At 61.5% G+C, this 57,671-nt stretch carries 52 protein-coding genes (2 of these 52 cut by a window edge); 29 read left to right on the forward strand and 23 right to left on the reverse strand.

Annotated elements, in window-relative coordinates; all coding sequences use genetic code 11:
• Nucleotides 1–507 carry the 3' portion of a hypothetical protein gene (locus HS101_13280; protein MBE7507236.1) on the forward strand. It extends 282 nt beyond the left edge of the window, so the window shows 507 of its 789 coding nt (coding positions 283–789); its start codon lies off the left edge, out of view; it ends in the stop codon at nucleotides 505–507.
• Between the two features lie 341 nt (nucleotides 508–848).
• Complete coding sequence (locus tag HS101_13285; GenBank protein ID MBE7507237.1) at nucleotides 849–3,002, forward strand: UvrD-helicase domain-containing protein; 2,154 nt, start codon at nucleotides 849–851, stop codon at nucleotides 3,000–3,002.
• A gap of 5 nt (nucleotides 3,003–3,007) precedes the next feature.
• Here the strand turns inward: HS101_13285 and HS101_13290 are convergent, their stop codons facing one another.
• Nucleotides 3,008–4,663, reverse strand: a complete 1,656-nt coding sequence (locus HS101_13290; protein MBE7507238.1) for a sigma-70 family RNA polymerase sigma factor — start codon at nucleotides 4,661–4,663, stop codon at nucleotides 3,008–3,010.
• 420 nt (nucleotides 4,664–5,083) lie between these two features.
• On the opposite strand from HS101_13290, the gene HS101_13295 reads away from it, so the two are divergent.
• The 10 genes from HS101_13295 to HS101_13340 all read left to right on the forward strand — a co-directional run bounded on the left by HS101_13295 (nucleotide 5,084) and on the right by HS101_13340 (nucleotide 14,983).
• Nucleotides 5,084–6,067 carry a DUF1028 domain-containing protein gene (locus tag HS101_13295; protein ID MBE7507239.1) on the forward strand — a complete coding sequence of 328 codons (984 nt, stop codon included), beginning with the start codon at nucleotides 5,084–5,086 and terminating at the stop codon, nucleotides 6,065–6,067.
• A 61-nt stretch (nucleotides 6,068–6,128) separates the two neighbouring features.
• Complete coding sequence (locus HS101_13300; GenBank protein MBE7507240.1) at nucleotides 6,129–6,740, forward strand: hypothetical protein; 612 nt, start codon at nucleotides 6,129–6,131, stop codon at nucleotides 6,738–6,740.
• A gap of 215 nt (nucleotides 6,741–6,955) precedes the next feature.
• Nucleotides 6,956–8,377: an aldehyde dehydrogenase gene (locus tag HS101_13305; protein MBE7507241.1), complete on the forward strand. Its 1,422-nt coding sequence runs from the start codon at nucleotides 6,956–6,958 to the stop codon at nucleotides 8,375–8,377.
• A gap of 12 nt (nucleotides 8,378–8,389) precedes the next feature.
• Nucleotides 8,390–9,508, forward strand: a complete 1,119-nt coding sequence (locus HS101_13310) for an iron-containing alcohol dehydrogenase (protein MBE7507242.1) — start codon at nucleotides 8,390–8,392, stop codon at nucleotides 9,506–9,508.
• 53 nt (nucleotides 9,509–9,561) lie between these two features.
• Nucleotides 9,562–9,933: a hypothetical protein gene (locus HS101_13315; protein ID MBE7507243.1), complete on the forward strand. Its 372-nt coding sequence runs from the start codon at nucleotides 9,562–9,564 to the stop codon at nucleotides 9,931–9,933.
• Nucleotides 9,934–10,020: 87 nt separating this feature from the next.
• Nucleotides 10,021–10,218, forward strand: a complete 198-nt coding sequence (gene thiS / locus HS101_13320) for a sulfur carrier protein ThiS (protein MBE7507244.1) — start codon at nucleotides 10,021–10,023, stop codon at nucleotides 10,216–10,218.
• Between the two features lie 15 nt (nucleotides 10,219–10,233).
• Nucleotides 10,234–11,046 carry a thiazole synthase gene (locus HS101_13325; protein ID MBE7507245.1) on the forward strand — a complete coding sequence of 271 codons (813 nt, stop codon included), beginning with the start codon at nucleotides 10,234–10,236 and terminating at the stop codon, nucleotides 11,044–11,046.
• Between the two features lie 94 nt (nucleotides 11,047–11,140).
• Entirely contained in the window at nucleotides 11,141–12,187 is a 1,047-nt protein-coding gene (locus HS101_13330) for a hypothetical protein (protein MBE7507246.1), read from the forward strand.
• Between the two features lie 111 nt (nucleotides 12,188–12,298).
• The gene (locus HS101_13335; protein ID MBE7507247.1) at nucleotides 12,299–13,396 is read left to right on the forward strand and encodes an HD domain-containing protein; all 1,098 of its coding nucleotides are present in this window, start codon (nucleotides 12,299–12,301) and stop codon (nucleotides 13,394–13,396) included.
• A gap of 45 nt (nucleotides 13,397–13,441) precedes the next feature.
• Complete coding sequence (locus HS101_13340) at nucleotides 13,442–14,983, forward strand: PQQ-like beta-propeller repeat protein (protein MBE7507248.1); 1,542 nt, start codon at nucleotides 13,442–13,444, stop codon at nucleotides 14,981–14,983.
• A gap of 118 nt (nucleotides 14,984–15,101) precedes the next feature.
• Here the strand turns inward: HS101_13340 and HS101_13345 are convergent, their stop codons facing one another.
• From HS101_13345 to HS101_13355, 3 genes are all read right to left on the reverse strand, one after another.
• Nucleotides 15,102–16,421 carry an IS1380 family transposase gene (locus tag HS101_13345; protein ID MBE7507249.1) on the reverse strand — a complete coding sequence of 440 codons (1,320 nt, stop codon included), beginning with the start codon at nucleotides 16,419–16,421 and terminating at the stop codon, nucleotides 15,102–15,104.
• A 192-nt stretch (nucleotides 16,422–16,613) separates the two neighbouring features.
• Complete coding sequence (locus HS101_13350; protein MBE7507250.1) at nucleotides 16,614–17,819, reverse strand: ABC transporter permease; 1,206 nt, start codon at nucleotides 17,817–17,819, stop codon at nucleotides 16,614–16,616.
• Nucleotides 17,820–17,871: 52 nt separating this feature from the next.
• Nucleotides 17,872–18,717, reverse strand: coding sequence for a hypothetical protein (locus tag HS101_13355; protein ID MBE7507251.1), 846 nt, complete (start codon nucleotides 18,715–18,717; stop codon nucleotides 17,872–17,874).
• Between the two features lie 282 nt (nucleotides 18,718–18,999).
• On the opposite strand from HS101_13355, the gene HS101_13360 reads away from it, so the two are divergent.
• On the forward strand, nucleotides 19,000–20,187 hold the full coding sequence (locus tag HS101_13360) for an AAA family ATPase (protein ID MBE7507252.1): 1,188 nt from the start codon (nucleotides 19,000–19,002) through the stop codon (nucleotides 20,185–20,187).
• 37 nt (nucleotides 20,188–20,224) lie between these two features.
• Here the strand turns inward: HS101_13360 and HS101_13365 are convergent, their stop codons facing one another.
• Nucleotides 20,225–20,407 carry a hypothetical protein gene (locus HS101_13365; protein MBE7507253.1) on the reverse strand — a complete coding sequence of 61 codons (183 nt, stop codon included), beginning with the start codon at nucleotides 20,405–20,407 and terminating at the stop codon, nucleotides 20,225–20,227.
• Nucleotides 20,408–20,641: 234 nt separating this feature from the next.
• Here HS101_13365 and HS101_13370 point away from each other — a divergent pair, with 234 nt between their 5' ends.
• Nucleotides 20,642–21,949 (forward strand): UDP-glucose/GDP-mannose dehydrogenase family protein, encoded by a 1,308-nt coding sequence (locus HS101_13370; protein ID MBE7507254.1) that lies wholly within the window; start codon nucleotides 20,642–20,644, stop codon nucleotides 21,947–21,949.
• 195 nt (nucleotides 21,950–22,144) lie between these two features.
• Here the strand turns inward: HS101_13370 and HS101_13375 are convergent, their stop codons facing one another.
• Both HS101_13375 and nrdR read right to left on the reverse strand, forming a co-directional pair.
• The gene (locus HS101_13375; protein MBE7507255.1) at nucleotides 22,145–22,762 is read right to left on the reverse strand and encodes a hypothetical protein; all 618 of its coding nucleotides are present in this window, start codon (nucleotides 22,760–22,762) and stop codon (nucleotides 22,145–22,147) included.
• Nucleotides 22,737–23,255 (reverse strand): transcriptional repressor NrdR, encoded by a 519-nt coding sequence (nrdR, locus tag HS101_13380; protein ID MBE7507256.1) that lies wholly within the window; start codon nucleotides 23,253–23,255, stop codon nucleotides 22,737–22,739. Before nrdR ends, HS101_13375 begins: the two co-directional genes overlap by 26 nt.
• Before the next feature lie 217 nt (nucleotides 23,256–23,472).
• Between nrdR and HS101_13385 the strand changes: the two genes are divergently transcribed.
• The 3 genes from HS101_13385 (at nucleotide 23,473) to HS101_13395 (ending at nucleotide 26,083) form a co-directional block, all read left to right on the forward strand.
• Entirely contained in the window at nucleotides 23,473–24,390 is a 918-nt protein-coding gene (locus HS101_13385) for an MBL fold metallo-hydrolase (protein MBE7507257.1), read from the forward strand.
• A gap of 167 nt (nucleotides 24,391–24,557) precedes the next feature.
• Nucleotides 24,558–25,127: a sigma-70 family RNA polymerase sigma factor gene (locus HS101_13390; GenBank protein ID MBE7507258.1), complete on the forward strand. Its 570-nt coding sequence runs from the start codon at nucleotides 24,558–24,560 to the stop codon at nucleotides 25,125–25,127.
• Nucleotides 25,124–26,083 carry a zf-HC2 domain-containing protein gene (locus HS101_13395; GenBank protein ID MBE7507259.1) on the forward strand — a complete coding sequence of 320 codons (960 nt, stop codon included), beginning with the start codon at nucleotides 25,124–25,126 and terminating at the stop codon, nucleotides 26,081–26,083. The genes HS101_13390 and HS101_13395 overlap by 4 nt, the downstream gene beginning before the upstream one ends.
• On the opposite strand, the gene HS101_13400 is transcribed toward HS101_13395, so the two are convergent.
• The 3 genes from HS101_13400 to HS101_13410 form a co-directional block, all read right to left on the reverse strand.
• Complete coding sequence (locus HS101_13400; GenBank protein ID MBE7507260.1) at nucleotides 25,986–27,935, reverse strand: family 20 glycosylhydrolase; 1,950 nt, start codon at nucleotides 27,933–27,935, stop codon at nucleotides 25,986–25,988. The genes HS101_13395 and HS101_13400 overlap by 98 nt on opposite strands.
• Before the next feature lie 21 nt (nucleotides 27,936–27,956).
• A complete protein-coding gene (locus HS101_13405; protein ID MBE7507261.1) occupies nucleotides 27,957–28,649 on the reverse strand; it encodes a hypothetical protein in 693 nt (230 codons plus the stop codon).
• A 132-nt stretch (nucleotides 28,650–28,781) separates the two neighbouring features.
• Entirely contained in the window at nucleotides 28,782–30,593 is a 1,812-nt protein-coding gene (locus HS101_13410) for a PEGA domain-containing protein (protein MBE7507262.1), read from the reverse strand.
• Nucleotides 30,594–30,988: 395 nt separating this feature from the next.
• Between HS101_13410 and HS101_13415 the strand changes: the two genes are divergently transcribed.
• Nucleotides 30,989–32,605 carry a SpoIIE family protein phosphatase gene (locus HS101_13415; GenBank protein ID MBE7507263.1) on the forward strand — a complete coding sequence of 539 codons (1,617 nt, stop codon included), beginning with the start codon at nucleotides 30,989–30,991 and terminating at the stop codon, nucleotides 32,603–32,605.
• A gap of 8 nt (nucleotides 32,606–32,613) precedes the next feature.
• Here HS101_13415 and HS101_13420 read toward each other — a convergent pair whose 3' ends face one another.
• On the reverse strand, nucleotides 32,614–33,306 hold the full coding sequence (locus HS101_13420; protein MBE7507264.1) for a hypothetical protein: 693 nt from the start codon (nucleotides 33,304–33,306) through the stop codon (nucleotides 32,614–32,616).
• Nucleotides 33,307–33,504: 198 nt separating this feature from the next.
• Here HS101_13420 and HS101_13425 point away from each other — a divergent pair, with 198 nt between their 5' ends.
• Both HS101_13425 and HS101_13430 read left to right on the forward strand, forming a co-directional pair.
• Nucleotides 33,505–33,960, forward strand: coding sequence for a hypothetical protein (locus tag HS101_13425; GenBank protein ID MBE7507265.1), 456 nt, complete (start codon nucleotides 33,505–33,507; stop codon nucleotides 33,958–33,960).
• Nucleotides 33,961–34,024: 64 nt separating this feature from the next.
• Nucleotides 34,025–34,543, forward strand: a complete 519-nt coding sequence (locus HS101_13430) for a hypothetical protein (protein ID MBE7507266.1) — start codon at nucleotides 34,025–34,027, stop codon at nucleotides 34,541–34,543.
• Between the two features lie 33 nt (nucleotides 34,544–34,576).
• On the opposite strand, the gene HS101_13435 is transcribed toward HS101_13430, so the two are convergent.
• Complete coding sequence (locus tag HS101_13435; protein MBE7507267.1) at nucleotides 34,577–35,803, reverse strand: tyrosine--tRNA ligase; 1,227 nt, start codon at nucleotides 35,801–35,803, stop codon at nucleotides 34,577–34,579.
• A 184-nt stretch (nucleotides 35,804–35,987) separates the two neighbouring features.
• Between HS101_13435 and HS101_13440 the strand changes: the two genes are divergently transcribed.
• Both HS101_13440 and HS101_13445 read left to right on the forward strand, forming a co-directional pair.
• Nucleotides 35,988–36,254, forward strand: coding sequence for a UPF0175 family protein (locus HS101_13440; protein MBE7507268.1), 267 nt, complete (start codon nucleotides 35,988–35,990; stop codon nucleotides 36,252–36,254).
• Nucleotides 36,248–36,724 (forward strand): DUF3368 domain-containing protein, encoded by a 477-nt coding sequence (locus tag HS101_13445; GenBank protein ID MBE7507269.1) that lies wholly within the window; start codon nucleotides 36,248–36,250, stop codon nucleotides 36,722–36,724. The genes HS101_13440 and HS101_13445 overlap by 7 nt, the downstream gene beginning before the upstream one ends.
• Nucleotides 36,725–36,734: 10 nt before the next feature.
• Here the strand turns inward: HS101_13445 and HS101_13450 are convergent, their stop codons facing one another.
• The 5 genes from HS101_13450 to HS101_13470 form a co-directional block, all read right to left on the reverse strand.
• Complete coding sequence (locus HS101_13450) at nucleotides 36,735–37,484, reverse strand: isoprenyl transferase (GenBank protein MBE7507270.1); 750 nt, start codon at nucleotides 37,482–37,484, stop codon at nucleotides 36,735–36,737.
• Nucleotides 37,484–38,839, reverse strand: coding sequence for an adenylosuccinate synthase (locus HS101_13455; GenBank protein ID MBE7507271.1), 1,356 nt, complete (start codon nucleotides 38,837–38,839; stop codon nucleotides 37,484–37,486). The genes HS101_13450 and HS101_13455 overlap by 1 nt, the downstream gene beginning before the upstream one ends.
• Nucleotides 38,840–39,096: 257 nt before the next feature.
• On the reverse strand, nucleotides 39,097–39,702 hold the full coding sequence (locus HS101_13460) for a hypothetical protein (protein ID MBE7507272.1): 606 nt from the start codon (nucleotides 39,700–39,702) through the stop codon (nucleotides 39,097–39,099).
• Between the two features lie 765 nt (nucleotides 39,703–40,467).
• On the reverse strand, nucleotides 40,468–41,433 hold the full coding sequence (locus HS101_13465) for a nucleotidyl transferase AbiEii/AbiGii toxin family protein (GenBank protein ID MBE7507273.1): 966 nt from the start codon (nucleotides 41,431–41,433) through the stop codon (nucleotides 40,468–40,470).
• Between the two features lies 1 nt (nucleotide 41,434).
• The gene (locus tag HS101_13470; GenBank protein ID MBE7507274.1) at nucleotides 41,435–42,175 is read right to left on the reverse strand and encodes a type IV toxin-antitoxin system AbiEi family antitoxin domain-containing protein; all 741 of its coding nucleotides are present in this window, start codon (nucleotides 42,173–42,175) and stop codon (nucleotides 41,435–41,437) included.
• 1,003 nt (nucleotides 42,176–43,178) lie between these two features.
• Here HS101_13470 and HS101_13475 point away from each other — a divergent pair.
• The 6 genes from HS101_13475 (at nucleotide 43,179) to HS101_13500 (ending at nucleotide 51,171) form a co-directional block, all read left to right on the forward strand.
• Nucleotides 43,179–44,159, forward strand: coding sequence for a serine acetyltransferase (locus HS101_13475; protein ID MBE7507275.1), 981 nt, complete (start codon nucleotides 43,179–43,181; stop codon nucleotides 44,157–44,159).
• Nucleotides 44,160–44,305: 146 nt separating this feature from the next.
• The gene (locus tag HS101_13480; protein MBE7507276.1) at nucleotides 44,306–46,078 is read left to right on the forward strand and encodes a flagellar basal body P-ring protein FlgI; all 1,773 of its coding nucleotides are present in this window, start codon (nucleotides 44,306–44,308) and stop codon (nucleotides 46,076–46,078) included.
• 242 nt (nucleotides 46,079–46,320) lie between these two features.
• Entirely contained in the window at nucleotides 46,321–47,571 is a 1,251-nt protein-coding gene (locus HS101_13485) for a hypothetical protein (protein ID MBE7507277.1), read from the forward strand.
• A gap of 115 nt (nucleotides 47,572–47,686) precedes the next feature.
• Nucleotides 47,687–49,540: a proline--tRNA ligase gene (locus HS101_13490; GenBank protein MBE7507278.1), complete on the forward strand. Its 1,854-nt coding sequence runs from the start codon at nucleotides 47,687–47,689 to the stop codon at nucleotides 49,538–49,540.
• Nucleotides 49,541–49,693: 153 nt separating this feature from the next.
• Entirely contained in the window at nucleotides 49,694–50,185 is a 492-nt protein-coding gene (locus tag HS101_13495) for a hypothetical protein (protein ID MBE7507279.1), read from the forward strand.
• A 407-nt stretch (nucleotides 50,186–50,592) separates the two neighbouring features.
• Nucleotides 50,593–51,171: a hypothetical protein gene (locus tag HS101_13500; protein MBE7507280.1), complete on the forward strand. Its 579-nt coding sequence runs from the start codon at nucleotides 50,593–50,595 to the stop codon at nucleotides 51,169–51,171.
• A 110-nt stretch (nucleotides 51,172–51,281) separates the two neighbouring features.
• Here the strand turns inward: HS101_13500 and HS101_13505 are convergent, their stop codons facing one another.
• The 5 genes from HS101_13505 to HS101_13525 all read right to left on the reverse strand — a co-directional run bounded on the left by HS101_13505 (nucleotide 51,282) and on the right by HS101_13525 (nucleotide 55,837).
• A complete protein-coding gene (locus tag HS101_13505; GenBank protein MBE7507281.1) occupies nucleotides 51,282–52,334 on the reverse strand; it encodes a protein arginine kinase in 1,053 nt (350 codons plus the stop codon).
• Nucleotides 52,331–52,828: a UvrB/UvrC motif-containing protein gene (locus tag HS101_13510; protein MBE7507282.1), complete on the reverse strand. Its 498-nt coding sequence runs from the start codon at nucleotides 52,826–52,828 to the stop codon at nucleotides 52,331–52,333. The genes HS101_13505 and HS101_13510 overlap by 4 nt, the downstream gene beginning before the upstream one ends.
• Nucleotides 52,829–52,950: 122 nt before the next feature.
• The gene (locus HS101_13515) at nucleotides 52,951–53,334 is read right to left on the reverse strand and encodes a 6-carboxytetrahydropterin synthase (GenBank protein ID MBE7507283.1); all 384 of its coding nucleotides are present in this window, start codon (nucleotides 53,332–53,334) and stop codon (nucleotides 52,951–52,953) included.
• Nucleotides 53,331–54,662 (reverse strand): hypothetical protein, encoded by a 1,332-nt coding sequence (locus tag HS101_13520; GenBank protein MBE7507284.1) that lies wholly within the window; start codon nucleotides 54,660–54,662, stop codon nucleotides 53,331–53,333. The genes HS101_13515 and HS101_13520 overlap by 4 nt, the downstream gene beginning before the upstream one ends.
• Nucleotides 54,659–55,837 (reverse strand): hypothetical protein, encoded by a 1,179-nt coding sequence (locus HS101_13525; GenBank protein ID MBE7507285.1) that lies wholly within the window; start codon nucleotides 55,835–55,837, stop codon nucleotides 54,659–54,661. The genes HS101_13520 and HS101_13525 overlap by 4 nt, the downstream gene beginning before the upstream one ends.
• Nucleotides 55,838–55,956: 119 nt before the next feature.
• Here HS101_13525 and trpE point away from each other — a divergent pair, with 119 nt between their 5' ends.
• Nucleotides 55,957–57,459 (forward strand): anthranilate synthase component I, encoded by a 1,503-nt coding sequence (gene trpE, locus HS101_13530; protein MBE7507286.1) that lies wholly within the window; start codon nucleotides 55,957–55,959, stop codon nucleotides 57,457–57,459.
• A gap of 44 nt (nucleotides 57,460–57,503) precedes the next feature.
• Here the strand turns inward: trpE and HS101_13535 are convergent, their stop codons facing one another.
• Nucleotides 57,504–57,671, reverse strand: partial view of an adenine phosphoribosyltransferase gene (locus tag HS101_13535; GenBank protein ID MBE7507287.1) — the 3' portion only. 411 nt of this gene lie beyond the right edge of the window; the window shows 168 of its 579 coding nt (coding positions 412–579); its start codon lies beyond the right edge, outside the window — the gene reads right to left on this strand; it ends in the stop codon at nucleotides 57,504–57,506.

Here is a 57,671-nt window from a genome sequence, read left to right on the forward strand (position 1 = left end):
CGCGAGCGGCTCAAGACGATTTCCGGGGAAGAGCCAACCCGTCAGGAGCGGTGGACCCGGGTGGGTCGATGGATCGCCGTGTTTGCCATACTTTTTGGTCTGGCCGCAATGACGCTTGCCTATCTGCGCGGTCTGCCGAGACAGGCCATTACCATCATCATGCTGTCAATCGGGGGTACGGGAGTCATCGTCTGGCTCGCGGTTACGCTCAGTCGTTACGGCGACCGGTGCTTTCTGGTGCCGGGCGGCGTGGCGATGATTCGTCGACCGGTGCGCCGCGGGCAGCCGCCGCGCGTCACGGTGCTTTCGCGCACAGATTCGTGCCTGGTATTTCGCTACGTGACTCAGGGTAAGACGGTGGTGCTCAAAATGGAGCTATGGACGCACGCTGGGCGGACGGTTTCGCGCGGCGTGTCCGAGCGCGAGGCGATGAGCCTGCTGGCGACGTGGCAGGGGGAAATGTCGCCGCCGGACGATTCCAAGTTGATGGAATTGGTGAGCTGGTAGGAAGAGAAACGTTAAAAAGTCAAAACGTCAAGACGTCAAAACTATTGATCGTTTCACTGTGAGAGAATCGCTGGGTAGAACTCAGACCAGTCTTCGTTGCGCGTGGATTCGGTCCAACTTGCAAGGCCGCGAGCCCCTAAAGATGGTACGACACCGCCTTCCACGGACGGGTCACCTTGAAGTAATTCCAGAAGGCGTTCGCGATCAGGAGGGGTTAGCGACTTTACTTCTTCCAGAATTCGCTCGAGTTTGGTCATGTGAGCAGTCTAGGGTACCGGGCCTCGACAGAAAAGTGCAAGAACCAAAGACGGAGACGGAAGAGGAGAGAAACTCGGAGTATCATGTTGGCGATGATCGAGAGCACTTTGTTCGACAATTTGACGGGGCCGCAGTTGGAGGCGGTGCGGCATGTGGAGGGGCCGCTCCTTGTGCTGGCCGGGGCGGGTTCGGGCAAGACGCGGGTGATTACGCGGCGGGCGGTGCACATCGCGCGGACGACGGGGCGGCCGGACCAGGTGCTGGCGATTACCTTTACGAACAAGGCGGCGGGGGAGATGCGCGAGCGGATCGGCGCGCTGGGGATTTCGCAGCGGATGTGGGTGCACACGTTTCATTCGCTGTGCGCGCGGCTGCTGCGCGAATATGCGGGGGCGGCGGGGGTGAGCCCGACGTACTCGATCTTTGATCAGGCGGATCGGCGGTCGGTGATTCGCGACGCGATCGCCGAGTGCGGGCTGGCGACGGAGAACTGGCAGCCGCGCATGGTGGAGGAAAAGATCAGCGAGGCGAAGAACCGGCTGCTGGGTGCGGAGGAATTCGCGGCGGAGGCGTCGGACTTTTCGGGGCGGACCATCGGGCAGGTGTACGCGAAGTATGAGGAGTTGATGGCGGCGCAGCAGGCGTGCGACTTTGACGACCTCTTGATGCGGTTCGCGGTGCTGCTGCGGGACGATGCGGCGGTGCGGGAGGAATTGGCGGATCGGTTTCGGTACCTGCTGATCGACGAGTATCAGGATACGAATCATGCTCAATATGTGATTGCGTCGCAGCTTGCGACGGGGCATCGGAACATCTGCGCGACGGGGGATCCGGACCAGTCGATTTATGCGTGGCGGGGGGCGGACATTCGAAACATTCTGGACTTCGAGGCGGACTATCCGGAGGCGAAGATCGTCCGGCTGGAGCAGAACTTCCGCAGCACGGGGGCGATCCTGTCGGCGGCGTCGTGTCTGATCGATCACAACATGCATCGCAAGCCGAAGGCGCTTTTTACGGAGGGGGAGTCGGGGGCGGCTGTGCGGGTGTGGTCTTGCGAGGACGAGCGGCAGGAGGCGACGCGGGTTGCCGGCGACATTCGCGAGGCACTGGCGGAGGGGCGGCAGGCGGGGGACGTGGCGATTTTCTATCGGGTCAACGCGCTGAGCCGGGCGATTGAGGATGGGCTGCGCTCGGCGGGGATACCGTATCAGATCGCGCGGGGGGTGGAGTTCTACGGACGCAAGGAGATCAAGGACGTGCTGGCGTATCTGCGGATCATCGAGAATCCGGCGGATGAGACGGCGCTGTTTCGGGCGATGGGGGCGCCGACGCGGGGCATCGGCAAGACGACGATGCGGAAGATCACGGAGCTGGCGCGCGAGGGGCGGAGCCTGGACGAGGCGATGGCGGCGATGCAGTCGGGGCGTGCGGCGGCGGCGAAGCGGATCGGGGCGTTTGCCGAAATGCTTGCGGTGTTTCGGGCGATGCCGCGCCGGCCGGTGCGGGAGATTGTGGAGCGGGTGCTGAAGGAGTCGGGGCTGGAGGCGTCGCTTTCGGGTCAGGAGGAGATCGACAATGAGCCGCTGGCCAACGTGTATGAACTGGTGAACGCGGCGGGGCAGTTTGACGGCGACCAGCCGGAGGGGACGCTGGGCGACTGGTTGCAGCAGATCAGCCTGGTGAGCGATGCGGATGCGATCGAGGAGGCAGGCGGGACAGTAACGCTCATGACCCTGCACACGGCGAAGGGGCTGGAGTACCCGATGGTGTACATCGTCGGGCTGGAGGAGGGGCTCCTGCCGCACAAGCGGTCGCTGGCGGGAGAGGAGTCCGGGGTGGAGGAGGAGCGGCGGCTTTGCTTCGTGGGGATGACGCGGGCGAAGGAGCGACTGACGCTCTCGGGGGCGCGGTACCGGATGACTCGCGGGATTACCGAACGCTCGATCGCTTCGCGGTTTCTACGGGAGCTGCCGGATGAAGAGGTCGAGCGCGATTCGTTTGAATCGCAGCGCGATCGGAGCATGGCGCACCTGGGGGAGTACAACGACGGCGACGGGCACATGGCGGCGGGGGGCTACTATCCGGGACAGCGTGTGCGGCACGAGGAGTATGGAGACGGGGAAGTGGTGGCGCTGGAGCCGCGGGGGCGGTCGATGTATGTGCGGATTTTCTTCAACGACTATGGCGAGCGGTCGTTTGCCATGGAGCATGTTTCGCTGATTGTGATGGATGCGTAGACGCGTCAGCCGGCGAGAAGGGCTGCGCCGTGGTCGCCGAGGTCGGTGCGGAGCTTGGTGAGGGCGCGGATTTCGAGCTGGCGGACGCGCTCCTTGCTGATGCCGAGGTGGCGGCCGATTTCTTCCAGAGTTTCACCGGCGGAATTCTCACCGATGCCGAAGTGGCGCTCGACGATGACGCGCTCGCGCTGGTCGAGTAGGCGGAGACTGCGGGCGACGACGGCCTTCGCGGCGGCGACGCTGCTCTCCAGTGCCTCGACCGATTCGCGCGTGTCGCCGACGGTGGCGAGCGATTCGTCGCAGCCGGTCTGGTAGCGATCGGAGTGGGCGAGTGTCTCGGGGACGCTTCGGGCGAAGCCGCGGGTGATGGCCCAGGTGGCGTAGGTGCTGAAGCGGAAGCCGCGGGCGTAATCAAACTTGTCGACGGCGCGCATCATGGTGACGTTTCCGTCGCTGATGAGCTCGAAGAGATTGAGGGCCGGGTGTCCGAAGACGTGGCGCTTGGCGATGCTGACGACCAGCCGGAGATTCGCCTGGATGATTCGGTTCTTGATTTCCTTCGCGGCTTCGAGCGGGCCTTCGACGGCGGCGAGATCGCGCTGCGTCGCGCGGGCGTCGGATGCCACGAGCTTTTTGCGATGCGTCTCGGCGACGTGGAGCAGGTAGTTCATGCGAGCGAAGAGGGTTGACTCTTCGTCGCGACCGAGAAGCGGCGTGCGATAGAGCGCCTGGAGATACGGCGGGAGATCGGCGGGCGGCCGATGGAGCGTCTCATCGGGCTCGCCGGATTGATTGCTTGCGGACTTCGACGGTCGGGCGTCGTCGGAGAGGAAGGTCTCCTCGGCGTCGGGGGCGTCGAAGGCGGGGTTGTACATGTATTCGATCGGCGACTCCGCAAAGCGGCGGACGCGGGCGTGGGCCAGCAGTCGCTGAATCTCCACTTCGCGCTTGCCGAATTCGGCGGCGAGTTGACGCGGGGTCTTGCCGTTTTCGAAGGCCTCCAGCAGGACGGTGCACTCGTCGATGGCGCGGGCTTCGTCCTTGCGATCGAAGAGGGCGTCGGCGGGATTGTCGCGGTCGAAGCGCCGCAGGGTGTAGCGGATGGTCTCGACGGCGCGGCCGGTCTCGTTGGAGATTTCCAGGGTCGCGGCGTGGAGCGAGCACTTCCTTGCGGCGACGAGGACGCGGGCGCGGGCGATGATGTCGTGCTTCTCCGCGTCGGTCATGACCTGGAAGGCGGCGCCGCGACGGACGAGGTCTTCGTTGCGGGCGACGAACAGTTCCACGGACCGCTCGGTGAAGCAGAGCCGGGGTTTGTCGTCGCCGTTGGTGTACCAGGCGCCGGCCAATCCTCGGACTCGCCATCGGGAGATGGTCTTGGTGGAGACGCTAAAGCGCTGAGCCAGCGCGTCGGAATCGTGAAGCCGACCTTCGGCCGACTCGGCGTCGATGGGGCACTTGGCCGTGAGGACGTCGAGCAGCTCGACCAGGTCGGCTTGAAGATCCTTGCCGGAGAGCATCGATCCATCGCCTCGGCGGGATCGGTATCCGGTGATGTGATAACAGATGAGCGAGTAAGGGTATTCGCGGGAGGCCTCGACGACGTCGATGGCGCGCATGATGCCGTCGATCTGGCGCGCCCTTTGACGGGCGGGGGCCATGGTCAGCTCATGAGCGAGCTGTCTGATCTCGGTACAGCGGAAAGCCTTCACAATCGCCTCCGTGGGCTTCGGTTCGGCGGGCAACTTTGTGTGGGCCGCAATCGCCGGGGGTTGCATCCTGCAGGTGGCGATTGACTAGCCTGTTTGGCGGGCCGTTCCAGGGGAGCGCCGGGACTCGTCTTCCCGACGGAACAGGAGCGGTCAGCACCCTCGTCTCTAGTCATATTATCGCCCAGAAACGTCTTAAAGTCAATTCCGGGGCCGTTTTGGGGGTTCTTATCTTCGATTGCGACGACTCCGGCGACCTATTGACGCCATTCTTGCGACAGTCATTCTACGGGCGGGCGAACGATTGCTGGTCTTTGCCTGCTGGAGAATGCCATGTCGCTGAGCTTTGGATGTTCGATTCTTGCGGTGGTTATGTCGGTTCTTGGTGATCCGTCGCCGCCTCCGAATCGGGCGGACGGGTCGGGGCTTCATCGACCGGTCTGTACCTATTCAATTGTAGCGCGGGACCCTGCGAAGGGAGAGATGGGGGTGGCGGTGCAGTCGCACTGGTTCTCGGTGGGGTCGGTCGTGCCGTGGGCGGAGGCGGGGGTGGGGGCGGTGGCGACCCAGTCGCTGGTCGATCCGGCGTATGGTCCGATGGGATTGGCGCTGATGCGGATCGGCCGGACGGGGCCGGAAGCGCTGGCGTCAATCCTGGCGGGAGACAACGGGCGGGAGGTTCGGCAGGTGGCGATGGTGGATGCGAAGGGACGGGTCGGTGTGCACACCGGGGCGAAGTGCATTCAGCCGGCGGGCCATGTTGTTGACACTGACGCGCAGTTTTCGGTGCAGGCGAATCTGATGTCGAACGATCGCATCTGGGGCGAGATGGCGGAGGCGTATCGGGCGGCGAAGGGCGATCTGGCGGATCGGATGATGGCGGCGCTCGAAGCGGCGGAGGCGGCGGGCGGGGATATTCGGGGTCGTCAGTCGGCGGCGCTGATTGTTGTGTCGGGGACTTCGACGGGGAAGCCGTGGGTGGATCGGCGGTTTGATCTGCGCGTGGAGGATCACGAGCAGCCGCTGACGGAGCTTCGGCGGCTGGTGAAGTTGCAGCGGGCGTATCTGCACATGAACGCGGGTGATTTGGCAATCGAGAAGAAGGACTTCGAGGCGGCGGTCCGCGAGTATCGGGCGGCGGAGGCGTGTGCGCCGCAGATCGTGGAGATTCCATTCTGGCATGCGGTGAGCCTGGTGAATGCGGGGAAGGCCGAGGAGGCGTTGCCGCTGTTTGCGGGCGTGTTTGAGAGGGAGCCGGTGTGGGCCGAGTTGATCCCGCGGCTGGTGGATTGCGAGTTGTTGGAGGCCGATGAGGCGTTGGTGACGAGGATTCGCGGGCTCGGTTCGGGGCGATGATGCGAAGAGAAGCTCGCGGTTGGGTGCTTTGTCAGCCTTGAACGCATGTTAGAATGATGTCATGGCGACGTTCGAAGATATCATGAGCCGTGGCGGGGATGCGGCGATTCGTGAGGCGGCGAAGTTCTTTATGAAATCCGACCCCGTCCATCAAAGTCTGCGCGAGATTACGCGTCGTCTTTCAGAGCTTCAGATCGACTACGCCGTTGCGGGGGGAATGGCGCTGGTGGCGCATGGATACGATCGAACGACCGTTGATGTCGACATTCTGGTTACCGAGATGGGACTCGACGCGATCCATCAGTCGTTGGGCGGATTGGGCTACGTGCCGCCGTTTGCCGGAAGTCGAAATCTTCGCGATACGAACACGGGCGTGCGGATCGAATTTCTTGTGGCGGGCCAGTTTCCGGGTGATGGGAAGCCGAAGGCGGTGGCGTTTCCCGATCCGGCGACGGTGGCCGAGGAGATCGACGGCATTCGATATGTCAACCTTGCGGCACTAATTGAGTTGAAGCTGGCGTCGGGAATGTCCAACCCGGGCAGGCTTCGCGATCTGGCGGATGTGCAGGAGTTGATCCGGACGCTTCGACTGGGCAAGGATTTTGGTGATCGGCTTGATTCATCCGTTTGCTCGAAGTTCCATGAACTGCGGGCAGCAGTCGAAGACGATTAAGCCTCGACAACGGCAGGGCATGCGGGTTGCCATCGCCTGTATTCATTCGGGCAAACGCAGCTCGCACTCTGTGAGATTCTCCGATGAGGCAGGGGAATTGGACATCAAGACTCCCGAATGACGACGCCTTATAATCCGTTCATATGTTGGTCGGTGTCGCAGCCGACGCGTTTGAGACCCTGCGGTTTTCAGCTACACAAGGCGGATCTCGAGTCATGCTCCACATACCGATTCTTCGAAACGGCAAGCCTTACGAGAGCGTCGACAAGGTCGAAATCGTTCACCATGCGTCGGGAGAGCCAGTGGCGATGGTCAGCCAGGCCAACAGCGGCATGGTGACGCGCGACATCGGGCGAATGAACCATCGCGTGCTGGAAAAGCTGACGGTGGCCGAGCTGATCGCCATCAGCCGGAAGGCGGCGGCGCTCTTTATGACCGCGGATTTGCCGCTGGGGGATACGAAGCAGTCGTTTGACGATTACATCACGCAGCTTTCGGCGACGACCGGCATGCCGCAGGTGCTTTGCCGGGCGAACGCGGAAAAGATTCACCGGGTGATGAACGAGATCGACGTGGTCGTCGCGGGGCTGACACGCGGGTTTGATCTGCAGATTCTCGATCGCGGCTACGGGCTTGATGACGGACGGATGCTGAGCTGGTCACGGCAGGCGCGGGTGTTCGGCGCGGTGCTGCCGAGCAACTCGCCGGGGGTGCATTCGCTGTGGATTCCGGCGATCGCGCTGAAGACGCCGATCGCGCTGAAACCGGGGCGGGAAGAGCCGTGGTCTCCGTTTCGCATTGTTCAATCCTTCATTGCGGCGGGTGCGCCGGCGGAGGCGTTTGGGTTTTACCCGACGGATCACGGTGGGGCGGCGGCGCTGTTGCGGGCGGTGGATCGATCCATGCTGTTCGGCGACGCGTCGACGACGCGGCCATGGGCGAACGACCCGCGCGTGGAGCTGCACGGGCCGGGACACAGCAAGGTAGTGCTGGGCGACGACTGCGCGGACGACTGGGAGAACTACGTCGATCTGATGGTGACGTCGATCTCGGCCAACGGCGGGCGGTCGTGCATCAATGCGTCGGGCATCTGGACCCCGCGACACGGTAAAAAGATCGCCGAGGCGGTCGCGGCCAGGCTCGCGGAGGTCAAGGCGCTTCCGGTGGACCATCCGGACGCCAAGGTGGCGGCATTCGCCAATGCGAAATTCGCGGAGATGATTTCCAACACGGTCGATGAGGGACTTCGCGAGTCGGGGGCCGAAGATGTGACCATGCGGCTTCGCGGGTCGCCGAGGCTGGTCAAGCAGGGGCGGATCGCCTACCTGTTGCCGACGGTGATTCGGTGCGATGCGCGCGAGCACGGGCTGGCCAATCGCGAGTTTCTGTTCCCGTTCGCGGCGGTGGTGGAGTGCCCGATGGCGGAGATGGCGGAGGCGATCGGGCCGAGCCTGATCGTGACGGCGATCACAAAGGACCAGCGATTCATCGCGGAGTTGATGTCGTCGGAGAACGTCGATCGGCTCAACATCGGCGCGATCCCGACGTATCGGCTGAGCTGGGACCAGCCGCACGAGGGGAACCTGTTCGAGCATCTGTATCGGCAGCGGGCGTTTCAGATCGAGCCGGCGGCGTGAAGGTGAGGGCGATTGCACACTAATCTCCAAAGTCGCTTGCCGGTCCGCGTCATCTTCGGACATGGGACGATTATTCGGCTTGGCGCCGTCGCCGTTGACGAAGGCGCTACGCGCGTGTTGCTGGTGACGGACCCCGGGATTGTTCGGGCCGGTCATGCCGAGCATGCGGCGGCAACGCTGCGCGAGGCGGGGTGTGAGGTCACGATTTTTCACGGCGTGCAGGAGAACCCGACAACGGAGCACGTTGCGGCGGGCGTTTCCGTGGCGCGGGACCTGGGGATTAACTTCATCGTCGGCGTCGGCGGCGGCAGCGCGATGGACTGCGCCAAGGGGATCAATTTCATCCTGACCAACGGCGGGCGGATGCAGGATTACTGGGGTGTCGGCAAGGCGGCCAAGCCCATGCTGCCGTTTGTGGCGGTGCCGACGACGGCGGGGACGGGGAGCGAGGCTCAGTCGTTCGCCTTGATTACCGATCCGGCGACGCATCAGAAGATGGCGTGCGGCGACAGGAAGACGCTGGCGCGGGCGGCGATTCTCGATCCCGATTTGATTCGCACGGTGCCGCGGCAGGTGGCGGCGGCGACGGGCATCGACGCGATCTCGCACGCGGTGGAAACGGCGGGGACGAACAAGCGGACGGACGAGTCGCGCGAGCTTTCGCGTGCGGCGTGGCTGAGGCTGGAGGGATCGCTGGAGAAGTATCTGGCGGACCCGGAGGACTCGGCGACGCGGGAGTCGATGCTGATGGGGGCGCACCTGGCGGGCGCGGCGATTGAGGCGTCGATGCTGGGTGCGGCGCATTCGTGTGCGAATCCGCTGACGGCGAAGTATGGCATTGTTCACGGCGTCGCGGTCGGCGTCGTGCTCCCGCATGTCGTGCGGTTCAACGCGGCGTGCGGGGATAATCCTTATGCAGAGCTGGATGAGGACGCCGATCGCCTGGCGATGCGGATCGAGCGACTCTTGATGGCGGCGGGGATTCCGCGGCGGCTCGGTGAGCTGGGCGTGCGACGGGAGGACCTGCCGGAACTGGCGGCATCGGCGTCAGGGCAGTGGACGGCGCAGTTCAATCCGCGGAAGGCAGGGCCGGAGGAGTTTGAACAGGTATTCAATGATGCCTTCGGTTGAGTCGATTTCGCGGCACCTCGACAGGCCTGCCCCAACAGCCACACAATAGGCTCATGTTTGCACTGCTATCAGTCTGGATCGCGTTGGGTGCGTTCGTCACGTCGATCGCGCTGGTGTTCTGGAAGTCGGCCGATCGCGAGGCGGTGGCGACGCTGCTGCCGTACACGATTGCGTTCTCCGCCACATTCGCGGCGGGGGTGCTTTGGGGTTTGCGGAAGGCGGCGAAGGACGAGGCTGGCGTGGGCGGGCAGCGGGCGCAGGCGCTGGCGGCGCTGGTCATCAACAGCCTGACGTTTGCCGTGATGCTGGTCTGGCTGCATGGCTTTTTCGACGCGACGCTGGGATTGCTGCTGGAGGGTGGGTTCCTGTGCCTAATCTACTGGCTCTACACGCGCATCCTGGTGCCGGACTCCACGAAGGGCTGAGGCGACCCTATAATTCGCGATGAAGTCGCGGCGGCGCGCCTCAGCATGACGAGTCTTAGCGAAGTACATCTTGATATGCCGGATCAATTGCAAATATTCGTCAATGGCGAGAGCGACACGCTGGAGGCGCCGGCGACGGTGGCGGCGCTGGTCGCGCGGCGGGCGCCGAGGCCGCCCTTCGCGGTGGAAGTGAACAAGCGGCTGGTTCGCCGCAGTACCTATGAATCGACGCCGCTGGCGGAGGGCGATCGGGTGGAGATCGTCACGCTGGTCGGTGGGGGATAAGGGAAAGCATCAAGCATGGATCCGCAGGCATTGAAGATCGGCAGTTTCTCGTTTCGCTCGCGGCTTTTCGTGGGCACGGGAAAGTACGCGACCTATGAACTGATGCGCGAGTGCCTTGAGGCGTCGCGCTGCGAGGTCGTGACGGTGGCGGTGCGGCGCGAGCGGCTCTACGACGCGCAGAACCGGAGCCTGCTCGACTTTCTCGATACCAAGAGATACACGATCCTGCCGAATACGGCGGGGTGCTTTACCGCGGAGGATGCCGTTCGCGTGGCACGACTGGGGCGGGAACTGCTGGAGCAGCTTGAGAATCCCGGCGCGGCGTGGGTCAAGCTGGAGGTCCTGCACGATAAGAAGACGCTTCTGCCGGACCCGGTGGGGACACTGGAGGCGACGAAGGAGCTGGTGAAGGACGGCTTCACGGTGCTGGTGTATTCGAGCGACGATCCTGCCGCCGCATGTCGATTGAAGGAGGCGGGGGCGACAAGCGTCATGCCGGCGGGAAGTCCGATCGGCAGCGGCCAGGGCATCCTGAACGCCAGCAACATTCGCATCATTCTGGAGATGCTCAAGGAAGGCGATGCGGAGTACCCGGTGATCGTGGATGCGGGCGTCGGCACGGCGAGCGACGTGACGATGGCGATGGAACTGGGCGCGGACGGCGTTCTGCTCAACACGGGCATCGCGCATGCGAAGGACGCGGTGGCGATGGCCCGGGCGATGGCCCACGGCATCGATGCCGGGTACCTGGCTTATCGAGCAGGCCGGATTCCGCGAAAGCTCTACGCGACGGCAAGTTCGCCGATTGAGGGGACGATTGTTTATTAGCCGGTTTCCCCAGGGGGCATTGAGGGGAATAATATGAACATGGCTGGGTGAGTCCTTCGGCTGCCTGGGCCTTCACGAGGAGGGGAGATTGGCCATGCCGCGACTCATCGCGCTGATCCTCGCCGTTCTGGCGGCGGCTTGCCTGGCGGCAAGGGCACAAGCGCAAGTTCTATACGTCAGCAGCGACTTCAGCCACGAGGTTTTGCGATATAACCCGCAGACCGGCGCGCTGATCGACGTGTTCGTTTCCGCGGGAAGCGGCGGGCTGAATCAGCCACACAGCATCATCGATCGTGGGCCGGACATCATCGTCGCCAGCTTTGGAACCGATCAGGTCCTGCGATATGACGCGGCGACGGGTGCGTTTCTCGGTGTCTTCATCAGCGGCGCGACAGGGCTGAACGATCCGGTCTATATGATTCACGGGCCGGACGGGAATCTTTACATTTCCAGCCAGGCTTCGGATGAGATCCTGCGGTATTCGCCCGATGGGGTGTTCATCGATGCATTCGTTTCGGCGGGCAGCGGGGGGCTGGACGGGCCGAGCGGGTTTGCCTTTGCGCCGGACGGCCGGCTGTATGTCGCCGGGCGGTACAGTGCCGATGTGTTGGCATACGACGGGGCGACCGGGGCATTCATGGAGACGGTGCTCGACGCCAGCGACGGACTGACCAGCGGCGACACGTTTGGTTTGCAGATCGGCGACAACGGCGATCTCTATATCGCGTCGAACGGGAATGGGTATCGATACGATCTCGACTCGCACGCGATGGTGGGAATTCCCGTCGGCTTTCCGATCGGGCTGGAGAACGGTCCCGACGGCGGCGTCTTCGTCGCGACGAGCAACAACCTCCGGCTGATCGATACCGGCGACAACAGCATCGGCGGGCCTTTCCTTGTCGGCGGGGCGATCAATCTACTCAACTTCTTTCATTTTTCGCGCGGCGGCTGCTCGGTCTGTCCGGGCGACATGAATGGGAACGGCGTGGTTGAAATCGGCGACGTTGTACCGTTTGTCGATCGGCTCCTGGATGGTATGGACGAGACTTGCCCCGATGCTGATTTGAGCGGCACGGTCGACGGGCTGGATATTTCCGCGTTCACCCTTCGACTTGTCACAGGTCAGTGCGGCGGCACTTGAGCCGCGGCGGGGTCTGTCAGGTCCGGCGCTGAATGCAGACAAGGCCTGAGGTGTTATAATCGGCGACAGGGCTGCGACGGTTGATCGACGCGGCGATCGCGAGGACTCGGCGTGCCGGAAACGCTCGATTCACATCTACTACCGACGGTGAGATTGCTCGACGCGCTGAACTGCGGGGCGCTCCTGCTCCATCGCGACGGACAAATCAAATACGTTAACGCTCGGCTCAGTGAGATGGCGGGGCAGCCTTCGGCCGAGCTCCTCGGGCGCGACATCACATCGCTCTACACATCCGAACTAGACCAAAACGCCGTCGCACGGCGGCTGTCCCGGTTTGACGAGCCGCACGAAGGCGAGTTCACGATGCCGCGCGCGAATGGCGAAGTGGTGCCGATCATCGTGTCCGGCAAACCGCTGGGTGCGTCGCCGCCGGAGTCGGACTATCGGCTCGTGACCGTCGCGGACATTTCCGGACAGAAGCGGGCCGAGACCGACGCCCAGGAGGAGTTTCAGGTGATCTCTCGTCTGAGCGATACGGTCATCGCCCAGGCGCTGGAGTTGAAGCGCGGCAACGCCCGGCTGGAGGAGAAGGTCCGCGAGCGCACCTGCGAGCTTCATGAAGCAAACATGGAAGCGATCTACATGCTCGCCGTGGCCAGCGAGGCGAAGGACCTGGACACCGGTGCGCACGTCCTGCGCATTCAGCACTACGTGAATCTGCTGGCCCTCGAACTCGGGTTGCCGCAGCACGTCGCGGAGGAGTACGGCTATTCGGCGATCCTTCACGACGTGGGCAAGATGCAGGTGCCCGACAGCATCTTGAAGAAGCCGGGCCCGCTCAACGGCGCGGAGCGCGAACGGATGCAGCTTCATTGCATCGCCGGTGAGCGCATTCTTTCCCGTAAGCCGTTTTTTGAAATTGCTCGGCAGATCGCCCGAAGTCACCACGAGAATTGGAACGGGACGGGCTACCCTGACAGGCTGGCCGGCGAGGCAATTCCGTTGGCGGCGAGGATCGCCCATCTGGCGGATATCTTCGACGCGTTGACAAGCGAGCGCGTCTATAAGGCGCCGTGGCCGCCGCAGCAGGCCGCGGAGGAAATCATCGCGGAACGCGGCGCATTCTTCGATCCGAACGTGGTGAGCGCGTTTGAGTCGCTTCGCGCCACCGGGCGGTTCACATTGCCGTCAGTCCCGCGTGACGAATAGACCGTTCGCGCTACAATCCATGGCGATTACTTGGAGCCGATGCACGTGCGCGAAGATTCCCACGCCGAAAACGACCGGAGCGAAGTAGCAACTCTTCCGACGCCTCTATACTTGCGGGGCCGTGTCGTCTATCCGCTATTGGCGCTGCTGTATCCCGTGGGGTTGTTTCTGCTGATTCGCGCTCCGAGGCCGAGGCGAGCCTGGAAAATTGTGTCGGCGGCAGCGCTGTTGCCGGTGTTTGTGCTTGTGGTTCTGATCGTGCTTAAGCCGTATTGGCGGTTCGGCGGATACATGCGTGGCATGGCCGACTTTTCGCTGGACATCGACAGTCTGCTCAACAATCCGGACGGCAGGCTTGAGGCACACCGACAGGCACAGGCGGCCGGTGAGTCCCCAGTGCTGGTCAATGACGTTGCAGAATTAAGCTGGACGGATTTTCGAGGACCGGGCAGGGACGGCGTCTGTCGCAACGAGACGATCTCACTCGATTGGCAGTCCGATCCGCCGCGCGAATTGTGGCGTCAGCCGGTCGGCGGGGGGTATGCAAGCTTCGTCGTCGCCGGCGGCCGGGCGTATACGATTGAACAGCGCCGCAGGCAGGAGGTGGTGACGTGTTACGAAGTCGCCTCGGGCCGCGAGGCCTGGGCGTTTGCCTATGACGCGTCGTTCGAGGAGACGCTCGGGGGCAACGGGCCGCGGGCGACACCGACTTATCACGACGGTTTCATTTTTGCGCTCGGCGCACAGGGGCATTTTCACTGCCTTACGGCCGACACCGGCGAGGTCGTGTGGGAGACCGACTTGCTCGACGGCGGAGCGATTCCGAACCTGGATTGGGGACTCTCGGGATCGCCGCTGGTCGTCGATGACCTGGTGATCGTGACCCACTCGGGCAAGGCGGACCCGTCGATCTTTGCGTTTGATTTCAGGACCGGCGCGAAGCGCTGGGCGACGGCGGGCTCGCAGGGATATTCATCGCCTGTGCTGGAGACGATCTGTGGGGTTCGTCAGGTGCTTAACCTCGGCGGGACCGAGCTTCGATCGCTCGATCCATCCACCGGCAAGGTGCTCTGGCGGCATCCGTGGGATACGTTCATGTGGATCAACGCGTCGCAGCCTTTGCCGATCGGCGGCGATCGCGTGTTTCTCTCCGCAGGTTACGGTCATGGGGCCTCGGTTGTGCAAGTCACGCGAGATGGCGATGCGTGGAAGACGGAGGAAGTCTGGGCGCTGGTTCGTTCGATGCAGAACAAGTTCAGCTCGTCGGTGATCTATCAGGGCCATGCCTATGGGCTCGACGAGGCGATTCTGTGCTGTGTTGATCTGGCGACCGGCGAGCGTAAGTGGCGGTCGGGGCGCTACAACTTCGGCTCGGTTCTCTTGGTGAACGATCACCTGCTGGTTCTCAGTGAGGACGGGCGATTAGCGCTGATCAAGGCCCAGCCGACGGAGCGCGAGGAGATCGGGTCGGTTGAGATACTGGAGGGGCGAACGTGGAACAACTTCGTCGTCGTGGGCGGGCTGCTGCTGGCACGAAATGATCGATGGATGGTCTGCTACGATCTAACCCGCATATTTCATCAGTGATCTTCGAATGGTGATGGACGGAGTTTTTCGGCTTTGTGCGTGAGCGGAGGGATGAAGGTGGAGGTTGGGGCGCGCAGAGCCCCCTTACCCCCAAGCGGTGATCAGGTTGTTTTTCGGGTCATGATGGGGCGGGCGGGATCAGGCGGAGTCGTGGAACCAGGGATCGCCACAGGTCCTGCAGGGGGCAGCTGCTCGACAGTCGCAGTACGACGCGGCGCACGGAGACGACCACCCGCGCGGCGACCTTGAGGAGTTTCAGGCGAATGGTGTTCACCTGGGCCTCGGCCAGTTCGGTGCCGGCCAGGGCCGTGCGGCGCAGCGTTTCCACCAGGACGTAGGCCGCCGAGGACAACAGCAGCCGGAACTGATTGGCCAGGAAGGCGTGGCAACTGGTGCGATCGGCGAAGAGCCCGAGCTGCTGCTCCTTGATGCGGTTCTCCATGTCGCCGCGGGCCGTGTACAGACCGTCGTAGATATCGTTCGGCGTGCGGTCGGTCAGGTTGGTCACCACGAATCGAACGTTGGGCCCCTGAACCAGCCGCTCGGCCTTGACGATCACGCGGCGCGGGCGATCCCAGGTCTGCGCCGCGTACTCGATCTCGTGGAAGTTCCGCACCTTCTGCTGCGTGGTGGCGAACTGGGCCTCGGCCGCCTGCATGAAGGACTCGGCCGCTTTCTCCAGGACGGTGTTGCGGGCCAGGCCCAGCACGTACTTGACGCCGTGCCGGTCGCACCATTTCATCATTCGCCGGCGGCAGAAGCCGGAATCCCCGCGGACGATGATCCGCACCCCGGGCCACGCCTGTCGCAAGCGCTGCACCAGCAGCTTCAGGATGGGCCAGGCGTGATGGGCCCCGTCGATGTTGCTGGGCCGCAGGTAGGAGACCAGCAGCCGCGAGCCGCAGAACACATACAGCGGTAGGAAGCAGTGGTGGTCGTAATAGCCGTGGAAGAAGCGGCCTTCCTGGTTGCCGTGGATCGGATCGTCGGTCGCGTCGAAGTCGAGGATCAATTCCTCCGGCGGCGATTCATAGGACGCGATGAACTGCTCCACCAGCACACGCGACATTCGTGCCAGGTCGCCGCGCGTGACGCGGTTCTCCAGCCGGCACAAGGTCGGACTGCTGGCCAGCGGCTCATCCGCGCTCGGCGGCCGCCCGGTCAGGACCGCCAGCACGGGATCGCTCCGCAGGGCTTGATGGTCGTTGAGATCTTCGTAGCCCATCGCAATGGCAAAGATGCGCTGGGCCAGCATGACCCGCTGGTCATGTTGAATTCGGGCCGGATCACGCGGGTCGTTGATGACCCCGGCCAGTTGATCGACCAGGCCCAGACGCCGCTCGACCTCCCGAAGCAGCAGACCCCCGGCGTCTGAGGTGAGCGTTCCGCCTGTGAAATCGGCCACGATTTTCTTGCGGCCGAGACTGGAAAAGAACATCGGTTTGCTGTTACAGTCTGTCACGAAAAAGCCTCCCTGCCTATGGACCGGAATGTTCTTACGAAACCCCAGTCTACAGGGCTTCGAGGCTTTTTCTATTCCTATTCAACGCCGACCTGATGAAATATTCGGGCTAAGGCCGAGCCCCCGGCAGCCGACGACGGCGAAAGTCGCTCGCGGGCGAGGTGTCGATCAGCCGGTGGGGTTGGCGGCGAGCCTTCTGGCGAACAAATAGCTGCCCAGGGACGCGCTGCCGATGGCGATCGCTGTCAGCACGAGGCACTCCGGCATGATGCCCCGCAGTACTTGTCCCTGAATGAGTCCCATGAAGCCGTCATAGGACCAACCGTTGATGGTGAGGAGGCCCAGCTTCTGCATCCATTCGGGCATGATCCATCGGGGAACCATGCTGCCGCCGACGGCGCTCATCGCCAGCACAACAACCGTTCCGACCGAATCGATTTGTTCCGCATTTCGACAGAAGGAGCCGATCAACACGCCAAAGCCGGTAGTGGCGAGGCAGGTGGTGATGGTGAGCAGGAGCAGCCCCCCGGTGATGGCCCAGATGTCCACGCCGAACAGCAGCCACGCATACAGGTACATGGCGTAGCACTGGACCATCGCGATCAGCAGGGCGTAGAGCATTTCACCGAGCAGGATGTGGGCCGGGGTGATGGGGGCGGCGAGGAGGCGGCGCATCTCGCCGGTGCCGAGTGCCTCGAGGATGGCCCGGGCGGCGGCGGCGGCGCTGAAGAGCAGAAACATCGGGACGATGCCCGCGAGAAAGGTGTGCTTGGCGGCGATTTTCATCCGCTGACTAGTGACGTCTCGACGATCGACCCTGACAAGGAGCTTCTGGTTCGCCGGCGCGGTCGTGGATTGTTCACCCGCCACCGAGGCAAGCGGGCGCATCATGCCCTCGAAAAATTCACGGCCGGCGGCCATCTGGAGCATGCCGACGACGATCTCCGATTCGGTCGGTTCCAGCTTGTCGTAATAGACGATGACGCCCTTGTGCCGTGGGCCTGACATCATGTTGGGGGCCTCGCCGAAGCCCTTTGGGATCACCAGCGCGACGCGAAACTTGCCCTGGTTGCGGATCAGGTTCTGGGCTGATTCAGCGGTCAAGGGCGCGGCGCCGGCGCTTTCACTTTCATTGCGGATGATGCGAACATTCTGCTCGACCAGTTCCTCGATCAATCGCCTCGATGCCGGGGACTGGTCTTCGTCGATGACGGCGACGCGGAACGGGCGGCCGGCGGGCCCGGCGAAGATCTGGGTGAAAATGGTGTAGAGGACGACACTCGGCAGAAAGACGACGGCGATTGTCGCAGGCGAGCGCGACAGCACCCGAACGTGCCGGCCGGCGAGGATGCAGATAATGCGGATGGAGCGCATGGTCGGGTCTTTCACCTACGCCCAGCGAGTGTAGAACATGCGTCGATGTGTGTCACGCCGTTTGCGCTGCGGGCTTACCGCCTTCCGGCTTGATGACGCGCTTGGGCAGCCGGGCTTCCTTGGCCTGAAGGAGGAGGCCGGCGATCCACAATCCGGCGATCAGGCCGATGCCGATGCGCGGCTCGTTGAAGATCGAATCTCGCGCATCGGGCCATTGGGCGCAGATCAGGGTCATGGCGCTCGTCACGGCGAGACAGGCTCCGAGGAGCCCGAGCCAGATGATGGTGAAGATGCGGAGGGCCCAGAATGCCAGGATGCCGCCGACCACGGCTGCCGCCAGCGGCAAGAGCCATCCGATGGGGCCGAGCGCCTCCAATTCCGAGATGACCTTCTCCTTGAACTTCTCTAGTTGGACGGCGGCCTGATTGAGCTGGTTGCGCTGCTGCTCTTCCGAGGTGGGGAGCTCCAGCACTCTTGCGCCTTCCGTCTTACCCCGTGCGGCGTCGACGGCCGGGAGGTAACGGGACAAGTCGCCGCGTCCGAGTTGGAAGGTCGTCGCGGCGAAGAATAGTACGACGACCGATCCGCCGGCCAGCCAGATGCGATAAGTTCGATAGGCGATGATGGTCAGCACGAGCCCAAGGACCGCGGCAGAGATCGGTCCGGGCGTTCCGACAAGGTCAGAGGCCTGCCAGCCGATCCATCCGCCGAGAATGAATCCGAAGCAACTCACGACCATGCGCTCCGACTTGCCACTGCGAAAGACGAGAAACAACCCCGCGCAGAGCACGGCGAGGCTGCCGAAGACCAGGGCGGGCGACGGCGGAAGCTCCGGAACGTAGTAGTGGAGTAGCTCCTGAAAAGTTTGGAGCCAGGTTTTGTGGTCGGTCGGCGGCATTTAGCAAATCCAGTGCCGAAGGCGGTCGTTGCAGCAACGCGGGGGTATTGGGGTGTTGCCCGGTGAATATTGCGAGCGCATCGGGCAAACGCGGCGGCCCCGCTTATTGTGCATCCGCTATCAGGATAACCGTCTGCGGCGCTATTGGCCATATCGTCCGAAATCGTTCGGCCTTTCGCATCAGAATGGGGATTTTCAATATCTGATGCTCCGGCAGGGGGGAAACCGAGTTTGGCGAGGTTTCGGGGATGGGGTAAACTGGATCGATTCGGAGAACCCGCTATGGCGAATGCCTCATCAACGCTTTTCGGCAAGTCCCGTCACCAGGGCGTTCGTGTCGTGGTGACCGGTCAGGTCGGTGTGGACAAGAAGGAGTTCCTCGAGGAAGTGGTGCGCATCGCCTCGACCCGAGGCAAGCAGGTCGCGCTCTGCAACGTCGGCGACATGATGTACAAGGAGGCGCCGGACATCGTTCAGGGGCGCATTCTGGACCTCCCGCGCACAAGATTGAACACGCTACGCCGGGCGGTCTTCAAGGACATCATCAATCTCGCCGAGCGGACCGAGAACGTGATCGTCAATACGCACGCCACGTTTCGCTGGAAGCACGGGCTCTTCGAGGCGTTCGACTTCGATCACATGACGACGCTGGACGCCGACCTTTACGTCACCCTGGTCGATAACGTGGACGCGGTCCACGAGCGGCTCTTGCGCGAGCACGATATCGTCCATACCCTGAAGGACATCATGGTCTGGCGCGAGGAGGAGATTCTCGCGACGGAAATCCTCGCCCACGCCATCGGCGGTCATGGCAAGTATTACGTCCTCGCGCGCGGGCACGCGGCGTCCACGGCGGAGTCGCTGTATCGGCTCATGTTTGAGCAGCATCGCAAGCGAATCTATCCGAGCTTCCCGATGTCGCATGTCATGGACATGCCGGACGTGCTGGCGGAGATCGACGGCTTCCGCGATGCCCTGGCCGAGCATTTCATCTGCTTCGACCCGGGCGATCTGGACGAGAAGCGTCTGCTCTTTGAAGCGGCCGAGGCGACGAAGCGCGGCGAGGGCAAGATCACGCTGGAAGTGAACGGCAGGATGCTCGACTTCAGCGTGCCCGCGGTGACCGACGTCGCCCCGGACATCGACAGCCAGATCTACGCCCGCGACTTCAAGCTCATCGACCAGTCGGACATGATCGTCAGCTACGTGCCGGAGCTGCCGGGCGGCATTCCCGGCCTGTCATCGGGCGTCGAGCGCGAGCTTCAGCACGCCTTCGAAGGCACGAAGGAAGTCTATGTCATCTGGCGTCCGAAGAAGGAGCCCTCTCCCTTCATCACCGAGACGGCGACGCGCGTCTTCCCGTCGGTGGACGATTTGTTCAAGCACTTTCAGGCGAAGGGCTACATCGGTAATTACCAGTTGAACCTCCTGCGCACAGGCGCGCCGAAGGAGCGAGGCCGCTTCGGGTAATTTGATTGTTCTAGTTTCAGGTAGAGTCTCGCGTTGATTACTGGTTGAGCATCTTCGTCTGAATCGCCGTCGGGACTTCGCCGTAGATCGGGAAACGGCCGACTTCCTTCTTGGTGAAGATGCGCTGGCCGTCCAGGTCGACGTCGAAGACCCCGGAGGCGCCGACTTCCAACTCAAACTGCGGCTTCTGGTCCGCGAACTTTTCCGTCAATTCCGCCACCAGACCGGTGGCCTGCGGTTTGTAGTTTCACTGGCCGCAGTAGGTGATCTTGATCTTCATTGATGTCTCTCCTGAGGTCGTTTTCCCGATCCGCGAGGGGGCACAAGGATCAGCCCGCCTGGATCACGCATGGAACCTAGCATTATCGCCGGTTAATTTCAAATCCGCCCTTGCTGGAATCGCCGACGGATTACACCGATAATCTCCGGCCAACCAACTGCAGGGGTTTGCGAAATGCGTATCACCATCGTCGGAACGGGTTATGTCGGCCTTGTCACGGGCGTCTGTCTTGCCGATTCGGGCAATCACGTGGTCGGTCTGGACATCGATCCGCAGAAGGTCGATCGGCTCAATCGCGGCGAATGTCCCATCTATGAGCCGGGGCTGTCCGACCTGCTAAAGGCGAATCTACACAGCGGGCGCTTTCGGGCGACGACAAATCTCAAAGAGGCGGTCGATCACGGAGAGATCATTTTCATCGCCATCGGCACGCCGCCGAGGGCCGACGGCTCGGCCGATCTTTCGATGATCGAGAAGGCCGTGCAGGACATCGCTAAGGCGGTAACCATGCGGACGATCCTGGTGATGAAGTCGACGGTGCCGGTGGGGACGTGCGACCGGGTGGAGGCCCTGGTGACGCCGCTGGCGAAGCACCCGGTGATCGTGGTGAGCAATCCGGAGTTTCTGAAGGAAGGCTCGGCAGTGGACGACTTCCAGCGGCCGGACCGCGTGGTAATCGGCAGCGAGGATGAGGAGGCGGCGCGAAAGATGGCTGAGCTTTATCAGCCGTTCGTGCGGAATCAGCATCCCATTCTAATCGTGCGGCGCCGTGCATCGGAGATGATCAAGTACGCGGCGAATTGCTATCTCTCGACGCGGATCAGCTTCATCAACCAGGTGGCGAACATCTGCGAGGCGATGGGGATCGACGTCGATCAGGTGCGCAGCGGGATCGGCTACGACGCGCGAATCGGCTCGCACTTTTTGTATCCCGGGATCGGTTACGGCGGAAGTTGTTTCCCGAAGGATGTGCAGGCGTTGTACCACGTGGCGAAGACGGCGGGGGTGAACGGCGATCTGCTCAGTTCGGTTCACGAGGTGAACGAGCGCCAGAAGAAGCTGCTCGTCGAGCGGGTCAAGACGCACTTCGGTGGCAATCTGGCGGGTAAGACGATCGCGCTGTGGGGCATCGCTTTCAAGCCGAAGACAGACGACATCCGCGAAGCGCCGGCCTTGACGATCATCGATGGGCTCCTCGCCGCCGGGGCAAAGGTGCGGGCCAGCGACCCGAAGGCCCTGGGTCATCTGGAGACTGTGTACGGCGCCAAGGTGTCCTACTTTGACGATGCCTATGAGGCGCTCGCCGGGGGCGACGCGCTAATCATCTGCACCGAGTGGAACGAGTTTCGCTCGCCCGACTTCGATCGAATCAAGGCCGCCTTGAAGCAACCGGTCATTTTTGACGGCCGGAACCTGTACGCCTGCGAGCAGATGAAGGGTCGGGGTTTTACCTACTACTCCATCGGCCGGCCGCGGGTATAGGCCGCCTTCGGCAAGCGCAAAAGCAGGGCCTGTCGCAAGACGAGTGCCCAAGCCGTGGCGCTCGGATGAGGGCGAAGTCTTACGACAGGCCTTAGAACGGCGAGACCTGCATCCAATGCAGCTCTTCCTTGATTGATCTCACCGCAAGTTCGCGCCGCAAGCGGCGCGGGCTTTTCAATTGTCAGCAATTCTCGGTCAGGACTCCTTGATGCTTCCAGGTCCGCGCGGGCTGTAGCTGCGCTTGACGACGAGGGCGCCGGGCATAAGCCCCCAGGCGAGTAGTTCGCTTCGGGCCGCTTCGCGGACGAACCCCGTGGTGACCACTCGCAGCCCACAGTTAAAGACTAGTTCCTCAACCCGGCCGGCCATCATTCGGGCGGTCGGCGCATCGAGTTGATGACATCTTCGAAAGTGCTGCACAAGCAGCGATTTGTTCCAGCGGCGCTGGGCGAACCGGCCGTCGGAAGGCCGGGGTGTTGCGACCAAAATGCGCCGACGGCAGAACTCGCGATGTGCCGCATGTTGGCGAATGGCCATGCTGGCTGACGCGTGCCCCGTTTCGCACAGGACGAGCTCGACCAACTCGGCCAGATGCCTGCTGGGCACCGGCGAAGCGGAATAGGAACTCTGCAGATACTCGAAAACGGCCTCGGCAAGGCCGCCGGCAGCCGTGAGGTTCAGACCGCAGGTTTCGCCACCGGCGGTCAGGCCGTTTTGAATGCAGTTGAGGAGCTTGGAAATAACGAAGGACTCGTTCGTGCCGTCTCGTTTGCGCACAACAATGGTGCTATTCGTCGCTCGATGGTAATTCATTAAACAATTCCTGCTGGCCGGCGACGTCGTGCTTGTCGCGGTCCAGAATATTTTTTGCTTCCTCGATGAAGTCATCGACGAGTTGAAACTCGTGGTACAGGCTGGCGAAGCGGAGATAGGCGATCTTGTCGCACTTGCGGAGCCGAACTGAAATAGCCTGGCCGAGATACCGGCTGGGCACCTCGCGATCAAACGTGCGGAAGACTTCCTCCTCCACGTCGTTGATGATCGCTTCGATCCCTTCGCTGGATATGGGTCGCTTCCAGCAGGCTCGTTGCAGTCCTCCGAGAAGTTTGCTTCGATCGTAGGGAACCCGCGTGCCATCTTTTTTAATGACGAGAAGTTTGTTGGTCTCTTCGACGCGCTCATAGGTGGTGTACCGCTTGTTGCAGGCCAGACATTGTCGACGGCGACGAATCACCGTGCCGCCCTCGGTCGCCCGAGAATCGATGACCTTGTCCGAGCGGAGTTCTTTGCAGTACGGGCATTGCATTTTTCTGCCACGGCTGTCGGGAGCCCACTCCCCAACATCTTGTATAGTGGCGGAAGATACGACTCTATAAATTGGGTGTCAAGCGGAATTTGCCGTTTCGGGGCCTATCGCGCGCCCCGGCTTCTGCATTAGACTCTTCCGCCTTGCGCGTTTCGGATTGTGAATTGGCCAGTCTCGCGTTCTGATGGATCGCGCAACTCGGCACGGAGCATCGACTGTGGCAGGACGACTGGTCGAACATCAACTCGGCGACATCAGGATTCTCGGATACAGCGTTGCCGGAGAAGAGACCGTCGTTGCCGCGCCGGAGCTCAACGTCTGCTTCGACGTCGGCAAAGCGCCTGCAGAGATTCTCGCCATCGACCATGTCCTGCTGTCTCACGGCCACATGGATCACTCCGCCGGACTCGCGTATTACTTCAGTCAGCGAAACTTCGTCGGGAACAGCCCCGGATGCGTCCTGACGCCGCATGCGCTCGTTGACCCCATCAAGGACCTGCTGCGTGTCTGGGGAAGGATAGAAGGGCATGAATCCCCGGCGAAAATCGTTGGAATGGCGGACGGCGACCGGTACGAGCTTCGCCGAGGTCTCATCGCCGCTGCGTTCAATGTAAATCACAGAGTTGCCGCGCTGGGATTCTGCATTCTCGACGTTCGCCACAAGCTCAAGGCGGAGTTCATGGGGCTTGCCGGGCCTGAACTGGTCGCGCTCAAGAAAAAGGGCGTACAGATCGAACACCAGGTCGAAGTTCCGCTCATCGCCTATTGCGGCGACACGGCGGAAGGCGCCTGGCAGGATTTGGAGATGGTGCGGAACGCAAAGGTTCTGCTGCTGGAGGCGTCGTTCTTCGAGGCGGATCATGTCCGAAGGGCCCGCGAAGGGTATCACCTGCATGTGAAGGACGTGGCCCGAATCCTGGGGAGAATGAATAACGAGCACATACTCCTTCAGCATGTGTCTCGGCGGACCGGCATCCGGGAGGCCAAGGCCGCACTTCAGAAGCTCCTGCCCCCCGAACTGATGGCTCGAACGACGTTTCTGATGGACCGCCGCCGAGCGGTGCATCCGAAGGGGCGACCCGAGGGCGTGCCCCCTGTGGCGAGCGGCCCGCCTTTGCCGACCGAGGCCGATTGATCCCCCTCCCGCCGTGATATAATGGCCCGAAAATACTCGGGTTATGCGTTTTCGGGGGCCGGGATGCTCTGCGGCAAAGCGGCTTTTTCGGGAATAAATGTGAACGTTAGCTCGATTTAAGAAGGCGTGTCGGGTTCCCGGAAGGTGGTCTGCCGGGGAGGAGTCCAATGACCGACCCGGTTGGCGAGCGATTCAGGGAGTTGATCCTCTGCCACTTGGACCTTGTTTACCGCCTGGCGTTCAAGTTGTGCGGTAATGCCCATCAGGCGGAGGACCTCGTTCAGGAGACGTTCCTTCGTGCCCATCGGGGATTCGATTCGTTTGAGTTGCGCGAGTACGGGGCGAAGCCCTGGCTCTTGAAGATTCTGCACAATGCATACTTCAACAGCCGACACGACGCCGCTCGTTCGCCGACGCTTCTGGCGGATTTGGGCCTGGATGATTTCCCTGCGGATATCGGGGCTGAGATCTCGGCCCTGACGCCGGAGGTCATGAGTTGGGAAGGATTTGACGAGGAATTGAAGCGTGCCGTCGAGCGACTGCCGCCGGAGTATCGGGCAGTCATGCTGCTCTGGGCCTTGGGCGACATGAGCTACAAGGAGATCGCACAGGTGCTCGATTGTGCGATCGGTACGGTGATGAGCCGGCTTCATCGCGCAAGGCAGCAGTTGAACGAGCAGTTGGCGGATTACGCGACGCGTCGCGGTCTTGGCAGGTCATCGAAAGTCGAACCATGAATTGCAAGAGCGTTCAAAAATTTCTGCATGCGTTCGCCGACGGCCAGCTCGGCGTAAGGGCGAATTGCGAGGTGCTCGATCACCTGAAGATGTGCCCCTCGTGCAGCCGCCGGGTCGACGAGCATCAACAGCTTCGCAAGGCTATCGGGAAGGACCTTCGTTCGATCAGCGTCCCGGCGCACATTGCCGCCCGGGTTCAGGAGTCGCTCATGGCCGGTTCCAAGCCCGCTTTCGCTCGCGGCGCCGGCCGTCGAAACTGGCGTTCGGCCGTTGCCTTTGTCGGTGTGGCCGCGGCGATTCTGTTTTCCGCCGTGGTTTACCTTCGAGATTTTCAGCCCACGACGAACCCAGTGCCCGAGATGCCCTTCGCGGGCCCCAGCGCGCGCGGCGCCGCCGGCGCGCAGCTCGTGGCCAAGGTCCACCGCCAATGCACGGCCCGCGGCAAAGCGCACCAGAACCCGGCGCTACCCGGCAGTCTCGGTGAAGTTGAGTCCGCGGTCGCCGCCCACTTCGACAACCGTTTGGCCGTCTCATATCCCGACTTGTCCGCTTATGACTACAGGTTTGAGTCGGCCAACTACTGCTCGCCCAGCGAGGTCGGTTCCGTCGAAGGCGGTCACGTTGTCTATGCCTCCGCCACTACCGGCCGAATTTCTTTCTTTGTGACGCCCCGATCCGATCAGTTCGAACCGATCCCCGGCGGCGATGTCACCAGCGACGGGCCCTATCGCCAGTTTGAAGTGCCGTCTGCATCGGGTGGCCGCTCGCTTTCGGTCCTCGCCTGGAATCGCGGCGCGACGTCGTATGTCTGCTGCGGCGACGTGGATATCAACAAGCTTCGACTGATGGTCGGTGCGATCAGGACCGTGCAGGCCGACTTCGACGAACGACTGCTGATCGCCTTCGCCTCGATGAAGTCGTCGGCCCCTTCGCTCCCAGCCTCTCATACTCATTGAGCAGGTCCAGGTAATAGCCCACACTCGATCGCAGTCCCCCCGGTCGGTTCCTTACCAGCCACAAGCGTCGATGCTCCGCGATAATCTCTCGCATGTCTTTCGCCAGCTCAGCCGTCAGCTTTCCGCTGAGGCTTTTCCTTTTCTGGTTCAGTGCCGATATGCCGCGCCGACAGGCATGAGCGAGCACGCGGAGCGTGAGTTTCAATTCCGCCATCGCCGCCTTCGACTCGGCCGACTTGCACTTGATGCGCTTCGATGCCCGCTGGATGCTTGTGATGCGCGCCTGGGCCTTTCGCAACCCGGCGACGGTCAGGCCGGGGATCGTGCCCACCTCGTCGAGTTGCTTTTCCATGACGCCAAACAGCACCGTGCGGTTCTTGAGCGTCACGCCGGTCGCGAGGTAAGCATCGCCGGCTTGAGCCCACAGCTTGGCAAGCCCGCAGGCCGGGTCGCTTAGAACCGTTCGATCAACTTCAACGGCCACATCGATCTTGTCGTTGGAAGCCCTGCACCATGCCAGGCCGGCGCCATAGAGCAGCGGACCGTAGCTCGCCGGCGCATACTGCCGATGCCCATAGTCGCCCCAGTCGGTCATCAGGTAGCCGGTCGCCCCGAAGGCCTGGCCCTGCACCGCCGCCTCGCGCAGGTTCTGGCTGCTGTTGGTGGTGCGCCCGGCGAAACTGCACCAACTCGACGTGCCGGGACAAACGTAAAACTCCAGGCCCGTCGAGCGCACGCTTCGGCACTCTTCGGCAAAGGGATGATCGGCCTCATAGCCCCAGATCAGTACGACCGAGTCCTTCGGCAATCGCCGGATCAACGAGGGGTGCTGCATGATGATGTCCGCCCAGAACATCATCCGATGATCGCGCCGCCGGACTTCACGATAAACCTTCAGCAGGTACTCGAGATAGACGCGGCCATTGCCCAATCGCGCGCACGCCGCCTTGCTGCGCCCCTGGCCAAGCTCCCAGGTCTCATCGCAGCCGACATTGAGCAGCCGGCTGCCGAAATTCGGCAACAGTTGATCGTACATCTCCGCGACAAGCCGGATCGATCGCCGGTCCTGGGGGCACAGCGTCGTGGGATCGTCGCGTGTCGTGCCCCACGGCGTCTTCCACGGTTTGTCCGTCTCGGCAAGCGGCGCATAACGCGGGTGCTTGAGCCATCGCTCCATGTGGCCGAAGGAGTTCTGATTGGGCACCAGCTCAATGCCGAGTTGGCGACATCGCCGGTCAATGCTGCGGATTTCCGAGGGCGTGAAAGGCGATGCATCGCGCCAGACTTCCTTATGTCCGCGGTAGGCGAACACATGCTCCATGTAAAGCTGAAGCTGGTTGATCTTCCAGTCGGCGAAGTGGTCGATCAGCCGAAACAACTCGGCCAGCCTCGGCACCTTGTCGCGGCTCACGTCGAGCATGACCCCGCGCACGGAAAAATCGGGCCAGTCCTCGATGGTCATCGCGGCGATGCGCCGACATCCCGAAGTAAGCAGTTGCATCAACGTCGCCAATGCCCATCGCAGCGACGCCTCGCCGGCGATCGCGATGCGGATCAGTCCGGGGCGAATCTCCAGGCGATAGTATTGCTCGCTGGGATGCCTGGGTGCTTTCTCTATGATGAGGCGGACGCTTGTCGATTGCCGTTTCCCGGTTGAAGCGGTGCAGCGGAGTCCGCCGCGAGTTGAAAGAGTCTGCCTGATCAGCGCCGTCGCGCGACGGCGCAACGACGAGTCCGAAAGATCGACCGTCAATCTCACCGACCTGGGGATCGACAAATCGCCGCGCTCGCGGCGCGCATGGCGCGGGCGCGGAAACACGTCCTCATGGGTGGCAGCTTTGGACCGGGGCACTGCGGCAGGAATCCCGATTGATTAGGGCTCTTCCAACGAGCCTTGAGCAACGTTTTGCGGGGTGAGTTCGTCGCTGAAACCGGCGGGCACGTAGCAGCCGACGGTCGCCAGCACAATCCCGTCGGGCGACGTGCGATCGGTTCCCAGGAGGGAGAATTCGCCATTCGTCTCCGCGAAAAGCTGCCGAATCAACCGAAAATCGACCGGCGGCTGTCGAAGAACGCCGTCGCGGACAACGATCGTGTTTTCAACGCCTCGATACGTCAGGCAAACCGTGCTCTCGCGCGAGTCGCCGTCGGTCTTCTGTGTGAATGTCAGACGATCGCCGATCTTCGCGGTGAAGTCGGTCGTCGAGCGGCCGCGGGCCTTGCGTGTCTCGCGAATCGCGGAGCCCAGGGCCTCGATGATCGCCGCCTGGCTTGCGGCCGACCGGCCCTCGGGACTGAGAATGGTTGTTGAGACCGGGGCGGAGCCGACGACGCTGAAGGCGAACTCGCGCTGCGGGATGATCGAATCGGAGTCCTGCCCACCCGGAGCCTGCAGTGCCGCGCCGTTCTCGCTGCGATCGACGCGGACGCCGAATTGGTTATTGAGAGTCTCGCCGGTCGGCTTTGTATCAGACACCGGGTCGCCGCAACCTGGTAGCCAGCAAGCGCAGAGGCCGAAGGCGATAACGAGGCGTGGTAATCGTCTGGAGCGGTGATCCGTGGACATGGTCGCATCCTTTCGGTCGCACCGGATGTGCCGACTTTGATAAGTGTTGGTGCGGACTCTAGATCGGCCCCCCGTTGTCGTCAAGAACAAAGTCAGATGCGGCGGGACTAAGGACGGGCCCAGGTTCGCGGCTCAGTCGATCGCTGATGAATCTCGCGCGACCGATCGTGTCACGGCGGGTCCGATGAAGCTCACAACGCCGTCGTGAAGCCGCGTCCACTGGCGAAGCCAACCTTCGTCACCTGACGCCTCCACCTTGACCATGTTGATGACCGCCCGATTCTCGCGGACTGCCTCGGCGATGGGGTCCAGCGCCTCGCGGGTCAGTTCCCCCGCGGCAAAGAGCCATACGATGTCCGGTTGGAGGCGGCGAATCACCGGCACAACATCGTTGATCGGTCCGTTACCAGAGGGCCGTATCGACCGGGCGACATCGTAGGCGCGAATCTTCTCCGCGCTCGATGCGGCCACAAAGGCCCCGTCATCCGGCCACTGACGAACGCCGTCCGACGTACAGATCAGAATGTCAAATCGTTGTGACGGCTCCATGCGATGAATCTGTTCGACCAGATGGTCCATCAAAAGGACGTGATCGGTGCCGATTCCGGTCGGGGAGAGGACGACGTAGGTGACGCGCTTGCCGGACGGCGCAAGAGTCAGGACGACTTGTTGCTGCTCACCTGCCGGCGGAACCTGGACGCTCATTTTCCCGACATGCGTGCCGGGGATGACGCCTTCAACCACCACCCGGTTGCCGATTTCTTCGGGCGTAAAGGGGGCGACGATGGGTGCCCGCCCGATCGGCCGGCCATCGAGCCGAATCTCCGCGCCGGGAGGCACGGTCACGATGCTCAGTTCGGCCTTGGGACGAGTTAGTTTCAACAATGTGCTGAGCGGCTCATTGCCCACGTCGCCGGGCACGACGAATTGCGTCGTTGCTTGGGCGTAACCGGCCAGGGTGGCGCTGATGGAAAGTTTGTCGCCCTGCTTCGCCGAATCCAGCGGCACATCGATCGGGGCAGCGCCCACCACGCGGCCATTCACGGCGATGATAGCGCCGAGGGGATCGGAGGCAACATGGAGCATCGATTCGTTCGGCACCAGGGGGAATTCCAGGTCGAGCTTGCTGCCGCGCTCCGGAGGAATGATTTCCTGGGTGAACGACGCGTAGCCGGGCCGCTTGAGCGTGACCTTCGTCTTCTCCCAGGGAAGCAGCGTCAATTCAACGGGCGTGGTGCCTCTGAGCTGGTTGTCGATCCAGACGTCTGCGGCGGGAGGATTCGTCTTGAGCGAGACGCTGATCGGCTTACGGATCAACTCGATGGTCAATTCGCCGACGCCCCCGTAAACCGTGAGCGGCCTTCGCACCGCGTGATACCCGTCGGCAGAGACGCTGAGCCAATGCAGCTCATCGCCCTCCGCCGGGATGGTGAAACTGAGGACGCCGTCTGTTTCCGGCGATTCGATCGGCTTCTCATCGAGCTTTACTTCCGCCCAGGTGGGCTTGACCGTCACGCGAACCGGCACCGGCTCGGCCGAGCCAGCCCGGCGAAGCTGGATTGGCTCCGAGTTCTTCCACATCATGAAACCGGTGGCGCCGACGGTCAGGATCATCCCGAAGGCCACGCCGATCAGCAGATCGCGCCGCCGGGCGCGCGTTCGATGAGTTGCGCCGGGCTCCACGGAGGCCATCGGCGTCACGATCGTCGGGCGCGGCGGATTCACGGGTTGTCGGGGAGGAATCGCCGCCTGACCTGTAAGCATATGAGGGCGCGGCCTGGGCGGCGTGGCCGGAGGCGGGGTGCGCGGGGCGCCGGCGGCCAGGCGTCCCGTTCGGGCGTCGGCCGATGCGCGGCGACACGCACAACAGACACCCTCGATGATCGAGATGGCGTCGTCGGATTCAAGATTTCGACCGCATCGTTCGCACAGCAGCGGATTCATGCGCAGGCTTTCTGATCTCTCTGGGTCAAAGCGATCGCGGCGACAAGGATAACTTCCCCGTCAACAGTGATCCGCCCGGCCGATTTTGCGCGGCCCGGGCGCGAGTCGCCGCCATGCCGAACCTCACTACCTCTACATCGGACCATTCCGTCCCATAACTGGAGTCTCACGCGATTGTTAGGTTTGTCAATAAGTTACGATCGCTGTCGAGGGTGCGTGACTGAATTTGAGCTTAACAAAGGGCGTCGTCGCGCCCACTTTGGGTGCCGACACGGCGACTGTATCATGACCCATGTGTCATTGGACGGCAGTGGTCAATCTTTGTCCCCGAAGTCCGCGAGTTGGACGGACTCGCCGCATCAATCCTGGCGTCTGCCTGACGGAGAACGGTTCCCATGACCCAACTCCAAATCCGCTATGGCGACGGCCGAACCGTTTCGGTCCCCCTCAATGGTGACGAGTGGCTCATCGGCCGCGACGCCGGGTGTGAGGTCTGCCTGGACGACGCGGTGGCGTCACGCAGGCATGCCCGGCTGTATCGCGATCATCGCGGGGCGATGTGGATTCAGGATCTTCAGAGCAAGAACGGCACCCTGCTCAACGAGCGGGCCATCACTCAGAGCCCGGTCAAGAATTTCGATCGGATCGGCATCGGCGGCTGTGAGATTCGCCTGTCCATCCCGGACTGCCCATCGGTCGTGCTTCAGGAAAATCGCCAGGACGCCGAATTCGCCAGCACCAATGTGTGGGGACGTGAAGAACGAGTCACTCTGGCTCAGCGCCGGCTCGAATCTCTCTACGAACTTAACGAACGCCTGACCGGTATTTTCGAGCGTGACGAACTGCTCAGCGAGTTGATCGACATCTGCGTCGATCACCTGCGATTCGAGCGGGCCGGGGCCGCCGTCTGGTCAGGCGAAGCGTCTCAGCCGCCCCAGTGGGTGCTCATCCGCAACCTCCGCGGCGAGGCGGACGCGGAAATCCGTCTGTCCCGCAGCATCATCGATCGCACGCTGCATAACGGCGAGCGCATCCTCATCACCGACACCGCCGGCGCCGATTTCGACCCGACCGCGAGCATGATCGCCAGCCAGATTCGCTCGGCGATGTGCGTTCCGATGGAGTATCTCCAGGGCGTTCGCGGCGTGCTGTACGGCGACCGCGTCACGAGTGCCGGCGGCTATACCAAGGAGGACATCGACTTCTTCGCCGCACTCGGCCGGCTCGGCGCGATGGGGCTGGCCAATGTCCGGCTGGTCGATGAAATGAAGCAGCGCCAGCGCATCGAGACCCAGCTTCAACTCGCTCGCGAGATTCAGTCCCAGTTGTTCCCGTCCGAGCCGCTGCGCCTGCCGAACGTTTCCATCGACGCGTTGAACGATCCCGGGCAAAGAGTGTCCGGCGATTACTACGACTTCTTCGTTCGACCCGACGGGCTCATCGCCATTGTCGTCGCCGACGTTTCCGGCAAGGGACCTCCGGCCGCAATGCTCATGGCCAACCTTCAGGCCGCGGTCCACGTCACCATGATGCAGGACGCCGATCTCGTGAAGACGATCGTCGGGCTCAACAAGCTGATCTGCCGAAACGTTCGTGACTCAAAGTTCATTACCGGGATATTCGGTCTGCTCGACCCTGCGAAGGGAAAGTTCACCTACGTCAATGCGGGCCACATGGGGCCCTACATCATTCGCGGCGAGACGGTAGAGCGCATTCTCGTGGATGATGCCAGGCTGCCGCTCGGGATCGAACCGGACGAACCGTATCAGGCGGCGACGATCGACTGCTCAAGAACGCCGTTGACGCTGCTGCTCTACACCGACGGCGTTCCGGACGCCGAGAACCCCACCGGCGAGCAGTTCGGCGAACCCAGATTGGCGGAGCAACTTGCCACCTGCCGATCCGAAGCCCCCGACGAGATCATTCTCCGCGTGCGCCGCGCCATTAAGCAGTTCGTTCGCAATCATCCACAGACGGACGATATCACCATGGTTGCCGTCCGACTCACCTGACGTTGCCCCTACTCTTCGTATTCCTCGCCGGGACCGATCAGGTTGCTCACCGGCGTCGGCGAGCGCAGCGACTCAATGCTCGACCACAGTCCGCCTGCGAGAAGAAGAATCTCCGCCAGGGCCCGCACCAGCCACGCCCACCCGGCATGATCGGTCGAGATGGTTTCCGACTGCCCGTCCACGACGAGCGTCATCTTGCCGGACTTGATGGTCCACAGCGCGTAAGCGAGCGGCCCGATGCTCGCGTACTTCGTCGTAATCTCTCGAATGAATGCGTCCGCGGCGCGGCCTTCGAACTCCCGCAGCGAACCGCCGGCGCGCACCACGGCATTGCGGGCCGTCGCGAACTTCGGCGGGTCGGAGACGGTGTTCGCGAAGTGCCGGCATTCAAAGCCCGTCGCGATCGCAAACGTCACGACGCCGACAACGAGCGCCCCGCCGAGAAGCGGCCCCCTGCCGATCGGTCGAATCGGTCGGGCAAGCCGAAACGTCGCCGCGCCGACCAGTAGCCCGCCGACCAGAAAGAAAAACAGTCCGAAGTAAAACGGCAGCCAGATCAGCCGCGCCAGAAGCGGGCACAGGCACACGAGCATCGCCTGTGCCACCGCGAATCCGAACCACAATCGCCCAAGGCTGGAGGTCCGAATCGGGCCGGGCTCGGCAACCGCCGGATCGGGCTCGACTGGCGTGGTGTCTGTCATCACGCACCGCATGGTCCGGCGAATTCGGCAACTGTCAACTTGGCTGGTGCAAGTATTGCTCATCGCTTAAGTTGTAAACGTCCCCATCGGCCCGGGGCGGTTGATCGAACGCCGGGAAGGGACTACAGTATCGGGTTTGCCGGTTGGCTGCGGCCTTAGTTGGCCGCTATGCCCTGGCGGATGGATCGGGAATTCGACATGCAAATGAATCAAGTTCGGTTTCGACTGACCTCGGCGCTGCTCTGCAGCCTCGTGTTTGTTCTTCTCTCCGGCTGCGGAGACGACAGCAAGAAAGCGCCGAAAATGAAGACGATCGTCGGCGTCGCCAAGACGATCGATCTGAAGAACAACAGCGTCTCCATGATTTACGTCAACCCCGAGGGCCAGGAAATAACGCTCACGGGCAGTGTCCAGCCCGATGCCGAAGTCTGGATCAACGGCCGAAGTCACAAGCTTGAAGACGTCGTGCAAGGCGACAAGGTCACGGTCTACGGATACCGCGACAAGTCATCCAGCGAGGTCAAGCTCATCGCTTCAAAGATTGAAGTAACCCGGCCCGAAGGCGCCGACTGGAAAAAGCCCGACGAGAGCGCAGCCGCGCCGGGATCCGCCGGCTCACCCGGTGTTACCGCGGACAGCGGCGGCGAAAAGTAGTGATCGGCGGTAGCCCGGTCCACCGATAAATAACAACATTCGCCATGGAATTTGAGGAACACGCATGAAGCTTTGCGTCACGAAAAACCAGATGTTCGCATGGGTCCTTGTGGTCAGCTCCGCATTGGTCACAGCGGGCTGCAGTCAGGACGGTGGTTCGTCAACCGAGTCCACCACGGACGCCGCCGCGACCCCGCAAGCGTCCACAACTGCGACGCCTGCCCAGACCAATGTCAACGATTCAGCGACCGCGAGCGCCCCTCCCGCCCAGCCGGCGCCCGCCGTCAAGACGGCCTCCGCCCCCGAGGCCAAGCCGGAATGGGAAGCGCAGAAGCCGCTGACCATCGAGGACGACGCCGCCCGTCGGGCCCAGGCGGAAAACATGATCTACGCCACCATCCGCATCAAGATGGAAGACATGATCGAAAAGCGCGCCGACCTGCTCAACTCCGGTCGGCCGCCGTCGGATGTTGAAGTCCGTCAGCTCGAAGGCTCGATCATGCGGGCCCGCGACCTGCTCCAGGAGGCAGGCGAGATCGTCGAAGACGTGGTGCCGCCCATCGTTCAGGTCAACCCTCGCTGAGTTCGGCGGGTTTCTTAGCAAACTAAAGAATCTTCAAGGCCGCGCGATTCGCGCGGCCTTTCTCTTTCCGACTTGAATCAGCATGCCATCCGTCGGCGTGATCTTCGCCTGCGGATCGGTCTGCTTTTGCCGATCGACGCTGACGCCGCCGCCCTGGATCAAACGCCGGGCTTCGCTGGTCGAGGGGGCGAGGTCCAGCAGCTTCATCAGCTTCGGCAGCCCAATCGTGCCGTCGGCCTCACACTCGGCGACAGGCACTTGAATGGTCGGGATGTCATCCCGCAGGCCGCCGTCGCGAAATACCTCTTCCCACAGTTTTTCTTCGCGATCAGCCGCCGCCGCGTCGTAGTAGGTGGCGACGACCTGCTTGGCGAGGCGGACCTTGGCCTCGCGCGGGTGCGTCTTTGTCGCGTCGGTGATCGTCTCGATCTCCGTGTCCGGCAGCGTGGTCAGCAGCGTGTACCACTCCTTCATAAGCGAATCCGCAATGCTCATCGTCTTGCCGAACATGTCCTTGGGCGTGTCGGTGAGGCCGACGTAGTTGCCGAGGCTCTTACTCATCTTCTCCACGCCGTCGAGGCCGCGGAGGATGGGCATGATGACCACGAGCTGCGGCGGCTTGCCGTGCTTCTCCATCAGATCGCGACCGCACAGATTGTTGAAAGTCTGATCGGTCCCGCCGAGCTCAACATCAGCGTCGATCATGACCGAGTCGTACGCCTGCATCAGCGGGTACATCATCTCGGTCACGATGATCGGCGTCTCGTCCAAAATGCGCAGCTTGAAGTTCTCGCGCTGGAGCATCTGCTGCACCGTCATGTGACTGGTCAGCCGCAAAACGTCGGCAAACGTGAGCTTCGCCAGCCACTCGCTGTTGTAGCGAATCTCCAGCTTCTCCGGCCGCGTATCGAGGACATGGCCCGCCTGCTGAAAATACGTCTCGGCGTTCTGCTTAATCGTCGCCTCGTCGAGGGTCGGCCGGGCCTTCGTCTTGCCCGTGGGGTCGCCGATACGCGCGGTATAGTCGCCGATGATCAGCACGGCCTTGTGGCCGCAGTCCTGAAACTGCCGCATCTTGCGCAGGACGACGGAGTGGCCCAGGTGAATATCCGGCGCGGTGGGGTCCATGCCCAGCTTGATGCGCAGCGGCCTCTTCGCCTCGCGGCTCTTCTCAAGACGCTTGCGCAGCTCTTTCTCCGTGTACACAGCCTCGCAGCCGCGCATCAATAGCGATAGTTGTTCATCAACTGTTGGAAACATGTCGGAGATTCTATGGAGGCACGCGGATCAAGGCGAGCGCCTCCGCGGACTCGCAAGGAAACAGGGCATATCCGCGATCCGACACGTGAAATCACGTCACGATTGACTTGACTCATCGACCCTTGCTAGCATGTGATGATACAGGTTTTAGGATATTCTTGGTTTCCAGGTTGGACGTGCAGCCATGACCGTCAGATTCGACTTACCCGACGAAATCGAAGAGTGCATTCGTGGTCAGATCAGCAATCTCGACGAAGTAGCCAGGCAGTCTCTTGCCATTGAACTATACCGGCGTAATGTGATCAGTCGTCACCGGCTGGCAAATATTCTCGGGCTTGATCGTTTCCGGCTCGATGAGTTGCTGCATGCACGAGGCGTCTACCTCGATCAGACCTTCGAAGACGTCGTTAATGAAAGTGAAGCCCTTAAGGCGGCGCGTCAATCATGCTGATTGTCGCGGATACGTCTCCCGTAAATTATCTGATTCTTGTTGAAGCCGACGGATTACTTCCCAGGCTCTACGGCCGTATTCTCATTCCAACTCAGGTTCTAGATGAGCTCCTTTCAGAGAGTGCCCCGGAGCGGGTCCGCAGTTGGGCCGCATCTCCACCAAATTGGCTTGATGTGCGAAGCCCCGCAAGAATCGACTCGGCACTTCAGTTGGATTTGGGCGAAGCCGCGGCGATTTCGCTTGCCCAAGAAGTACATGCCGATCGATTGCTGATGGATGATCGCGATGGGCGACAGATTGCCGCCTCGCTTGGACTTAAGGTTGCCGGTACTTTGGCCGTGATTCGTGACGCGGCAAGACAACGGTTGCTCGACCTGCCCACCGTGCTGACAAAACTTAAGGCTTCAACTTTTCGAGCGGCCCCATCGCTCTATCAGCAGCTTCTCGATGAATTTGAGAAGCAATCGTAGGGCCTAAAACTCAAACCCGGCCGAAGCGGCGGTCTCTGCCTGCGTAATCCTTGATGGCCCTGTCCAGTTCGTCGGCGCCAAAGTCGGGCCAGCACGTCTCGGTCACAAACAGCTCCGCGTAACTGATCTGCCAAAGCAGAAAATTGCTGATCCGCATCTCGCCCGCCGTACGGATGAGCAGGTCCGGGTCGGGAATGCCAGCGGTGTAGAGCGAATCGGTGATGGTGCCCTCGGTGATCTCCTCCGGCGAAAGCTTGCCCGACTTCACGCGAACGGCGATGTCCTGCACCGCGTCGGTAAGCTCCGCCCGGCCGCTGTAGTTCAGCGCCAGGCACAAGGTCATGCCGGGGTTGCCCGCCGACATGCGCATCGTCTCGTCGAGTTCGTGCAGCACGTCATCCGGCAGGCCCTTTCGCCGACCGACCTGCACCAGCCGCACGCCGTTCTCCATGATCTCGGCCCGCTCCTTGATGAGGTACTCGACGTACAGCCGCATCAGGTGCGCGACTTCCGACGGGGGGCGGTTCCAGTTCTCCGTGCTGAAGGAGTAAAGCGTCAGATACCCGACACCCAGCCGCGAACAGCGCCGGACGATCTCCTGCACCTTGTCAGCGCCGGCCTCGTGTCCGCGAATGCGCGGCAGATCGCGCCGCTTCGCCCAGCGGCCGTTGCCGTCCATGATGATGGCGATGTGATTCGGCACGCGCTCGCGCGGAACGCCCAGGGCGACCTGCGGGTCAATCGGCTCCACCCACGGCATCAGCCACCGACCTTTCCCGGCGACCGGAGGTGCGACAGGTACGATCGAATCTTCGACTCTCGGTGCAGTGTTGCGTCGCGCTGCGGGCCTGTGCTCACCAGCGTGATCGGCACCCCGAGCAGCTCTTCGAGGCGATCGAGATAGTTCTTCGCCGCTTCGGGTAACTGATCGAACTGGGTGCTTCCGGCGATTTCGCCCGGCCAACCTGGGAACGTCTCGAAGATCGGCTCCACGCTTTCAAGGACGCGAATATCCGCGGGGAAAATCCGCAGCATCTCGCCCTCGTGGCGATAGCCCGTGCAGATCTTCAGCTCGGGGAGCGTGCTGAGCGTGTCGAGGTGCATGACCGCGACCTGCGTCATCCCGCCGAGTCGTACGCTGTACCTCGTGGCAAATGCGTCAAACCAGCCGCAGCGCCGCGGCCGGCCGGTGGTGGTGCCGTATTCGTGGCCCCGCTCGCGGATGAGATCGCCGGTGGCGTTGTCCTGCTCCGAGGGAAACGGCCCGCTGCCGACGCGCGTGGAATAAGCCTTCACGACGCCGACGTAACTGTTGATCGCCGACGGGGCGACACCGGCACCCGGGGCCGCGCCGGCGGCTGTGCAGGTGCTGCTGGTCACATAGGGAAAGGTCCCGTGCGTGATGTCCAGCAGGCTGCCCTGTGCGCCTTCGAAGAGAATGCGCTTGCCCTCGGAAATCGCGTCGTGCAGCAGGAGAGTCGTGTCGCTGACGTGCGGCGCGATCAAATGGGCGAAGCCCAGCCACTGTTCGGCGATCTGGTGGGGGGCCAGCGCATCTTTGTCGCCGTAAAGGGCGGCAAACACCGTGTTGCGATCCGTGACGATGGCCTCGACTTTTTCTCGAAAGTCCTCGGGATAGTAAAGGTCCCCGACGCGTAGCGCCGACGTTCGCAGCATCTTGTCGGCATAGCAGGGACCGATCCCCTTGGCCGTCGTGCCGATCTTCCGTTCATCGCTGAGCCGCGCCTCACCGAGGCGGTCCTGCTTCTTGTGGTAGGGCATGACCAGATGCGCCCGGCGGGACACGCGCAGATTCTCGCCGACATGCACGCCGCGCCGGCGAAGCCCGTCGATCTCGTGCAGCAGGATGTCCAGGTCCACGGCGACGCCGGGCCCGATGATGTTGAGCACATTCGGCCGCAGCATGCCGCTGGGAATCAGGTGCAGGGCGAATTTCTCGTCGCCGATCCGTACGGTGTGCCCGGCGTTGGCCCCGCCGGCATAACGGACGACAACGTCGAAGTGCTCGGTGAGCAGATCGACGATTTTCCCCTTGCCCTCATCGCCCCATTGAAGGCCGACGACGCTGGTATTGCCGAGTGATTGAAAGTCCATCGCGTGCGTGTACTTATGAGCCAACCGGGGCCTCGCAAGCTGCGCGGCCGATGCGGTCCTTATACACGCTTCGGACGCCCCGCGAAAGAAACCCCCTTCTGCTACGTCGCGGAGGCCCCGCGCAGTTCGATGTACTCGGCCATTCCCCGGCAATTTCCGATCCGATCCGATCCGATCCGAGCCGCGCCCGTAAGGAAGCGGGCCAGCGACTCCCTATCCGCTCAATCATTCGAAAGCATGAACCGCGTAAAATCCGATCAGGATGCGGCACTGCACGACATGACGGCGGTCCCGCGCAGCTCAATGAACTCGGCCAATCCCCGGCGAACCGCCTCATCAACGGTCGATGCCCACCCGCACTCGGGGCACCGGACCTCGCGCAGGCCGACGAGGCTGTATCCGCAACTGCCGCATCGAACGAATCTAGATAGATCGCTCTCTGACGCCAGTCCGGCCGGAAGGTCGATGCGATCGGAACGCCACAGCCATGCGGTGCCGGCGAACCACAGTGCGGCGGCGAGCAAGGGAAATGTCCATCGAATCGTTGTGTAGAGCACGGGGTTGGGGCCGGGAAGTGAGACAGGATTTCTCGGCAGAAGCACAGTCGCGGAAGAAAGCAGAAAGATCAGGACCAGCGCAGCCGTCGACACAACAGTCTTGAGTTCCCATGCTATTCGTTTGCGCCAGAGCGTTAGCCAAGTTCCGATCGCCATGAGGGCACAAACTGCGTAGCAAATGAATGCCTCGGTTTCCTCTGATAGTGACGTGAAGATTTCCAGACCGGCCCAGCTCAGAAAAAAGAAGCCGGGAAGGAGAAATGCGAGTGACCACGCAATCATGAGACGGGCGCTATCCAGATTCATTCGATGCCTCCTATTCGAGAAGACGTCCTTCTGCCGCCAAGTCCTGGCGAAGTATTCCGCCCACCAGACCAGTGCGCAGCTTCCCATCCAAAGACCAAGGCAGGAACCCGACTGACCGAACTTTTGATATTCCTCGACTGCGCACTGCGTCGTTGACCAAATCGGCTTCCAAACGACAACTTGACCGATCATTAAAAGTGACAAGGCAACAGTCGAAGATACGCGTAGCCCGGACCAGTGGACGTATCGTCTCCAAACGCTGAGCACAGTCAGGCTTGCAAATAGGGTTCCCATAAGGCATGCGAATTGAAGACTGTCTTTGGAAAGCTTGAAATCCTGACAGAGTCCAAAAGAAAAGTAGAACACCCCCACGACACCGTATGGCAAAGCGATCATCATCTGCATTCTGCAAAGCCGATCGCTCATGGAGTGTGACCCGATTCCCGCACGGCCGAAAAGACGCTCATCCAAATGCCGAATAGACGCCGTGCCGGAATAGCATAACGATTTCCCGACGCACATTGCACGGGGCATCCGGGCGTATTGTTTTCCGAAATGGGCGCAATCAGGATCGTCACAGCTCGACAGTGTTTTGCCGGTAAACCACTTGGGAACTGCATATGCGCGATGATCGATTGCTGGAGGCTTTCGATGTGAATGAGCCGTTACGACGGAATACCGACAAAGTCGCATCAAGAGTCAAGGTATTTCCTCGGCCGAATGCCCGATTGCGACGGTGGTCAGGCAAACTGAGGTAACGGCAGCTTAAAGAAGTGATTGCAATTCGGCGAAGCGCCCCTGTACGTCGTCCCACGACGGGCTACTTCCGAAGCAAAGGACTCGGCATTGCGCCTCGTAGTCCCTGCGGATCGCGGCAAGCAAGTCGCCGGTCGGGTACAGCGCATCGCTCATGGCGAAGCTCATGCCCTCAGGCGGAAGATAGTCGCGTTCAAAGTGCGCCCTGCTGATTCGGTCGTAATCGCTCTTGATCCTCGCGTACTCCTCGGATTCGAGCATGGCGCGAACCTGAGGCTGTCCGGCAAGTTGGTACAGGTCGTAGTAGTGCCGGGCATAAGTGCCGATAGGTCGGCCGTCGCGCTTATAGATTTCGACCTTGGCGTGAATGGTAAACATCTTCTCGACAAACGTGCGCCGGAAGTGAAGGAGTCGCATCGAGAACGGCTGCTCGTCCTCGGCTCCCAGCGTGTGGTTTGTCTCCTTGAGGAACTGGGCCAAGTATGAACAAATCTGTACGATCTCGGTCGGTTCCCTTCCGCTGGCCGCTCCGGCCTCCAGCAGGATTCGGTTGGGGACTTCGCCCGGTCCGCCGAATCTTTGAGCGTACGAGAACGCGTCGTTTCGGCCGAAGCCTCCGATTGTTGTCGGCTTGTCCGGGTTGATGTACGTAAATGCCTTATGTCGCTTGACTGCGTCGCGCAGTGTTTTCAGTTCGCGGTCGATACCGTTCTTGCCCAGCGGCGGCGTGAACGCCTCTGGGTCGAGAAAGATGTCGATGTCTTCCGAGAATCGCTCGATTAGGTTCCAGCCTTTGGAAATGCTTGTGCCGCCTTTGAAAATGATCTTGTCGCCGGCCGCTTCGGCGACGGCGCGGAGCGCCTCGGTGACGTAATAATCCTTTTCGATGAAGGCCGGGCGCAGGCCACGGGCGCGGAAATGTTCCGCCGCCTGGAGGATGGCCTGCTCGAAGTCCGGATGCTCGAATAGCCGCATATCAGCGCGTGCCCTTGGCCTGCCAGTTCTTCGCGGTTGGCATCGTCGCGAAGATCCCGAAATCAAAACGCGAAAACGGGTTCAGCGATTTTCTCAGGCGATTAAGTTCCTTATCAGGTCGGCGAAGCATTTCGCCACACGCGCCGAGTATTGCGCGCACCCGCGGTGGCTCGGTGTCCGCAATGGCGATTAGCCCCGCGTATCGGCCGGGTTCTGATAGCAGCGTTCGCATCCGTTCGATGGTCTCCTTCGCCGATAGCTCACCCGTTTTGCCACCGCTGCGCAGGAAGTCAAGAATTGCCGCGTCGGTCGCGGAAAGCCGCGACCACGCCTCGGGTCGGCGCGTGTGAATGAGCGCATCCTCGCCGAAAAGCTTTCGGGGAAGGCTCAGCGCGGTGGTGGCGAGTTCGGCGCGTCGCGGGTTCTGCGTCGTGAATCCCAGGTGACTCGCGGCGGCGATGCCGGAAGGGAACACAGTCTTGCGGCTTGTTGCCAGCTTGCGGATGGCAGCGGGATTCGGACGGCTCCTGCCGAAAGCCGACTTCCGGGATCGATAGTAGATACCCTTGCTGACCCGCTCGATGGCTCCTTGCCTCGCCAAGCGCGAAAGCGCCTGTGCTGCTGCCATGGGGGAGAGGTCGCGAAAGTCGTCAAGTCGCCATAGGCGTTCGCCGCCCTTCTCAATTCGCTTGCGAATGAGCGTGGCGGTGCGGCCGGTCAGGGATGCGGCCTTGCTGTCCATGTTCTAAGAATAGGTAATGTCGGTCGATATGTCAAGTTTTCTTGATAAAAAACATGACACTACTCACACTGCAAGAACCACTGGGCGAATTATCGGCCAACAGTGGTCTTCAGGCGGGTTTCGGGCTGGCCTCGGCGATCCGCCGCAAGGCGCAATTTAGAACGGATCGCGCTCAATGCCGGCGAATCGCATAGCTTTCGTGACGGCAACGCCGCTGCTCAGGAAGGGATCGAGGATTATCTTGGCCTGGATGGCGTGACAGAAGTTCCACACCTGACAAGAGGCGTGCGATGGGGCCTCGGACGATGGTCCGGAAGCGTTCGTGGCGTGAGTCGTTGTTTGTCTCTCTCTCAAAACATCTGGCCGTTCTTTCACCGCCTGATGGTCCTCGGAAGTATGCCGTACCGTTCCAAAAGGCGCGAACGCGGAGCAAGAATATCTCCACGAAGGCGGCCTGTGTTATGGCAAAACTCACGAAACAAACCCCATCCAGCCATACTCTGAATGTCAGGCCTGTTTCACAGAAAAACTACCTGAAACTCGCGTCGCCCCAACTCGTGCCCGCCACATGTGTTGGCACGATTTCCGAGAGGCTTGTGTCACCTTATGTCACCTTCGATTTTGCACGACTTACGCGCGTGCCGCCGCTCCCGATCCGAGCCGCGCCCGTCAGCAAGCGGTACCAGAATCGTCCGATCTCTGTCACATTCTCGGCAGACCGTCCATCTCAGTCGGTGTCGCTGCCATTGCATTCCCCTCGACCCCTTGCCCCCTCGACCCCATGGCCCCTTTTCATCATTTTTCACCAAAATCTCGCCCGGCCCCAACACATGCCCGCCACTTGTGTTGGCACAATTCCCGCAAGGCCTGTGTCACCGTATGTCACCTTGGCTTTTCCAGAAAATTCCTCGTCCAGACGCCGTTGGCGCAGTGCATCCGAAAGGCATATCGGGCGTTGTCAGGCCAAATGGTCCGCGTCCGAGGGGAGGTGTATAATCGACGCATGATCGGTGAATTCGACCTCGACAACCAGTTGCAGGACCTCGTCGATCGGATCGTCGCGAACTACGCCTCCGATCCGCGCACGCGGCACATCGATCGGGGATACCTCCCCAGCCACAGTGAGATCGTCGAGATCATCGAGATGCTCCTGGAAGTGTCCTATCCCGGCTACTTCGGCCGGCAGAATCTATCGACGAAGAATGTCCGCTACCACGTCGGCGACCTGCTGCCGCGCCTCGCCCAAAAGCTCTACCTGCAGATGTTCCGCTCGCTGTGCCACGCAAACGAAGTCAGCGGTAACTACGACCCCAACGGACCCACCGGCCAGGCCCTGCCCTTCGACGCCAAGGCGCGCGAACTGACCCTGGCCTTCCTTGGACAGATCCCGGCTGTTCGCGACGTTCTCGCCTATGACGTTCAGGCCGCCTACGACGGCGATCCCGCTTCGGCCAATACCGACGAAGTGATCCTCGCCTATCCCGGACTCCTGGCCATCACCGTCTATCGCTACGCCCATGAGCTCTATGAAATGCAGATGCCCGTCCTGCCGCGAACCATGTCGGAATGGGCCCATAAGCAGACCGGCATCGACATCCACCCCGGCGCGAAGATGGGCCGCAGCTTCTTCATCGATCACGGCACCGGCGTCGTCATCGGCGAGACCACGGAAATCGGCGACAACGTGAAGATCTATCAGGGCGTCACGCTCGGCGCCCTGTCCTTCCTCAAGGATGAGCGCGGCCGAATGGTCCGCGGCTACAAGCGCCACCCGACGGTTCGCAACAACGTCACCATTTACGCCAACGCCATCATCCTGGGCGGCGACACCATCCTCGGCGAGGGCTGCACCATCGGCGGCTCCACCTTCCTGACGTCGAGCGTCCCGGCCGGATGCACCGTGACGACCTCACCGCCGGAACTGACCGTCCGCCCGCCCAAGCAGCGACTCGTCGCTGGGCCCGGGCTGGACTTCGACATCTGATTCCTGAATAATCAGTCAGGATTGCGGGATCGGCACTTAACGGCGATGCCGCTCCTATAGTTAGAACATTCCCACCGGCCGCACGCCCGATGCAAATGCCGATAAATCCTAAGTCGGAACCCCCGTGCGATTGGAGTTGCCCGCCCATGCGTCCTCGTTCATTCCGTCGAATCAATTCTCTCCTGTTGGGGGTGTCGATCCTTCTCGCGTCGATGGCATCCGCCGGATGCGGCGACAAGGAAGAATGGAACCAGTTCTGGTCGCAGTGGGAAGAAAAGGGCGAGCAGCCCGCCCCCGCGCCGGTCATGGACTCGCGCGGCAAGGGTCTCCAGGGCACCATCGGCCAACTCGTCACGATTGACGGCCTGCGACTGCTCCGCGTCAACGGATACGGCCTCGTCACCGGTCTCGTCGATTCCGGCGGCGCCGATGGGCCCAAGGTCGTAAAGGACTACCTCGTCAAGGAAATCCGCCGGATGCAGGAGATCGGCGAGCCGGGCATGCCCGCCGGAGACATCCTCGGCAGCAAGGACTCCGCGATCGTCGCCGTCTCAGGTTGGATCAAGCCGGGAGCGAAGAAGGGCGACCGCTTCGACGTGGTCATCGACGCGATGGGTGCCCAGGCCAAGTCGCTCGTCGGCGGCCGCCTCGTGCTGTGCGACCTGAAGCTCTTCGCCGAGACACCGCAGGGAATCATCGAGGGCAAGATACTCGCCCGCGCCGATGGGCCGGTGTTCGTCAGTCCCTTCGACCGCGCCGGACGGCCGACGTCGAATGTTGACCTGCGCAAGGGGATGGTCCTCGGCGGCGGCATCGTCAGGGAGCCGCGGAAGATACGCCTGATGCTCACCGACCCTCGCTACAGCGTCGCACAGCAGATCGAGAATCGGATCAACAGCCGCTACTCAGTCGTTGACCCAATTGCCGACGCCATGAGCGCCGGTTCCCTCGATCTGAAGATTCCCGACGAATCCGACGACCGAAAGCGCATCTTCCTCGAGCGGATCATGCATACGACGATCAACGGCAGTACGCCGTTCCTGGAGCAGCGCGCCCGGGAGCTGGGCGAGGAGATCACCGATTCCGATGCCGAGTACGAGACCATCGGCCTGGCCTGGGAGGCCATTGGCAAGCTCGCGCTACCGCATATTCGCAAGCATTATGCGACCGAGTCGCCCGAGATCAGCTTCTTCGCCGGTCGTACAGGTCTTCGACTCGGCGACAAGGAAGGAATGCGGACCGTCGGTCGACACGCACAGAACCTCAAGAGTCCCTATCGGGTGCAGGCGATTGACGAACTCGGCTACGCCACGGACATGTCCGCTGCCGGCGAGGTGCTGAGAAAGATCCTGGATGACACTGACACCGACATTCGCATCCGCGCGTATCTGGCAATCCGACGCCATGCGACCCCGACAGTAGAGTCGTACGTCCTGGACCGGGACAACGCGGTCCTCGACGTGCTGGACAGCGGGGGGCCGTTTCTGGTCTATGTGCAGCGGCTGGGTTCGCCGCGCATAGCCCTTTTCGGCCGTCAGATGCGCTGCGATCCGCCGGCGATTTTTCCCGACCTGCAGTACCGCAACGACGATCGCTTCCTTCACCTGCTCATCACGGCGCAGGCGAAGGACGAAAAGCTTTCCGTCATATATAAGAACCGCGCCAACGGACAGACATCTCCGAAGCTGGACGGGCCGCTGAACGTCGCGGAGTTGGTTCGTTTTCTCGGAGATCGATTCGAGTTGAGCGCCGAGGGAAAGCCTGAGTCGCTTGCGGTTCCGTATGCGGAAGTCATCGACGTGCTCGGTGCTTTTTGCAAATCAAAGACCATCGCCGCTACGTTCGTGACCGACGAGATGACCGTCGATCCGGACGCCGACCTCGACAGCGGCAAGGAACGCCCGGAATCGGAGTATTAGCGCTGAACAATGCGGCGATGGCATCACGCCTGCAATGGCTTGGTAAGTTCATGAATCCCGCCAAGCGGTTTCCACCTTGCGAAATCGGCAAATTTCTGCACAATAGGGTGATTCCGACGACCCGTTGATTCTCATCAGTACATTTGGCGCAGCGACGGCGGCTCGGATCAGGGCGGCCTCATTGCGGAGGCAGACGGTCGCGCACCAACACACTGTTTTACTACCAATTCCGGAGCAGCCCATTGCGAATTCGATTGAATAGTTTGCCGTGCTATTGGATGGTTCTCCCGGCATCGCTTCTTGCCGGATGCGTCCTGGGGCCGACGGCGCTTTCCGAAAGCCGCTGGCGCTACAACGAGGTGATCAGCAAGACGAGCAACGAACAGATTCTGCTTAACCTCGTTCGACTGAGATACCGCGACGTTCCATTTGTGCTCGACGTCGGCAGCGTCTCGGCGCAATTTGAGTTCCGGCAGAGTACCGACGCGCTCGGAACACTGAACGAGAACGTCGGTCCCTATCCGATCAACCCGGACTCACTTGAAATCGGCGGCGGCTTCTCATTCGCCGATCGGCCGACCGTAATCTTTTCCCCGGTGCAGGGGCAGAAATTCGTCCGACAGCTGATGACCCCCGTCGGCCTGGACACGCTGCTGCTGCTGCAACGATCGGGTTGGCGAGCGGATCGCGTCCTGCGGTTGTGCGTTCAGAGTATCAACGGCGTCGACAACGCGACGTCGGCCAGCGGCCCGACGCCCAGGAATGCGCCTGCGTATCGTGAATTTCGCCGCGTGTGCCAGCTCATTCAGACGCTGCAGGATCGTCGCCAGATTGCGTTCGGATATGTGTCCGAGGATTCCGATTTTTCGGATGCGATCCCGCCGGCCGCGATTCAGGGAGAGGATCTTGTTCTCGCTGCCAAAGAGGGCTTCACCCTGCGCAAATCCGAGGATGGCACCGGTTTCGTCCTGCGCGGCCCGAAGAGCCGCATTGAACTGCAGATCGCGGAACTGGCGGCGGATAGCCCGGAAGTACGTGAGTTAATAGACATCCTGAATCTCGCACCGGGGAAGAATCGATTCGAGGTGGTCTTCATCGGGACCGAGGTTGTGAATCGCGAGCCGAATCCGCCCGGGTTTCAGCGCGTCTTCATTGCTTCCCGCGCGCTATTGGGCACCATGTTTTATGTCTCACAGAATGTCGACATCCCAAAAGCCCACGAGCGCGGCGGCCTCGTCACACAGACCCGCACGGAGGATGGCCAGCCTTTCGACTGGAACGCCGTGAGCGGTGATCTTTTGCGAATCCAGTCCCAGCGGCTGCAGCCCAGGAACGCCGCAGTGGCGGTTCAGTATCGCGGCTACTGGTTCTATATCGCAGACGATGACCTGGCCTCAAAATCGACATTCACGTTGCTCTCTCAATTGGGTTCGCTGCAGGCGGGCGTCGAAGCCGGCCCGGGCCCGGTCCTGACGATTCCAGTCGGCGGGTAATGCGGTCGGCGCCGTCTTGGTCCTGACATGCCGTCGCCGCCTTGCGAAATTGCGGCGTTCATGCACTAATGGCCGATTCTGACGACCTATAGATTTTCACCCTGAGGTGCCGTGCATGCGCTGGTCTCGTTATCTGATCCCCACCACCAAGGAAGTCCCCAAGGATGCCGTCGTCGCTTCGCATCAGTTGATGCTTCGCGCCGGGCTGATTCGCCAACTCGCCGCCGGAATCTATTCTTACTTGCCGCTGGGCTATCGAGCTTTGCGCAAGGTCGAGGAAATCGTCCGCGACGAGATGAACCGGGCCGGTGCGATCGAATTGCACATGCCGGTGATGCACCCGATCGAATTGTGGCAGCAGACGGGGCGCGTGGCGGCGATGGGCGATGTGCTGCTTCGGCTGCGGCCGGTGAAGGAGGGCGACGAGTCGGACTGGCGCGCCCAGACGGTGCTCGGTCCGACGCATGAGGAGCCGGTGACGGAGATCGCCGGGGCCTATCTGAACAGCTACAAGAACCTGCCGGTCAATTTGTATCAGATTCAGGTGAAGTTCCGTGGCGAGGCGCGGCCCAAGAGCGGCGTGCTGCGGACGCGCGAGTTTCTGATGAAGGACGCCTACAGCTTCCACCGCGACAAGGAGAGCCTCGACGAGGGCTACAAGAAGATGTACGACGCTTATTGTCGCATCTTCACCCGCTGCGGCTTGCCGTACATCGCCGTCGAGGCGGAAAGCGGGCCCATCGGCGGTGACGCGTCGCACGAATTCATGGTGCTGACCGACGCGGGCGAGGACTTCGTTGCGCTTTCGGAGAACGGTGACTACGCCGCGAACACGGAGCGAGCGGTGTGTGCGCCGCTGCCGCAGGACGAGTCGGCGATGAAGCCGATCGAAGAGGTGCATACGCCGAACCAGCGGACGATCGAGGAGGTGACGGCGTTTCTGAAGACGAAGCCGTCGCAGATGATCAAGACGCTGGTGTATGAAGTGCATGAGATATCCAAATCGAAACTCAGCCAAGAAGGAGCGGAAGCCAAGCGGTTAGTTCGGGAATCCGGCGTTTCCCATTCCGATGCGCAAGGAAAGCAGACTCCGGGATGGTACGTTAGCGCCGTTGTTGTCTGTGTTCGCGGCGACCACGAGGTAAATGAGAATAAGCTTCGCCGATTATTTCCAGATATGACGCTCGAATTGGCCGCGCCGGATACGATTCGCAAGCTGACGAATGCCGAGGTCGGTTTTGCCGGACCGCACACGCTGGACAAATCCGGCGTGGCCTATCGGCTCATTGTTGATCAGGCGGTGGCGGTGATGCGCAACGGCGCTTCCGGCGCGAACAAGACCGACTACCACGCGGTCAACGTGAACCCCGGCCGGGATTTTCCGTTGACCGGAGAGAACGTGACGACTGCCGATGTGCGGTCGGTCGTTGAAGGCGACCTATCACCGACCGGCAGCGGTTCGCCGATCAGCCTCAAGAAGGCCATCGAAGTCGGCCACGTGTTCAAGCTGGGCACCAAGTACAGCGATGCCATGAAGGCGACATTCCTGGATAACGACGGCAAGCCCAAGCCGCTCATCATGGGCTGCTACGGCATCGGGCTCAACCGCATCATGGCCGCGGCGATCGAGGCCCACCACGACGACGTGGGCATCATCTGGCCGAAGTCGATCGCGCCGTTCACGGTGCAGATCATCTCGCTGGACCCGCGGGAGAAGGATGTTGTCGATACGGCGGAGAAGATCTACGAGGAACTGACGGCCGCGGGGATCGATGTGCTCTTCGATGACCGCGACGAACGGGCGGGGTTCAAGTTTAAGGATGCCGATTTGATCGGTATTCCGATTCGCATCACGATTGGGCGCAAGGCGCTTGCGGAAGGCGTGGTGGAAGTGAAGGAGCGGTCGGGGGTGGAGGTAGAGAAAATAGAGCCCGAGAAGGTCTTGGGGCGGGTGCAAACGATGCTCTGAGCCGGACGTCTGTCATGTATTGTATCCGGTGCTTTGGTGCCCTAGAATTGAATTGTGTTATCAACATGTCGAACATCCTGGGCTCCATTTGTGGCCATCGAACGAGTTGAGAAGCTTCTTCGCGACACGACACGAGCACTCGATGCAGCCGGTGTGCTCTATGCCGTCGTGGGAGGAAATGCTGTTGCGGAGTGGGTCTCGTCGGTGGACGAGGACATGGTCCGATTCACAAAAGACGTCGACGTGCTGATTCGACGATCAGACCTGCCGAACGTATCGCGAGCATTGGCCGGTACCAATCTCGTTCAAGCCGAGGTACTTCAGGTTACCGTATTTGTTGACAAAGAGGATCCCAAACCCAGCCGTGGCGTTTATCTCGTGATGGGCAATGAGAAAATTCGAGCCCACTATGCGCACCCAGCACCTGATCCGGATCGAGCAGTTCGCTTGAAGTCGGGATATCGAGTTATTGATCTCGAAGGCCTTTTGGCGACGAAGCTGCAGTCCTTTCGAGACATTGATCGCGCGCATATTCGAGACCTGATGGCGGCTAATTTGATTTCGCCTGACATTCAAAACGCGTTGCCATCCGACCTTCGCGAGCGACTTGAGCAGATAAAGGCCAGTCCAGAGGACATTCATTAGGTCGTATTACGTCTGTTTCCTTCCTGCCTACTCCTTCATGTGCCTTTCGATCCTGGTTGTGTCCAAGGCCTTCCTATACCTCGGTACTCGGAATTCAATTCTACGTTAGTTATCGCCTCGTTAATATCGACAAAGGCAACCCCGGAGCTGTGGCCGCGCCGTATCCGGGCTAAAGCGGCTTGCGCATCTGCGTAGCGTCCGGCGCCTCTGCCGGACGTGAATCGCAAGGGACATTTCCTGATATACAACGCTGCATCAACGCGCAATCTGCCATAAGGTCTTCCTCGGACAACGGTCAGAGTCATTCGCGCGTCATTCCCGCCAAAATCCATTTTCAATGATACATTTTCTCAGGGCGATCAGAATGCTTCTCGCATAGTAGCAGGATAGAATTTAACAGGTGCCGTTTGAGTCAATCCAGACGCTACTATGTTGTGCTGTCCATCTCCGCACTATTCGGAGCGGCGGCGACTCTCCTTGTTCATTTCTATGTCATTCGCCCCAGTGCCAATTGGGATCTTGAAGAGGGAGTTTTTACGATCTATCTGAATTCGTGGGTCGGTCAGCCAGAAGGCGCCATCGATCCTCCGACGCCCGAGGAGAAAATGCCAAACCTCGAGCGGCTTTGTCATCACGTCATCGATGTCGTGATGCCTTACAAATGCAAAGAAGCAAAGCGATTCGATCTGTGGTTTCGTAATGGGCCCTGGTATCCCAGTGGTTGGCCGTTTCTTTCCAATGACCACGGTGTGGCGGCCGGCCTTGATGAACATGATTGTACACGACCCGGGTGTCCGCGATTCACCGAGCACTTTGTAGGGATACATGGGCGAAAGAGAATCATCTACTCTGGCATGTTAGCCAATTGGTATGTCTATTCCGTAGCCGCCTTTTGCGTCTGCTGGGTGATTCAAAGCTTTCTTGATCGCCGCGCCAAGGCAAGAGTCGCTCGTCGAAGCGGCTTTCCGATCAGTTTGGTTCCTTGAAGGCTGTGTCTTCGGCGGCCTGCCCTGTTGGGAGACGACGACTCGAAGGACTTCCAAAGCTCAATAGATTGAGTGGTGTGATTGGAACGGCGGGTTTTTGCGGGACAAGCCTACGAACCCAGCCGTTTGCGGATCAGATCGGCGCGGGCGGCGCTGCGCTGCTCGCCGGAGAGCTTGGTTCCGTGCAGCTTTTGGAGATGCCCCGGCTGGGTCATGAGGAACAGCTCGTTGATCGTTTTGATATCGACCAGCTTGATCCGTCCCAGGTGAATCCCGACGCGCAGGTGCGACAGGTGCAGCATGGTTTCTTCGCTGCTGATCGTCCGCGCGTTTTTGAGCGCGCCGTAGGATCGCCAGACGCGATCATCGAGGGCCAGGGCCCTTTCCTCCACGAGCGTCTTGCGCGCTCGATGCTCGTAGTCGATGATCTTGGGAATGACCATGTGCTTGAAGTCGTTGATGATCTCGTCCTCGGTGCGGCCGAGGGTGACCTGATTGCTGATCTGGAAGAAGTCGCCGGTCGCCTCGGTTCCCTCGCCGAAGAGGCCGCGGACGGCCAGGCGCATGTCCTTGGCGGCGCGGAAGACACGCTCGATTTCGCCGGTGAGCTTGAGCGCCGGCAGGTGCAACATGACCGACACGCGAATGCCCGTGCCGACGTTCGTGGGGCAGGCGGTCAGGTATCCGTATCTCGGGTGGAATACGTAGTCGAGCTTTTCCTCGAGCCGGTCGTCGATGCGGTTGATCTCAGTCCAGATTTCGTCGAGCTGCAGGCCGCTGCGGAGCACCTGAATTCGCAGGTGATCCTCCTCGTTGACCATAACGGAGATGGATTCATTTTTGCTCAGTGCGACGCCACGGCTGCCGCGCGGGTCGGCATGTTGGCGGCTGATGAGGTGCCGCTCCACGAGCATCTGCTGATCGATCTCGTCGGTCTTGGCGATCTCGATGTAATCCCACTCGCCGCCGGTCGCCACCGCGTCCACGTGACGACGAATCAGCGAGGAAATCTCGCGCTTTTGCTCGTCTCCGGCTTTTCCCAGAAAGGGATATCCGGCGATGTTCCGCGCCAGCCGAATTCGAGAGCTGATCACGACGTCCGACATCGGCCCGCTGCCGCGGAGCCACTCGCCGGGATGACCTGCCAGTGTGTCGATGATCATGACTCCTCCATGACGCGAATCTCGTCGCGCAGGCGGGCGGCCCGTTCAAACTGCTCCTCGTTGACGGCGCGATTCAGTTCCTTACGGAGTCGAATCAGGTCGGTCTCACAGGCCCGGGGCGTGGCCAGCCTGCGCGGCACCTTGCCGATGTGGTGACTGGCGCCGTCATGGGCGCGCTCGATCAGAGGGAGGAGCGCTTTCTCAAAGGCGTCGTAGTCACAGCCGCAGCCGAGCAGGCCGCCGTTGCGGAATTCGACGAAGGTCATCTTGCACTTGGGACAGTTCAACTCGGCAAGCTGCTGAACGGCAGCCTTTTGAACGACGAGGCTGCTGAGGATTTCACCGACCGGCATTTGGACGGGCATCTTGGGTGCGATGCCTTCTTCGCCGGCGCATTTCTCGCAAAGATGGCGCTCTTGCTTCTCACCATCCAGAACGTCGGTAATGTGTACCGTGGCTGGGTGCTTCTTGCAGGATTGGCATTCGAGGTTCATGGTCAGCAGGCGCCTGTCTGGCTGGGGCTTAATCGACGCCACAAGACGTCCGAAAAATCCAACTCCGCTATCATTTTATCGTCAATCGAAGGACTCGGCATCAGAATCAAGACATCCCGGACTCAGCCGCCGTCGGGCAGGTACGCCGCCGCACAGGTGGAGGTCTCCCATACGCGGACCATTCGGATGCGAACGGAACCCGGCAATTGCGGCGCGAACCGGTCGTGGATGTGGCGGGCCACGTTCTCCGTGGACGGATTCTGCTGCGCAAAAGCCGGTATTTCATTGAGATATGTGTCGTGCAGCTCCGCCGTGATCCGGTTCAGGTTCGGCTGGAGTTGGGTGAAATCCGCGAGGAGTCCGATAGCGTCGAGCCGGGGGCCCGCGAGGTGGACCTCGACCTTCCAGTTGTGTCCGTGAAGCGGCTCCCAGTCGCCGCTCAACAAGCGCAGCCGGTGGGCCGCCGAGAATTCGGATAAGAGCATGATTTCGTACAATTCTCTCATGCGGGTTCCTTCGGCCGGGCAAGACTGCTTGCCATGAGAAGAATCATCGCCGGAGCGACCTGAAGAAACAACCGCGACGGCGTCTGGTCGTTCAGCGCGAATCGCCCCTGAGGCGTCAGCAGGAAGACCATGGCGTCGAATGCGAGGAACCCAAGTACGAGTGTCAGCGTGGTGATGCGGTGGGCGGCGCTTCGGCGTACGACGAGCAAGCCGAGCCCGATTAACAATAGGGGGAAGAACAACCCCAGCGACGACCATTCAAAGGCGTGTCGAACCAGTGCTTCCGCCACGCCGGGTTGCCAGGCAAATTGGGCAAGGGCGTCTGACTGCTCCGAGAAATCGAGCAGAGCGATACAGATGATCGCGCCTCCCAGCAGCATGGTGACTGCCGTCGCTCTTTGATTTCTCGACAGGGCTCGAAATGCCGTGAGACTGGTCATCATGAATCCGGCGACGGCGATGAGCGCGAGCGGCGGTCCCTCGCGCTTGAGACACGCGGCGGTGAGCGCGAATGTGAGGGCGATCGCGAAGTCTTGCAGTCGCCGGGATTCACGCCATTTGATCAAATGCAAGACGGTCGCGGCAAGAAAGGCCGCTAATGGCATATCGGCGTAACCGGGTCGACAGGCATGAAGGAGAAGAAGCGGCAGGGACGCGACGAGATACGCGGCGATCCACGCGGGGAGGTTTCCGATGATGCGACGAAGTCCCCCGGCGACGAGCAGGATCAGACTCAAGTAGGTCAGCGGCCAGGGAAGAACGGCAAGTGTCTCGTGCCATTGCCCAGCCACCATCGGGATCCACGCTGCTGTCAGCGAAAGGAACATCGGATACGCCGGGGCCGCGCCGCCGAGATAGTAAGGATGGGCCGGGTCGGTCGGCATTTGATCGAGGATGGTGACGACCTTCGCTCGAAGCAGCCAGATCGAAATCGCATCGTCGCCGCGCACGGGTACGAATAGGCTCGACGCGATGACAGGAACAAGCTTGCCGAAGATCAGCAGGAGAATTGCAGCGATGAGCAGCGAACGTCCTCGAGTTATTTTCGCGAGCAAGTCCACCGGGTCCGGCGGTTTCACATGCCGACGCGCCTTCCAGACGGCCGCGACCGCAGCGACAGCCAAAACAGCGAGTATCCATCTGGGATGGGCACTGCCGCCACCGATCCGCAGAACGGCGTAAAGGGCGGCCATGGCGATGGTTTGGCCCAGCAGATAGCCGGCGCCGATCAAGTGCATGTGGCCGAATCGACGACCCGGTAGTGCCGAAAGGATGGCCCCACCGGTGATCCACGGAACGACGACGGCGAGGGTGGCCCAGGCGATCATCGCGCCTCCCTGCGGAGCAGATAGAGTTGGTCCGAGTTCTTCGCGCTCAGGACGGCTGGGGTCTCAGGGCCACCGGCATATTGCAGAGTTCCCTGATTTTCGTCGTAGCTCGCGCCCGAAGCGCCGATCACCAATGCGAAGTCGGCTGACGCGTAATCCTCGATTCGAGTTCGAAGGGGGGCGAGCAAGTACGCCAATCGATGCCCCGGTGTGAAGGGGTCGTCGCTGAGCACGGCATAGGTCGCGCCCTCGGGGCATGCTTCGACGATGGCCTGATAGGCCCATGCGATATCGTCGCCCTCGCTCAGTGCGATTTGCTGCTCGCGTGGTTTTCCGGCGAAGTCTTTGACGCCAAGCACGATGTTGCGATCGAGATTCGCCGTTGCCTGGCCGTCGGCGATGATCCAGGTGGCCAACGCGATGCCGACGAGGACGCGCGGATCGACTCGCCTCCAGCGCCCCAGTCGAATCGCCACGTAGGTTCCGACGGCCATCGCCGCCAACGCTACGAGGTAGTAGTTCACCCCATGTCCGAGCATTGATGGTCCGCGGAGAAAGTTGATCGAGTGGCCGCGCAGGGGTTCACGCTCGCCGGCTTGTCGAGCGAATACCGCGAGGCGATCGGTGATCGACAGCGAAGGGATCTCAAACGAGCGGATAAGAACCGGGCCGTCCACATCGGGAAACTGCACGCCGAGGCGATGGATCTTCTGCGGCTCCTCCGGCAGATTAAACACGAGCCGGGTCGGCGCGCCGGTAAGCGCGAAATACGACTCCTTGTAGCTATATGACTCCTTCGCCTCGGTCTGCCAGAGTAGCAGCACCGAGTTTGAACTGCGCATGTCGAGGGCTAACTTCGGACAAGCGACTTCTACGACGAGGGTGCGCTCCGCGTCGCTTGGCAAGGATAATGGCGCAGTGATGAGGCTGATGGCCCGACCGGGCTGCTGCGTGAGTAAAGCTCCACGGGCGTCGACCGAGAGCAGATTGGCATTGACGCCTGCGCCGTCCAGGTCCGATTTCGAATTGATAACCCATGACCAGGTCGAGCCGAGGGGAAGAAACGGCATCGCCAGCGCCGCGGCTCCGGCCGTCGCCAGCACAACGGCGGCGATCATGCCGAGACGGCGACGAGCCGATGATTCAGGGAGCCTTGATATTGGAGTGTCCGTCACGCGACGGGTATTCTAAGTATGCTTGGCGGATTGCGACACGACGCCGCATCAACGTTTCACTCGCAAGGTGTTCAGAGGAATCATCGGCATTGGCAACGTATCACCCGACTATTGAGGCCATGAGAGGGCTCGCCGGTTCCGCGCGGACCATTCCCGTTGTGCGGCGGCTCCTTGCCGATCAGATGACGCCGGTCGGTGCGTTTGCCCGATTATCGGCCGGGACCGATCACGCCTTTCTGCTGGAGAGCGTGGTCGGTGGGGAGCAGATCGCCAGATACAGCTTCGTGGGCGCCAGGCCTGGCGCGGTCTTTCGCGCCAAGGGGCCGACGGCTTCGATCGAGCGGGCTGACGGCACGATGGAATTGTTAAACAAGGTGACGGACCCGCTTGCCCAGTTGGAGCAACTGACGCAGCAGTGGCAGTCGCGGTATCCTGCCGACGCCTTTCCCGGCACATTGGCCATGCCGCGCTTCACCGGTGGGGCGGTGGGATATGCGGGGTACGACACGATTCGTTACTACGAAGACTTGAAAGGGGGCAGGGGGGCTGCTGGCGATCGCAATCTGGATGACCTGCTCTTCGGCATTTACGACGAGATGGTCATCTTCGATCACGTGAATAAGACCATGCTTGTGGTCGCCCACGCGAGGCTGGACGACGGCAATGTTGACGCGGCCTATGCTGATGCGTGCGCATGCATCGAGAAGATGAGCTCGGTGCTTGCCGGACCAGCGCCGAATCTGGCGAGCGATTTTGATCTGGATGCCCGGCCGCTCATTCCATTTGATAGTACGTTCAAGCAAGCGGCGTTTGAATCGGCCGTGAACGCGGCAAAGGAGTACATCCTCGCCGGTGACATATTTCAGGTAGTCCTCAGCCAGCGGCTGCGGGTGCTATCGGCGGCTGACCCGTTCGACGTCTATCGGGCACTTCGCGTGGTGAACCCTTCGCCGTTCATGTTCTACCTGAAGAGCCCTCGGTGCATCCTTGTCGGCGCGAGCCCGGAGATCTTGTGCCGCGTGGAGGATGGGGTAGTGACGAACCGCCCGCTGGCAGGCACGCGCCGGCGCGGTGCGACCGCGGCGGAGGATTCGGCTCTGGAGAAGGAACTCCTCGCCGATCCGAAGGACCGGGCCGAGCATATCATGCTGGTTGATCTCGGTCGCAATGATGTGGGTCGCGTCGCGGCGCCGGGAACGGTTGAGCTTTCCGACGTGATGACGGTCGAACGATACAGCCACGTCATGCATATCAGCAGCAACGTTACGGGGCAACTGGCCGAGGGTAAGACCGCTGTTGATGCCCTGAAGGCAGCATTTCCCGTGGGGACGGTCAGCGGCGCGCCCAAGGTTCGGGCGATGCAGATCATCGAGGAATTGGAGCCGGTTCGGCGGGGGCCGTACGGCGGCTCGGTGGGCTACCTCGACTTCTCCGGCAACATGGACACGTGTATTGCGCTACGGACGATGGTGGTCACGCCGGGCGAGGGACATGGATGGACTTACGATCTCCAGGCCGGGGCGGGCATTGTCGCTGACAGTCATCCGACCGAAGAGTTCGAGGAGACGATGAACAAGGCCAAGGCGCTACTTGTCGCTATTTCGGTAGCCGCGCAATCGTGATACGCGAGTTGGAGTGACGCACCACGGGGGCAGGCACGATGATTTTAGAAATCGGTCGTGATCTCGCCCTTACCGTCGCCGATACGGATCACGCTGTGAATCGGCATGCCGCCGAATTTCTCGCGGCCGTTTAGAAATGTGAGCTCGATCAGGAACGCCACGCCAACAATGTTGCCGCCGAGCGATTTCACCAGCTCGCAGCAGGCGGCCAT

The organism is Planctomycetia bacterium, assembly GCA_015075745.1.
GTDB lineage: Bacteria > Planctomycetota > Phycisphaerae > UBA1845 > UTPLA1 > UTPLA1.

Bases quoted from the DNA above. Each gene is read 5' to 3' on its own strand.
- HS101_13285 (MBE7507237.1), top strand. From the start codon at position 849: ATGTTGGCGATGATCGAGAGCACTTTGTTCGACAATTTGACGGGGCCG.
- HS101_13290 (MBE7507238.1), bottom strand. From the start codon at position 4,663: ATGGCCCCCGCCCGTCAAAGGGCGCGCCAGATCGACGGCATCATGCGC.
- HS101_13295 (MBE7507239.1), top strand. From the start codon at position 5,084: ATGTCGGTTCTTGGTGATCCGTCGCCGCCTCCGAATCGGGCGGACGGG.
- HS101_13300 (MBE7507240.1), top strand. From the start codon at position 6,129: ATGGCGACGTTCGAAGATATCATGAGCCGTGGCGGGGATGCGGCGATT.
- HS101_13305 (MBE7507241.1), top strand. From the start codon at position 6,956: ATGCTCCACATACCGATTCTTCGAAACGGCAAGCCTTACGAGAGCGTC.
- HS101_13315 (MBE7507243.1), top strand. From the start codon at position 9,562: ATGTTTGCACTGCTATCAGTCTGGATCGCGTTGGGTGCGTTCGTCACG.
- HS101_13325 (MBE7507245.1), top strand. From the start codon at position 10,234: ATGGATCCGCAGGCATTGAAGATCGGCAGTTTCTCGTTTCGCTCGCGG.
- HS101_13330 (MBE7507246.1), top strand. From the start codon at position 11,141: ATGCCGCGACTCATCGCGCTGATCCTCGCCGTTCTGGCGGCGGCTTGC.
- HS101_13345 (MBE7507249.1), bottom strand. From the start codon at position 16,421: ATGTTCTTTTCCAGTCTCGGCCGCAAGAAAATCGTGGCCGATTTCACA.
- HS101_13350 (MBE7507250.1), bottom strand. From the start codon at position 17,819: ATGCGCTCCATCCGCATTATCTGCATCCTCGCCGGCCGGCACGTTCGG.
- HS101_13355 (MBE7507251.1), bottom strand. From the start codon at position 18,717: ATGCCGCCGACCGACCACAAAACCTGGCTCCAAACTTTTCAGGAGCTA.
- HS101_13360 (MBE7507252.1), top strand. From the start codon at position 19,000: ATGGCGAATGCCTCATCAACGCTTTTCGGCAAGTCCCGTCACCAGGGC.
- HS101_13370 (MBE7507254.1), top strand. From the start codon at position 20,642: ATGCGTATCACCATCGTCGGAACGGGTTATGTCGGCCTTGTCACGGGC.
- HS101_13375 (MBE7507255.1), bottom strand. From the start codon at position 22,762: ATGAATTACCATCGAGCGACGAATAGCACCATTGTTGTGCGCAAACGA.
- nrdR (MBE7507256.1), bottom strand. From the start codon at position 23,255: ATGCAATGCCCGTACTGCAAAGAACTCCGCTCGGACAAGGTCATCGAT.
- HS101_13390 (MBE7507258.1), top strand. From the start codon at position 24,558: ATGACCGACCCGGTTGGCGAGCGATTCAGGGAGTTGATCCTCTGCCAC.
- HS101_13395 (MBE7507259.1), top strand. From the start codon at position 25,124: ATGAATTGCAAGAGCGTTCAAAAATTTCTGCATGCGTTCGCCGACGGC.
- HS101_13405 (MBE7507261.1), bottom strand. From the start codon at position 28,649: ATGTCCACGGATCACCGCTCCAGACGATTACCACGCCTCGTTATCGCC.
- HS101_13410 (MBE7507262.1), bottom strand. From the start codon at position 30,593: ATGAATCCGCTGCTGTGCGAACGATGCGGTCGAAATCTTGAATCCGAC.
- HS101_13415 (MBE7507263.1), top strand. From the start codon at position 30,989: ATGACCCAACTCCAAATCCGCTATGGCGACGGCCGAACCGTTTCGGTC.
- HS101_13420 (MBE7507264.1), bottom strand. From the start codon at position 33,306: ATGACAGACACCACGCCAGTCGAGCCCGATCCGGCGGTTGCCGAGCCC.
- HS101_13425 (MBE7507265.1), top strand. From the start codon at position 33,505: ATGCAAATGAATCAAGTTCGGTTTCGACTGACCTCGGCGCTGCTCTGC.
- HS101_13430 (MBE7507266.1), top strand. From the start codon at position 34,025: ATGAAGCTTTGCGTCACGAAAAACCAGATGTTCGCATGGGTCCTTGTG.
- HS101_13435 (MBE7507267.1), bottom strand. From the start codon at position 35,803: ATGTTTCCAACAGTTGATGAACAACTATCGCTATTGATGCGCGGCTGC.
- HS101_13440 (MBE7507268.1), top strand. From the start codon at position 35,988: ATGACCGTCAGATTCGACTTACCCGACGAAATCGAAGAGTGCATTCGT.
- HS101_13445 (MBE7507269.1), top strand. From the start codon at position 36,248: ATGCTGATTGTCGCGGATACGTCTCCCGTAAATTATCTGATTCTTGTT.
- HS101_13450 (MBE7507270.1), bottom strand. From the start codon at position 37,484: ATGCCGTGGGTGGAGCCGATTGACCCGCAGGTCGCCCTGGGCGTTCCG.
- HS101_13455 (MBE7507271.1), bottom strand. From the start codon at position 38,839: ATGGACTTTCAATCACTCGGCAATACCAGCGTCGTCGGCCTTCAATGG.
- HS101_13460 (MBE7507272.1), bottom strand. From the start codon at position 39,702: ATGAATCTGGATAGCGCCCGTCTCATGATTGCGTGGTCACTCGCATTT.
- HS101_13465 (MBE7507273.1), bottom strand. From the start codon at position 41,433: ATGCGGCTATTCGAGCATCCGGACTTCGAGCAGGCCATCCTCCAGGCG.
- HS101_13470 (MBE7507274.1), bottom strand. From the start codon at position 42,175: ATGGACAGCAAGGCCGCATCCCTGACCGGCCGCACCGCCACGCTCATT.
- HS101_13475 (MBE7507275.1), top strand. From the start codon at position 43,179: ATGATCGGTGAATTCGACCTCGACAACCAGTTGCAGGACCTCGTCGAT.
- HS101_13480 (MBE7507276.1), top strand. From the start codon at position 44,306: ATGCGTCCTCGTTCATTCCGTCGAATCAATTCTCTCCTGTTGGGGGTG.
- HS101_13490 (MBE7507278.1), top strand. From the start codon at position 47,687: ATGCGCTGGTCTCGTTATCTGATCCCCACCACCAAGGAAGTCCCCAAG.
- HS101_13505 (MBE7507281.1), bottom strand. From the start codon at position 52,334: ATGATCATCGACACACTGGCAGGTCATCCCGGCGAGTGGCTCCGCGGC.
- HS101_13510 (MBE7507282.1), bottom strand. From the start codon at position 52,828: ATGAACCTCGAATGCCAATCCTGCAAGAAGCACCCAGCCACGGTACAC.
- HS101_13515 (MBE7507283.1), bottom strand. From the start codon at position 53,334: ATGAGAGAATTGTACGAAATCATGCTCTTATCCGAATTCTCGGCGGCC.
- HS101_13520 (MBE7507284.1), bottom strand. From the start codon at position 54,662: ATGATCGCCTGGGCCACCCTCGCCGTCGTCGTTCCGTGGATCACCGGT.
- trpE (MBE7507286.1), top strand. From the start codon at position 55,957: ATGAGAGGGCTCGCCGGTTCCGCGCGGACCATTCCCGTTGTGCGGCGG.